Annotated in this window: 58 protein-coding genes, 1 tRNA gene and 3 riboswitches (2 of these 62 running past the window's edge); of the genes, 26 read left to right on the top strand and 33 right to left on the bottom strand. The window is 64.8% G+C overall.

What is annotated here, in order from left to right:
- Window positions 1-178 carry the 5' portion of a COG3650 family protein gene (locus AAG591_RS08910; RefSeq protein WP_342530829.1) on the bottom strand. It extends 263 nt beyond the left edge of the window, so 178 of the gene's 441 nt are visible here — the first part of the coding sequence; it begins with the start codon at window positions 176-178; its stop codon lies beyond the left edge, outside the window.
- A gap of 164 nt (window positions 179-342) precedes the next feature.
- Between AAG591_RS08910 and AAG591_RS08905 the strand changes: the two genes are divergently transcribed.
- Window positions 343-852 carry a hypothetical protein gene (locus tag AAG591_RS08905; protein WP_342530828.1) on the top strand — a complete coding sequence of 170 codons (510 nt, stop codon included), beginning with the start codon at window positions 343-345 and terminating at the stop codon, window positions 850-852.
- A gap of 150 nt (window positions 853-1,002) precedes the next feature.
- Here AAG591_RS08905 and AAG591_RS08900 read toward each other — a convergent pair whose 3' ends face one another.
- The 4 genes from AAG591_RS08900 to AAG591_RS08885 all read right to left on the bottom strand — a co-directional run bounded on the left by AAG591_RS08900 (window position 1,003) and on the right by AAG591_RS08885 (window position 3,421).
- Entirely contained in the window at window positions 1,003-1,197 is a 195-nt protein-coding gene (locus AAG591_RS08900) for a hypothetical protein (RefSeq protein WP_342530827.1), read from the bottom strand.
- 78 nt (window positions 1,198-1,275) lie between these two features.
- Window positions 1,276-1,488 (bottom strand): cold-shock protein, encoded by a 213-nt coding sequence (locus tag AAG591_RS08895; protein ID WP_342530826.1) that lies wholly within the window; start codon window positions 1,486-1,488, stop codon window positions 1,276-1,278.
- 579 nt (window positions 1,489-2,067) lie between these two features.
- The gene (locus tag AAG591_RS08890) at window positions 2,068-2,562 is read right to left on the bottom strand and encodes a hypothetical protein (RefSeq protein WP_342530825.1); all 495 of its coding nucleotides are present in this window, start codon (window positions 2,560-2,562) and stop codon (window positions 2,068-2,070) included.
- Window positions 2,563-2,806: 244 nt separating this feature from the next.
- Window positions 2,807-3,421, bottom strand: coding sequence for a hypothetical protein (locus tag AAG591_RS08885; RefSeq protein ID WP_342530824.1), 615 nt, complete (start codon window positions 3,419-3,421; stop codon window positions 2,807-2,809).
- A 166-nt stretch (window positions 3,422-3,587) separates the two neighbouring features.
- On the opposite strand from AAG591_RS08885, the gene AAG591_RS08880 reads away from it, so the two are divergent.
- Window positions 3,588-4,058 carry a YaiI/YqxD family protein gene (locus AAG591_RS08880; protein WP_342530823.1) on the top strand — a complete coding sequence of 157 codons (471 nt, stop codon included), beginning with the start codon at window positions 3,588-3,590 and terminating at the stop codon, window positions 4,056-4,058.
- 48 nt (window positions 4,059-4,106) lie between these two features.
- On the opposite strand, the gene AAG591_RS08875 is transcribed toward AAG591_RS08880, so the two are convergent.
- The 3 genes from AAG591_RS08875 to AAG591_RS08865 form a co-directional block, all read right to left on the bottom strand.
- Complete coding sequence (locus tag AAG591_RS08875) at window positions 4,107-4,397, bottom strand: hypothetical protein (protein WP_342530822.1); 291 nt, start codon at window positions 4,395-4,397, stop codon at window positions 4,107-4,109.
- A 116-nt stretch (window positions 4,398-4,513) separates the two neighbouring features.
- Complete coding sequence (locus tag AAG591_RS08870; protein WP_342530820.1) at window positions 4,514-5,884, bottom strand: hypothetical protein; 1,371 nt, start codon at window positions 5,882-5,884, stop codon at window positions 4,514-4,516.
- Between the two features lie 64 nt (window positions 5,885-5,948).
- A complete protein-coding gene (locus tag AAG591_RS08865) occupies window positions 5,949-6,284 on the bottom strand; it encodes a hypothetical protein (protein WP_342530819.1) in 336 nt (111 codons plus the stop codon).
- 370 nt (window positions 6,285-6,654) lie between these two features.
- On the opposite strand from AAG591_RS08865, the gene AAG591_RS08860 reads away from it, so the two are divergent.
- The 4 genes from AAG591_RS08860 (at window position 6,655) to AAG591_RS08845 (ending at window position 8,882) form a co-directional block, all read left to right on the top strand.
- Window positions 6,655-7,206: a DUF2589 domain-containing protein gene (locus AAG591_RS08860; RefSeq protein ID WP_342530818.1), complete on the top strand. Its 552-nt coding sequence runs from the start codon at window positions 6,655-6,657 to the stop codon at window positions 7,204-7,206.
- 79 nt (window positions 7,207-7,285) lie between these two features.
- Window positions 7,286-7,969, top strand: a complete 684-nt coding sequence (locus AAG591_RS08855; protein WP_342530817.1) for a DUF2589 domain-containing protein — start codon at window positions 7,286-7,288, stop codon at window positions 7,967-7,969.
- Entirely contained in the window at window positions 7,969-8,175 is a 207-nt protein-coding gene (locus tag AAG591_RS08850; protein WP_342530816.1) for a hypothetical protein, read from the top strand. The genes AAG591_RS08855 and AAG591_RS08850 overlap by 1 nt, the downstream gene beginning before the upstream one ends.
- 5 nt (window positions 8,176-8,180) lie before the next feature.
- On the top strand, window positions 8,181-8,882 hold the full coding sequence (locus AAG591_RS08845; RefSeq protein WP_342530813.1) for an endonuclease/exonuclease/phosphatase family protein: 702 nt from the start codon (window positions 8,181-8,183) through the stop codon (window positions 8,880-8,882).
- A gap of 189 nt (window positions 8,883-9,071) precedes the next feature.
- Here the strand turns inward: AAG591_RS08845 and thiC are convergent, their stop codons facing one another.
- Window positions 9,072-10,967 carry a phosphomethylpyrimidine synthase ThiC gene (gene thiC, locus AAG591_RS08840; protein ID WP_342530811.1) on the bottom strand — a complete coding sequence of 632 codons (1,896 nt, stop codon included), beginning with the start codon at window positions 10,965-10,967 and terminating at the stop codon, window positions 9,072-9,074.
- Between the two features lie 48 nt (window positions 10,968-11,015).
- Window positions 11,016-11,127: riboswitch (TPP riboswitch) on the bottom strand.
- Window positions 11,128-11,180: 53 nt separating this feature from the next.
- A complete protein-coding gene (locus tag AAG591_RS08835) occupies window positions 11,181-11,366 on the bottom strand; it encodes a DUF1328 domain-containing protein (RefSeq protein WP_342530809.1) in 186 nt (61 codons plus the stop codon).
- A 197-nt stretch (window positions 11,367-11,563) separates the two neighbouring features.
- On the opposite strand from AAG591_RS08835, the gene AAG591_RS08830 reads away from it, so the two are divergent.
- Complete coding sequence (locus AAG591_RS08830; RefSeq protein WP_342530808.1) at window positions 11,564-13,396, top strand: hypothetical protein; 1,833 nt, start codon at window positions 11,564-11,566, stop codon at window positions 13,394-13,396.
- A 9-nt stretch (window positions 13,397-13,405) separates the two neighbouring features.
- On the opposite strand, the gene AAG591_RS08825 is transcribed toward AAG591_RS08830, so the two are convergent.
- Window positions 13,406-14,038, bottom strand: coding sequence for a glycoside hydrolase family 5 protein (locus AAG591_RS08825; RefSeq protein ID WP_342530805.1), 633 nt, complete (start codon window positions 14,036-14,038; stop codon window positions 13,406-13,408).
- Window positions 14,038-14,511, bottom strand: a complete 474-nt coding sequence (locus tag AAG591_RS08820) for a cellulase family glycosylhydrolase (protein WP_342530803.1) — start codon at window positions 14,509-14,511, stop codon at window positions 14,038-14,040. The genes AAG591_RS08825 and AAG591_RS08820 overlap by 1 nt, the downstream gene beginning before the upstream one ends.
- Before the next feature lie 124 nt (window positions 14,512-14,635).
- On the opposite strand from AAG591_RS08820, the gene AAG591_RS08815 reads away from it, so the two are divergent.
- Complete coding sequence (locus AAG591_RS08815; protein ID WP_342530801.1) at window positions 14,636-15,343, top strand: DUF6445 family protein; 708 nt, start codon at window positions 14,636-14,638, stop codon at window positions 15,341-15,343.
- 25 nt (window positions 15,344-15,368) lie between these two features.
- Here AAG591_RS08815 and AAG591_RS08810 read toward each other — a convergent pair whose 3' ends face one another.
- From AAG591_RS08810 to AAG591_RS08795, 4 genes are all read right to left on the bottom strand, one after another.
- The gene (locus tag AAG591_RS08810) at window positions 15,369-15,776 is read right to left on the bottom strand and encodes a hypothetical protein (protein WP_342530799.1); all 408 of its coding nucleotides are present in this window, start codon (window positions 15,774-15,776) and stop codon (window positions 15,369-15,371) included.
- 267 nt (window positions 15,777-16,043) lie between these two features.
- Window positions 16,044-17,414 (bottom strand): hypothetical protein, encoded by a 1,371-nt coding sequence (locus AAG591_RS08805; protein ID WP_342530796.1) that lies wholly within the window; start codon window positions 17,412-17,414, stop codon window positions 16,044-16,046.
- A complete protein-coding gene (locus tag AAG591_RS08800) occupies window positions 17,401-19,236 on the bottom strand; it encodes a DUF885 domain-containing protein (RefSeq protein ID WP_342530794.1) in 1,836 nt (611 codons plus the stop codon). Before AAG591_RS08800 ends, AAG591_RS08805 begins: the two co-directional genes overlap by 14 nt.
- Before the next feature lie 121 nt (window positions 19,237-19,357).
- Entirely contained in the window at window positions 19,358-20,239 is an 882-nt protein-coding gene (locus tag AAG591_RS08795; protein ID WP_342530793.1) for a MipA/OmpV family protein, read from the bottom strand.
- A gap of 127 nt (window positions 20,240-20,366) precedes the next feature.
- On the opposite strand from AAG591_RS08795, the gene crtY reads away from it, so the two are divergent.
- The 6 genes from crtY to AAG591_RS08765 all read left to right on the top strand — a co-directional run bounded on the left by crtY (window position 20,367) and on the right by AAG591_RS08765 (window position 27,233).
- On the top strand, window positions 20,367-21,566 hold the full coding sequence (gene crtY / locus AAG591_RS08790) for a lycopene beta-cyclase CrtY (protein WP_342530791.1): 1,200 nt from the start codon (window positions 20,367-20,369) through the stop codon (window positions 21,564-21,566).
- Complete coding sequence (locus AAG591_RS08785; RefSeq protein ID WP_342530788.1) at window positions 21,559-23,046, top strand: phytoene desaturase; 1,488 nt, start codon at window positions 21,559-21,561, stop codon at window positions 23,044-23,046. Before crtY ends, AAG591_RS08785 begins: the two co-directional genes overlap by 8 nt.
- 178 nt (window positions 23,047-23,224) lie before the next feature.
- Complete coding sequence (locus tag AAG591_RS08780) at window positions 23,225-23,818, top strand: LOG family protein (protein WP_342530786.1); 594 nt, start codon at window positions 23,225-23,227, stop codon at window positions 23,816-23,818.
- Entirely contained in the window at window positions 23,815-24,825 is a 1,011-nt protein-coding gene (locus tag AAG591_RS08775) for a phytoene/squalene synthase family protein (protein WP_342530784.1), read from the top strand. Before AAG591_RS08780 ends, AAG591_RS08775 begins: the two co-directional genes overlap by 4 nt.
- Window positions 24,826-24,858: 33 nt before the next feature.
- The gene (locus AAG591_RS08770) at window positions 24,859-25,365 is read left to right on the top strand and encodes a nuclear transport factor 2 family protein (protein ID WP_342530782.1); all 507 of its coding nucleotides are present in this window, start codon (window positions 24,859-24,861) and stop codon (window positions 25,363-25,365) included.
- The gene (locus AAG591_RS08765; protein ID WP_342530781.1) at window positions 25,362-27,233 is read left to right on the top strand and encodes an acetyl/propionyl/methylcrotonyl-CoA carboxylase subunit alpha; all 1,872 of its coding nucleotides are present in this window, start codon (window positions 25,362-25,364) and stop codon (window positions 27,231-27,233) included. The genes AAG591_RS08770 and AAG591_RS08765 overlap by 4 nt, the downstream gene beginning before the upstream one ends.
- On the opposite strand, the gene AAG591_RS08760 is transcribed toward AAG591_RS08765, so the two are convergent.
- The gene (locus tag AAG591_RS08760) at window positions 27,230-28,099 is read right to left on the bottom strand and encodes an alpha/beta hydrolase (protein ID WP_342530780.1); all 870 of its coding nucleotides are present in this window, start codon (window positions 28,097-28,099) and stop codon (window positions 27,230-27,232) included. The genes AAG591_RS08765 and AAG591_RS08760 overlap by 4 nt on opposite strands.
- A gap of 58 nt (window positions 28,100-28,157) precedes the next feature.
- Entirely contained in the window at window positions 28,158-29,456 is a 1,299-nt protein-coding gene (locus AAG591_RS08755) for a multidrug effflux MFS transporter (RefSeq protein WP_342531247.1), read from the bottom strand.
- A gap of 68 nt (window positions 29,457-29,524) precedes the next feature.
- On the opposite strand from AAG591_RS08755, the gene dinB reads away from it, so the two are divergent.
- Entirely contained in the window at window positions 29,525-30,661 is a 1,137-nt protein-coding gene (dinB, locus tag AAG591_RS08750) for a DNA polymerase IV (RefSeq protein ID WP_342530778.1), read from the top strand.
- On the opposite strand, the gene AAG591_RS08745 is transcribed toward dinB, so the two are convergent.
- The 6 genes from AAG591_RS08745 to AAG591_RS08720 all read right to left on the bottom strand — a co-directional run bounded on the left by AAG591_RS08745 (window position 30,658) and on the right by AAG591_RS08720 (window position 34,738).
- The gene (locus AAG591_RS08745; protein ID WP_342530777.1) at window positions 30,658-31,122 is read right to left on the bottom strand and encodes an NUDIX hydrolase; all 465 of its coding nucleotides are present in this window, start codon (window positions 31,120-31,122) and stop codon (window positions 30,658-30,660) included. The two genes, dinB and AAG591_RS08745, sit on opposite strands and share 4 nt — an antisense overlap.
- A 77-nt stretch (window positions 31,123-31,199) precedes the next feature.
- Window positions 31,200-31,661, bottom strand: a complete 462-nt coding sequence (locus AAG591_RS08740) for a Dps family protein (RefSeq protein WP_342530776.1) — start codon at window positions 31,659-31,661, stop codon at window positions 31,200-31,202.
- Between the two features lie 121 nt (window positions 31,662-31,782).
- The gene (locus tag AAG591_RS08735; RefSeq protein ID WP_342530775.1) at window positions 31,783-32,334 is read right to left on the bottom strand and encodes a hypothetical protein; all 552 of its coding nucleotides are present in this window, start codon (window positions 32,332-32,334) and stop codon (window positions 31,783-31,785) included.
- A gap of 16 nt (window positions 32,335-32,350) precedes the next feature.
- Window positions 32,351-33,343, bottom strand: coding sequence for a GGDEF domain-containing protein (locus AAG591_RS08730; RefSeq protein WP_342530774.1), 993 nt, complete (start codon window positions 33,341-33,343; stop codon window positions 32,351-32,353).
- A 172-nt stretch (window positions 33,344-33,515) separates the two neighbouring features.
- On the bottom strand, window positions 33,516-34,568 hold the full coding sequence (locus AAG591_RS08725; RefSeq protein ID WP_342530772.1) for a PLP-dependent cysteine synthase family protein: 1,053 nt from the start codon (window positions 34,566-34,568) through the stop codon (window positions 33,516-33,518).
- Between the two features lie 96 nt (window positions 34,569-34,664).
- Window positions 34,665-34,738 (bottom strand) — tRNA-Gly (locus tag AAG591_RS08720).
- Window positions 34,739-34,902: 164 nt separating this feature from the next.
- Between AAG591_RS08720 and AAG591_RS08715 the strand changes: the two genes are divergently transcribed.
- From AAG591_RS08715 to mmsB, 11 genes are all read left to right on the top strand, one after another.
- A complete protein-coding gene (locus AAG591_RS08715) occupies window positions 34,903-36,402 on the top strand; it encodes a CoA-acylating methylmalonate-semialdehyde dehydrogenase (protein ID WP_342530771.1) in 1,500 nt (499 codons plus the stop codon).
- Between the two features lie 61 nt (window positions 36,403-36,463).
- Window positions 36,464-37,246 (top strand): hypothetical protein, encoded by a 783-nt coding sequence (locus tag AAG591_RS08710; protein WP_342530769.1) that lies wholly within the window; start codon window positions 36,464-36,466, stop codon window positions 37,244-37,246.
- Window positions 37,237-37,797 (top strand): hypothetical protein, encoded by a 561-nt coding sequence (locus AAG591_RS08705; protein ID WP_342530768.1) that lies wholly within the window; start codon window positions 37,237-37,239, stop codon window positions 37,795-37,797. The genes AAG591_RS08710 and AAG591_RS08705 overlap by 10 nt, the downstream gene beginning before the upstream one ends.
- 11 nt (window positions 37,798-37,808) lie before the next feature.
- Window positions 37,809-38,771: a polysaccharide deacetylase family protein gene (locus AAG591_RS08700; RefSeq protein WP_342530767.1), complete on the top strand. Its 963-nt coding sequence runs from the start codon at window positions 37,809-37,811 to the stop codon at window positions 38,769-38,771.
- A gap of 77 nt (window positions 38,772-38,848) precedes the next feature.
- On the top strand, window positions 38,849-39,316 hold the full coding sequence (locus AAG591_RS08695; protein WP_342530766.1) for a hypothetical protein: 468 nt from the start codon (window positions 38,849-38,851) through the stop codon (window positions 39,314-39,316).
- Between the two features lie 36 nt (window positions 39,317-39,352).
- The gene (locus AAG591_RS08690) at window positions 39,353-39,934 is read left to right on the top strand and encodes a hypothetical protein (protein WP_342530765.1); all 582 of its coding nucleotides are present in this window, start codon (window positions 39,353-39,355) and stop codon (window positions 39,932-39,934) included.
- A gap of 54 nt (window positions 39,935-39,988) precedes the next feature.
- The gene (locus AAG591_RS08685) at window positions 39,989-41,134 is read left to right on the top strand and encodes an acyl-CoA dehydrogenase family protein (RefSeq protein ID WP_342530764.1); all 1,146 of its coding nucleotides are present in this window, start codon (window positions 39,989-39,991) and stop codon (window positions 41,132-41,134) included.
- 11 nt (window positions 41,135-41,145) lie between these two features.
- On the top strand, window positions 41,146-41,520 hold the full coding sequence (locus AAG591_RS08680) for a VOC family protein (protein WP_342530762.1): 375 nt from the start codon (window positions 41,146-41,148) through the stop codon (window positions 41,518-41,520).
- A complete protein-coding gene (locus AAG591_RS08675) occupies window positions 41,517-42,563 on the top strand; it encodes an enoyl-CoA hydratase/isomerase family protein (protein WP_342530760.1) in 1,047 nt (348 codons plus the stop codon). Before AAG591_RS08680 ends, AAG591_RS08675 begins: the two co-directional genes overlap by 4 nt.
- Before the next feature lie 111 nt (window positions 42,564-42,674).
- Window positions 42,675-43,457, top strand: a complete 783-nt coding sequence (locus tag AAG591_RS08670; RefSeq protein WP_342530759.1) for an enoyl-CoA hydratase-related protein — start codon at window positions 42,675-42,677, stop codon at window positions 43,455-43,457.
- A gap of 158 nt (window positions 43,458-43,615) precedes the next feature.
- Window positions 43,616-44,488, top strand: coding sequence for a 3-hydroxyisobutyrate dehydrogenase (gene mmsB, locus AAG591_RS08665; protein ID WP_342530758.1), 873 nt, complete (start codon window positions 43,616-43,618; stop codon window positions 44,486-44,488).
- A 152-nt stretch (window positions 44,489-44,640) separates the two neighbouring features.
- Here the strand turns inward: mmsB and AAG591_RS08660 are convergent, their stop codons facing one another.
- From AAG591_RS08660 to metH, 9 genes are all read right to left on the bottom strand, one after another.
- Complete coding sequence (locus AAG591_RS08660; protein WP_342530757.1) at window positions 44,641-45,369, bottom strand: Nmad3 family putative nucleotide modification protein; 729 nt, start codon at window positions 45,367-45,369, stop codon at window positions 44,641-44,643.
- A gap of 19 nt (window positions 45,370-45,388) precedes the next feature.
- Window positions 45,389-46,081: a hypothetical protein gene (locus AAG591_RS08655; protein ID WP_342530756.1), complete on the bottom strand. Its 693-nt coding sequence runs from the start codon at window positions 46,079-46,081 to the stop codon at window positions 45,389-45,391.
- A gap of 62 nt (window positions 46,082-46,143) precedes the next feature.
- Window positions 46,144-47,745, bottom strand: a complete 1,602-nt coding sequence (gcvPB, locus tag AAG591_RS08650; RefSeq protein ID WP_342530755.1) for an aminomethyl-transferring glycine dehydrogenase subunit GcvPB — start codon at window positions 47,743-47,745, stop codon at window positions 46,144-46,146.
- Window positions 47,742-49,109: an aminomethyl-transferring glycine dehydrogenase subunit GcvPA gene (gene gcvPA / locus AAG591_RS08645; RefSeq protein WP_342530753.1), complete on the bottom strand. Its 1,368-nt coding sequence runs from the start codon at window positions 49,107-49,109 to the stop codon at window positions 47,742-47,744. The genes gcvPB and gcvPA overlap by 4 nt, the downstream gene beginning before the upstream one ends.
- A gap of 136 nt (window positions 49,110-49,245) precedes the next feature.
- Complete coding sequence (gene gcvH, locus AAG591_RS08640) at window positions 49,246-49,617, bottom strand: glycine cleavage system protein GcvH (RefSeq protein WP_342530752.1); 372 nt, start codon at window positions 49,615-49,617, stop codon at window positions 49,246-49,248.
- Window positions 49,618-49,620: 3 nt separating this feature from the next.
- Window positions 49,621-50,748 (bottom strand): glycine cleavage system aminomethyltransferase GcvT, encoded by a 1,128-nt coding sequence (gene gcvT, locus AAG591_RS08635; protein WP_342530751.1) that lies wholly within the window; start codon window positions 50,746-50,748, stop codon window positions 49,621-49,623.
- Window positions 50,749-50,798: 50 nt separating this feature from the next.
- A riboswitch (glycine riboswitch) is annotated at window positions 50,799-50,883 on the bottom strand.
- Window positions 50,884-50,979, bottom strand: a riboswitch (glycine riboswitch).
- Window positions 50,980-51,034: 55 nt separating this feature from the next.
- Entirely contained in the window at window positions 51,035-51,982 is a 948-nt protein-coding gene (locus AAG591_RS08630) for a TSUP family transporter (protein ID WP_342530750.1), read from the bottom strand.
- Window positions 51,982-52,944: a phytanoyl-CoA dioxygenase family protein gene (locus AAG591_RS08625; protein ID WP_342530748.1), complete on the bottom strand. Its 963-nt coding sequence runs from the start codon at window positions 52,942-52,944 to the stop codon at window positions 51,982-51,984. The genes AAG591_RS08630 and AAG591_RS08625 overlap by 1 nt, the downstream gene beginning before the upstream one ends.
- A 20-nt stretch (window positions 52,945-52,964) precedes the next feature.
- Window positions 52,965-54,708, bottom strand: the 3' portion of a protein-coding gene (gene metH / locus AAG591_RS08620) for a methionine synthase (RefSeq protein WP_342530747.1). The gene runs 896 nt beyond the window's last position; the window shows 1,744 of its 2,640 coding nt (coding positions 897-2,640); the start codon falls outside the window, past its right edge — the gene reads right to left on this strand; it ends in the stop codon at window positions 52,965-52,967.

The following is a 54,708-nucleotide window of genomic DNA, read 5'->3' as shown; positions in this document are numbered from 1 at the left end:
CGCGCACGTCGCCGCCCCAGAACGGCTCTGTCCCTGTGAAATGGATCGTGTCGCCCTTGGCGATTCCGTTGAATCCATCCGGCTCGGTACCGGGCGCGCCGCCGGTATCCTGCGTCTGGCAGGCCGCAAGCAGCAGGCCCGAGCTCAGGGCAAGGGCGGCAATCGGGAGCAGGCGCATGGGTTTTCCTTTCCAGCCACAGGGGTCTTTATCTCTCGGCGCTGGACGGTACTATCGGTTTCCGGACGACTTCGAAAGCAGGCGAGAGGATCGCCATTCGGGAACGCCTCGCCCTGTTTGCCAGTTGGGTTGGCAATACGGATTAAGTCAAGGAGTTCAGGACCATGCGTGTTCTGCCCTATTTCGCCGGTGCGGCAACGCTTGTCGCGATAGGTGGCGCTGCAATGGGCGGCGCGATTGATACTACTCCGCGCCAGATTTTCGATTCCGGTGCAACGATGCCCGCCAGCAGCGGTATCACCTACGATAACGTCCGGCGCGAGACGCCGACCGCCAACCATTATCCACTGGATGCAGGCGACAAGCGGTACGAAGTGGCCGAGCTGCGGGAGCGCGGTCTCTATAGCCAGGATCGCTATGCCGGGTCGTATTACCGCGAAGCGCCTCAGGCCAATTTGGACCAGTTCGACTACGCCGCCGCCGAAGCGGATCAGCGGCAATGGGAAGCCGAGCAGCGCCGCCCCGCATCCGGTCAGCGGGTCGCCTACACCGAGGTACGCACAGCGCCCAGGCGTCCGGTCGATACCGCGAAGCCTGCCACCGCCAACAAGCCCGCAATCAGGTTCGTATCGCAGCCCGTGGTGCAGGATACGAGCAGCATGACCAACCGCTAGCCGTCGCACGGAGCGGTTTAGGTATTTTCGCTTGAGTGGGTTCGTCTTCGTGCAATGGCTTGGCGGTGGATCTCATCCCCGGGTCAAACCACGAAAAGCATGCGGTAGGAAAGCACCCAATTCGAAGAGTGCGCCGGGCACTGCCGCCAGCTAGTCGGCCTGCTCTGCCTTGTCGCGCACGATCTTGGCGCGTTCCTCGGCCACCGCGCGCGCATGTTCGGCGAGCCCGCGCCAGGTTTTCTCCGCACGCAGTTCGCGTTCCCGCACCCGGTCGAGATCGGCGGCCTCTGCAGCAGCTGCGGCCTCTTTGGCGCGTGCGCAGTAGAATTCGTAGGTCTGGGCCATGGGCGCGAGTCTCCGTGTCGGTGTGAGAGGGAAAGAAGGCGCCGTCCCGCGAAGGACGACGCCCCTGTCGGCTTTGACCTAGTCGGCCGAGGAAAGGTTGACGGCGCTTTCCTTCCCGTTGCGGCCCTGCTCGACTTCGTAGTTCAGGCGCTGGTCCTTATCGAGCGTTTGCATCCCGGCGGCCTGGACGGCGGTGATGTGGACGAAGCTGTCGGGCGAGCCGTCGTCGGGCTGGATGAAGCCGTAGCCCTTGTCGGTATTGAAGAATTTTACGGTGCCAGTCTTGGCCATGATGTGTTCCTTTCGAGAACGCGTTGAGTTGCCACACCGCGACGTGCGGCGAGGATGTGCGTCAGGTCGTCCAAAGAAAGGAAAACGTCGTCTGGTTTACGCCGGGGCCGGTGCGCCGAAACGCGGGTGGCAAGCGGCGAAGCAAATTTCGAAGTCCGTCGCAAATTTCGACGTCAGCAGCGATCACGTAGCACGCCCTGCCCCGATCGCCTAATCCGCGCTTGCCGCGCATCCTTCTGGCGCAGGCTCGTCCCGCTCGATCGCCTGCTCCCACCGGCGCAGCTGATCGGTCTGCATGCAATCGAGCTGGTCGAGTCGCTGCCTCCCATCGTCGTTGCACGCAGGCAATGGCGAAGGCCGGACAGCCCGGTTGCGGAATAAGAAGTCGAAGACGGACATAAGCGCCCTTTCGTAGCCGCGCCCGCCGGATCGGCGGCGATGGCTATGGCCGGAAGGCGCGGGCGGGCGAAAGTGAGGCCGAATGCCGTATCGCGTCGAAAGTGCCTCTGACACTATCTGTTGTAACACACACCACCCGGATTGGCGAATGCTATCCTCGCCTCACCCGGCGCATCGCGCTCAGAAATCCGCCCTCAGGCCCAGTGCGTAATAGTCGCGCCCGGCATTGGCCTTGATCCGGATGCGCGGAGCCACGGGGAAGCTGGCCGTGGCGTAGGGCTGCACTTCGTCGCCGCTGTACCGCGCGCCAAGGCCCGCCTCCGCACTGCCGAGCAACGTGAACGTCCCCTCGACCTTGGCATAGGCTTTGAATGCGGTGTTGTCGCACTTCGCGTCGTCGGCGAACTGGCCGTTGCTCCGGTCGCGGCAGCGGGTCTGGCCGCCGCCGATATCGTCCTGGTAATAGCGGTCGTTATCGCCCTGGTAGACCAGCACGCCCCCCATCGGGCGGATCGCCAGCCCCTTGAACCTGAAGCTGTAGCCCGCGCCCAGTTCCGCCCCCCATTCGGAATCGGCGCGCGCGACGTTGGCTTCCACCGCGACCTGCGCAAAGGCCTGCTGCGGCAGGCACGCGATCAGGATCGTCGCGGCGGCGCAGAGTGCTGGTTTCATCATGGCTGGTCCTTCCCTGTCGCCTCGGGATACAGGCGCGGCGACCCGCCGACAATCGCGCGCCCGACATATCGACAGGCGGGCGGGCAGCGCGATGGCGACAGGGTGACACGTGTCACCCACCTGTCACCCTTCCTCGTCCCCGGTCACGCATCCACCAAAGCATTGTTCGGACACGCTTTTTCATCATGACAAAGCCGCGCCGGGTGACACATCGGCGTTTTCCGCCCGAAATTTTCGCCGCCCGCTATCGCTTGCCGTGTCGCTGGCGATCCTCGGCTGCGTCGAGCATGTGGCGCCGCTCGATATCCTTCGCCAGCGTGGCATCGTCGCCGAGCGCCCGCGCGCCGTCCTCGCCCTGCCACACGACTGCGCCGCGCTCGACCAGATCGAGCATTTTCTCCCACCTTTCCGACCAGAATTCCGCCGCCGCGCCATAACGCGACAGCCGCTGCGCGCCGACCGCGTTGCGGCGTGCGAGGAGGAACACGGTCAGCCGCTCGTCATACCGCCGCCGCGTGCCGATCTGCTCGCCGCCGTGGAACACCGGCTCTTCCACTCCGTACAAGGCACGTTCGAGCGCGGCCTGATGCAGTGCGTCGTAGCCATGCTGGAACGCCGCCTCCCACGCGATATCGAACGGCTCGCCTTTCAGCCGGTTGCGCAGCTTGTACGCCGACTGGCGCGACATGCCGACAGCCTTCGCCGCCGCCTTCACCTGCTGCGTCGCCGCAAGCACGCGCAGGAACTCCGCCATCTTTGGCTTGGTCCAGCGGTCCGCGGGCGGGACATAGGGGAGGCCGGCAAGGGCGGCCGGGGTTGCGGGGGGCGTGCGGGCGGAGGGGTTTTCGGGAGCGCTCATCGCGCAGGTTAAGACAGATTTGCGCGGAGTAGGAAAGTTTGGGCGATGGCGCGCAGGTTGCCCTCCCCTTCTCTTGCTCGTCACCCCGGACCTGATCCGGGGTCCCGCTTACTACCTCACCGCCCCACCTTGCCCCCGACTCCATATCATCTATCGAACGCGAACGATGCCGCAGACAGATGCTCCCGTCACCATCCTCGTCGATGCCGACGCCTGCCCCGTGAAGGAGGAAATCTACCGCGTCGCCGCACGCCACCGCGCGCATGTCCGCGTGGTGAGCAACAGCCCCTTCCGCGTTCCGGTGAGCGAGCGTGTGAAGCGCGTGGTGGTCTCGGATGGCTTCGACGCAGCGGACGACTGGATCGCGGAGCACGCCAGTCCGAGAACGGTGGTCATCACCGCCGACATCCTGCTGGCCGAACGCTGCCTGAGGGCGGGTGCCGTGGTCCTACGCCACGACGGCAAAAGCTTCGATGCCGCGAGCATCGGCAACGCGATCGCGACCCGCGCAATCATGGCCGACCTGCGCGCCGGGATGGACGGGGTCGGTGGCGGCCCGCCGCCGTTCAGCAAGGCGGACCGTTCGCGGTTCCTGCAGGCGCTGGACCGGGTGCTGGTGGGGATGGCGCGGGGTTAGGCGAAGCGACGGCAACCGCCCGACCCACCCTTTTCTATCGGTAAAGGCTCAGCGCGAGAGACGGCGACGATTGGCGCGCACCGGCTTGCCATAATGCGCCAGCGCGCGGCTGGTCGTTTTTTCGGCAGACTGGTTCGCACCGCCCGCCATCAGCGCGGGCATCAGCGTCATCGCAGCGGTCATTTTTTCGCTGACCATCAACCGCGCCTCCCGCTCGGCAATCTTGCCGCCCGACATCATCCGCAGCGTACGCAGCCAGATGACCATGCCCATCTCTGCACCGAGCATCCAGCTTTCGACTGCAAGTTCGGGCCAGGTCTTCGGGGTGGCCTTGGTCATTTAGGAGCACTCCGGCAGCGTGATGCTGCAGTGCGGTAACGCTGGGGGAGCGGGAATGGGGCCGGGGTTTTGGGCAAAGGCAAGCCAGCGCGGAAAAATTATGCAATCTTGCCGCCTCAGTCGAATCCAAATGACGGATCATAGAAGAAGAACTCAATGCGGTTCTCGATCTCTCGTGCGAGTGTCCGAATCGATCTCGGAGCTGCCGTACGTTCAATACCAGCATAAAAACTCAAAAAACCGACCAGAATACCAAACGTATGTTTTTCTAGCCCAAAGAAAGCCTTGCGCACTTGGTCAGTCGTGGGTGCATCACCGTGCACCACCATGTTTCGCACATGATAGGCGGAGCGAACATTGTCGTAAATCTCACACGCTGTTGCGGATCGGCCCCACGAGCCAACGTTCGCACATCTGACAGCAAGATTATGGACCTTCTCGTGCGAGCGGATTATCGCCAATGCCTCGAATGCAGATATCAGCCGCACGAGACGCAAATAATCGGAAGGCTCACAATACGCCTCCGCGATAAGCCTGTTGGCGTATCGAAGACGCTCGACAGTTGGTGTCCCATCGTGTTTCCCTGAAGCTAGCCAATCCGCAAAACTTGCAAAGAGCGGAGACATTGGCTCAAGCTCCCACTCAAAGTGCTGAATCGCATCATCGTCCAAGAACGATGAGACACCGACAGTTCCATGCGATAGCCAAACGTCGTTCTGCTCGATAATGACCGACGCACGGTTTTGTTCGAGGGTGAAATCCCCCGAAAGTCTAATCCTATGGGTGTGATAATAGCCGAAGAAAGTTCGCACTATATTTAGAGCAAACTCAGCGGTCTCTCGTGCTATCTCCCAAGCCAATTCTCGCTCTGAATGGCCAACATTGACCGAAATCACATGATCGAAATTCCTCATGTGCTCGATCCACTTTTTTAAGAGAAATTTGTGGACGTCTTTCGAAGATTCCGAAGGCTCCCATGGCTTTCTAAGCTTCTTTGCATTCTCCCTATAGAATCTCGCCTTTGATATTATCGATACAGGTCCAATATCAAATTTCAATCCTTTCGCACTGTATGAAAATTGAGAAGCGAATATATATGAACCATCAGGAAGCTCTATTTCTTTAAGCCTCTTGCGGGCCTTCGCAATTATGGCGTTCTCCGACGCGCTCGCCCATTTCCTCTTCTCTAAATCTTCATTAAAGCACTCCAAGAGTAACTTTTGTGCTGTATCCTGGCCGACTTTGAGAGCCATTCCTGCCTCACAAAGCAAACGGGAAGCAACACTCTCTAATATGGCGTAGCCTTCGCGATTAACATAATTAGCCTTCTTCAAGGGCTGGAGCACAACCGTATCGTGCGCGGCTGAGGAAAAGTCTCTATTGGAAACGGCGTCCCGAACAGTTATTATAGTATTCATCCACTCATCGATAAAAGTTGCAAACTCTGCCTCTATTGATTTTTTTTGGGACAAGATTCCAACCTTCATCTGCTAATTTTCAATGACCGACTTTTTTGAGAGCCCATGGCCGAATAGGCTTCCTCAGCTATACTCACTCCCCACCCGCAATCCGCCGATGCTCGTCCACGCTGCGCCGCATCTCGCGCGCCTGCAGGTGGAGCGCCTGGTTGCTCAGCCTGATCTCGCGGCTTTGCTGGAAGAAGCCTAGCACCAGCCACAAAAATGCGAGCGGGCTGGAGACGCCGCCGAGGAAGTCTCCCAGCTCGTTCAGCTGCAGGTCCGCCGGGTTCTGCCCTTGCGCGACGAGGTAGATCACCAGTCCGACGACATAGAGCGCGGTGAGCCACAGGCCGATCACCGGCAGGCGGCGGCGTTCGCGCTTGTCGTCGAGAATTTCGGCAGGTTCGGCGTGCGCGGCATCGGTCATGCCGTGTTGCATACACCGCTCGTCACCGGCGCGGTAGGCTTCGCCCGTGGTCTCCTACCCTACCCGTTCCGCCATCATTGCATCCACAATGGACCTAATCCGCCAAGGCTTCGGCCCCTCCTCCGGGGCGCGCCGCTAGCCTAGAGCCTCCTCCCCGCGCTCTGCGGAGTTCGGCGCTTCGGATAGTCGTCACCGCCTTGCGTGCGCCATGCGGGTGCGCTCCGCATCGCGCATCGCCCCACACTCCCCACCCCGTCCCGTCATCCAAAACCGAGGCAGCCGTGCGCGACAGCGCGGCGTGCTCGACGCAGTCTGGGGGCAGACCCGGGCGGTGAGCGCACCGGGCACCACCCTTGCAGGAGGGCCCGCGATGATCAGGTTCACCGATCTGGTAAACGGTATCCAGAGCGCCATTACCGGCGCGGTGCGCGGGGTCGAGGGGCAGCAGCTCGAGGCGCTGTTCGACTTCTTCCACACCGGCTCCGAAGAGCAGGAGCGCGAGAGCGGCACCCGCTACGAAAACCAGGAGCCGCGGTACGAGAATGTCGGCGTCGCCCGGAACGGCGGCGGGGACACGCGCTTCCTCAGCCCCAAGCTGGTCGAGATGCGCTTCGCCCGCGAAACCGCCGATGGGCCGCAGAGCCATTCGGTGTTCGTGCCGCTGATCTCGCTCGTCCCGATGAACGAGCTGCAGATCGAGTCGCTCGAACTCGAAATGGATGTCGAACTCGTGAACCACGAGGACGAGATGCTGGTCAACTTCCCGCAGTCGCGGCGCAATTTCCTCAATCGGGAGAATGCGGCCCAGGCGACCAAGGCGAATGCGAAGATCAAGCTGCACGTCACCGCCGGGCCGCGCCCGCCGGGCGTCGATATCGTCATGCAGGGCTACGAACGCGCACTGAAGGCGCAGATCCCCTGATGCGCCGCGCATCGCCTGCGCCCAGCCCAGCCCCGCCCGATCACCAGACCAACCCGATTTTTAGTGGAGGATAGACCCAATGCCTGAAGCACCCGCAGTACCCGGCCCCGCCCTTGCGTCGATGGCGCAGCAATTTGCCGGGCTGCCCATGCCCGCGCTGATCGGGGGGCCGCTGATGGCCGCCTGTTCGGCGAACCAGCAAATGGCGCTGACCCAGATCGACTTCCTGATGAAGACCTGCTTCGTCGAAGGCGACGATTCGACGGACAAGGGCAAAAGCTACGCCCCCGTAATGGTCAACATGACCCTGTCGCAGGGCATTATCGTACCGCCCGCCGAAGGATCGACCAATCCCACCGTGTCGCATGTCGACACCACGATCCAGGTCCCGCTGCTCACCATCCTGCCGCTCAATTCGCTGGCGGTCGACAATGTGACGATCAATTTCGACATGGAGGTGAAGAGCAGCTTTACCGACGATACCTCCAGCTCCACCTCGTCGTCGACCAAGGAAGATGCCAGCTTCGATGCCAAGGCGGGCTGGGGCATGTTCTCGGTCGAGATCAAGGGCAGCGTCAGCCACGACAGCTCCTCCGCCTCGTCCGACCAGCAGCATTATTCCAAGAGCAACGACGCGAAATATTCGGTCACCGTGCACGCGGGCCAGCTGCCGCTGCCGCCGGGCGTGACCACGATCATCCAGGCGATGACCAGCACGATGGCACCGATCCAGCTGCCTGCCGGCCCGGCGAAGGATAGCTGATGGGTGTCACCATTCCCTGCCCCGCGTGCACCGTGGGCTCGATCGTGATCGAGCCCCGGCTGCTGGCCACCGGATCGCGCTTTGCCTGCAACCGATGCGGCGCCGCGCTGGCGATCGCCCCGGGGAGCGTCGACACGCTGGAACGCGGCATCAACGCCTACGAGAAGATCAAGACGCGCGCCGCCTCGCTGGTGGAACAGGACTGAGGCTGGTGGCCATCTACGTCGCCTGGTTCAATGTGGAGAAGGTCGGTCGATCTTCTCCACGAGAAAAGGAAATCATCACCAATCATTTCCTGGATTACTGTTTCCGCAGCGAATTCGACATCGTCACGCTGCTGGAAATCCATTCCGCGCGCGAAACCGATATCGCGAGCTACATCAACAGCGTCTACGGCCCCGCCTACAGCGCCACCGTGGTGCACGGCGGGCACAGCAATTCGTACGTCTGCGCGATCAGGACGAGGACGACGACCTTCGACGGCTCGGTAAAGCTCGTCGGGCTCAACCGCGATGTCGCGGAATTCAGCACCAGCGCAAGCGGCGGTTTCAAGCTGAAGACCTACCTCGCCCATTTCAAGTCGGGCCAGACCGGCCTGACAGCGAAGCAATTGCGCGAAGCGGTGGACGCCGCGGCAAAGAATTCGGGCGGGACCTGGATGATCGGCGGCGATCTGAACTGGGAATATGACCGCAGAGAGGCGCTCGGCCTTCCAGGAGACGTCAAATTCTTCAGCTACTGGTCGGACTCGTCGCAGCGCAAGGGCGGCATTCTCGACTGGGCTCTGTACAGCGACAACCTGAAGATCAAGGCCGCCGGGATCAGCGAGTTCAAGCGCAAGCATTCCGAGTTCGGCGACATGTCCGGCCCCGATCACAAGCCCGTGGCGCTTCAGATCGACAACGGTGCCTGACTGCGCGCCGATGCGAACGCGGCATGCCGCACTATCAAACCCCGTTGCCGAGATGGACTTCGACGGCCGCAGGTTTCGCCCGGTCTTCGTATGACGCGGCTATGCTGCAGGCGGGACAGGCAACCGCCACCACCGGACAGGGGCGCGCCTCCCGAAAAGCGCGCCCGTTTCTTCCGGCTTCACGCCGCGTTAGTCGCGTTCGCGGTCGCCCTGGCCTATATACAGCTCACGACCCGATTGCTCGTAGACGCGGCTCATTTCCTCCATGCCCTCGCGCGCTTCCTCGGCCTCCTCGGCTGAGGTTTCCCGCCGGATGTTCTCGCTCGCCAGATAGCTGTCGCTGTTCTGCCTGGCGGCGAAGTCCCGCACTTCCTGGCTGATCTTCATCGAGCAGAACTTGGGCCCGCACATCGAACAGAAATGCGCGGTCTTGGCGCCTTCTGCGGGTAGCGTCTGGTCGTGGTACTGTTCGGCCGTATCGGGGTCGAGGCTGAGGTTGAACTGGTCGCGCCAGCGGAATTCGAAGCGCGCCTTGCTCAGCGCGTCGTCGCGCACCTGCGCTGCCGGGTGGCCCTTGGCGAGGTCGGCGGCGTGCGCGGCCAGCTTGTAGGTCACCACGCCCACCTTCACATCGTCGCGGTCGGGCAGGCCCAGGTGCTCCTTGGGCGTGACGTAGCAGAGCATCGCCGTGCCGTACCAGCCGATCTGCGCCGCGCCGATGCCGCTGGTGATGTGGTCGTATCCCGGCGCAATGTCGGTGACGAGCGGCCCGAGCGTGTAGAACGGCGCCTCGCCGCACGCCTCCAGCTGCTTGTCCATGTTCTCCTTGATCTTGTGCATGGGCACGTGGCCCGGCCCTTCGATCATCACCTGCACATCCTGCTCCCACGCCTTCTTGGTGAGTTCGCCCAGCGTGTAGAGTTCGGCGAACTGCGCTTCGTCGTTGGCGTCGTAGATCGACCCGGGGCGCAGGCCGTCGCCCAGCGAATAGGCGATGTCGTAGGCCTTCATGATCTCGGTGATCTCGTCGAAGCGCTCGTACAGGAAGCTCTCCTTGTGATGCGCGAGGCACCACTTGGCCATGATCGAGCCGCCGCGGCTGACGATCCCGGTCATGCGCTTGGCCGCCATCGGCACATAGGGCAGGCGCACCCCGGCGTGGATCGTGAAGTAGTCGACGCCCTGTTCGGCCTGTTCGATCAGCGTGTCGCGGAAGATTTCCCACGTCAGATCCTCGGCAATGCCGCCAACCTTTTCGAGCGCCTGATAGATCGGCACGGTGCCGATGGGCACGGGGCTGTTGCGGATGATCCATTCGCGCGTGTCGTGGATGTTGCGCCCGGTGGAGAGGTCCATCACGGTGTCGGCGCCCCAGCGGATCGACCAGACCATCTTGTCGACCTCGCTCGCGACGTCGCTGGCGACCGCGCTGTTGCCGATATTGGCGTTGATCTTGACCAGGAAATTGCGCCCGATCGCCATCGGCTCGCTTTCGGGGTGATTGATATTGTTCGGGATGATCGCGCGGCCCCGCGCAACCTCGTCGCGGACGAATTCGGGCGTCACGAATTCGGGAATCGCGGCGCCCCAGCTCTGCCCTTCGCGATCCTTGGCGATCTGCTCGCGGCCAAGGTTCTCGCGCTCCGCCACATATTCCATCTCGGGCGTGATGATGCCCTGCCTTGCATAGTGCATCTGGCTGACGTTCTGGCCCGCCTTCGCGCGCAGCGGACGCCTCACAGTGTTGGGAAACTGCGGCACACCCCCGCTGCGATCGGGGCCGAGCTGGCCGTTATCTTCGGGCCGGACTTCGCGCGCATCGTATTCCTCGACATCGCCGCGCGCCATGATCCATTCACGGCGCAGCTGCGGCAGGCCTGCGTTGATGTCGATGGCGGCATTCGGATCGGTGTAGGGGCCCGAGGTGTCGTAGACGCGCACCGAAGGCTCGCCCCCCTCGAGGTCGATCTCGCGCATGGCGACGCGCACGCCCGAGCCGGTGCGCGCGGCGACGTAGACCTTGCGCGAGCCTCTGATCGGCCCGGTGGTGACGCCGATTTCGACGGGTGAATTGATGTCGGCCATGAAAAAACGCTCCGTTAAATCGGAGCGAGGGCGGTGACCGGGGAAGTTATCCGAAAACCGCTCCCTCCCTCCGCCCGTATTACCGGGATCAGGTTCGACGGGTCGCGGTATATTCCGCTCTCAACCTGCGATCACGCGGCAGGCTCCCCGGGGATGGCAGGACTGTAGGTGAGGCAGTGGCCCGCGTAAAGCGGTGCCGGTCGGGCTCCCCGACTAGTCGAGCACGTCGCTCGCCTTCTTGCCTGCGAAAATGCCGAGCACCAGGAAAATGACGAACAGGACGGCAGCGATGATCGCCAGCCAGATCGCGACATCGACGAAGGCACCGGCAACGCCGCCGAAACCAAGGATCGCGGCAATAGCGGCGACGACGAGACAGATTATGGCCAGTTTGATCATGCAGACTGAACCGGAAGCGGAAGCGAATGTTCCCGATCGGCTGCCTGATCGGGGCACTGTGCGTACCAGCTTCCCGCGCGCCCAGACAGAGGCGGTTTCCGGGAGCCGAAAGGCGCACCGACTGCTGCCGGGACCCCCCGCCTTGAAATGCTAACAAAGGTCAGGTTAGGTTCCCCTCGACAATTCCGGGGGGAAAAATGACCGACACGATCCGACCCTACAAGCTTGGCGAACACGAATGCGCCAACCTTGCGGACCTTGCGGCAGCCATGGCCGAGAACCACGAGACCGCAGCCGAACATATCGAGCGCGGGTACATCCAGAAGTGGCTCGAGGACGAGTTGCGCGAATACGATGCCCGCATCGCTCTCGACAAGCTGCTGGAGGACAACGACCCTGAGCGCGCCTTCTTCGAGTTCGCGCTGCGCTACGCGCCCGCTTGGACTCCGGTGATCGAGGGCTTGCCGGTTCAGCCCGAGTTCCTCGACGAATACCTGCCGCAATTGCTGAAGGACGATTACGTCGTCGCGACAACGGAACTGGTGCGCTTCGCAGCCAAGCTGTACCGCTGGAACGTGCTCACCGATGAACGTGTGTCCGGCGGCAACGAGAGATGGGCCGCTATCGATGCGGCATGGCGGCGCGAGTATCACGATGCCGCACTCGCGCATGGTGAGACGCTGCTCTACCGCTCCTTCTGGAAGGCGCCGGACGATGCGGTCGATCCCTTCCTCTCTGGCGACCGCAACGTGGAAGTGGTGCTGGCGCGCGCGGCGGCAAAGTCGGCGGACCACGACCCGGAGCAGTTCGAGAAAGCGAAGTTGATACTTGCGGCGAAGGAAAAGCTCGCCCTGCTCGCCGAGCTGTGGGTGGCAGACAATCCTGCGGCCCAGCAATCCCCGCGCCTGAAGGTCGAGGACGGCCTCTATTACGAACAGGCGATGAAGCGCGCCTGGTTCGCGGACTTGCTGAAGAGCGATGAATTTCGCACTCCCGGACGGGAAGCGACATTGCATTCCGTCGCGAAGATCGCGGCGTACCAGCAGAGCGATGCGGAACACCATGCCGAGAAGGCCGAAGCGGAGGCTGCTTCGGACAAGCCGGGCATCCTGAGCCGGATCGATCGGAAACTCTCCGCCCTCGACCCCAAGCTGCGCGCGCTCGCATTCGGGCTCAGCTTGTTCATCCCGCTGTTTTTTTACGAAAGGTATGGCGGCAGCGTGCTCTGGGGCCTGCTGTGCTGGGCGATGCTGGCGGCGACGATCGGCTACGGAGTCATGCGCGTCCTGCCGGTCAAGCCGGAGAAAAGGTGGATCGACGTCCTGGGGGCGCTCTTCATCGGGTGGGCGCTGATCTCGTACTTCGCCATGGACCTCGACGCGTCGGCTTTCCTGTACGAGGCCGCGTTCGGCGCGGTGGCGGGCGCGATCGGGTTCTTCTGGACACAGCTCGGTTCCGTCCGCCGGAAAAGACTCGCGCGCGAGGCGCAGGATGCGCAATCCGCGATCGACCCGAACGATACAAAGCGTATCTCGACGGATGCGCTTGCGAAGATGTTCTTCCCCGAAATGATCCTGGATATTCCATTCGCGCAGCGCACCGCGCGCGAGAAGGCATTCGCCGCCGCAGTCCAGTACGGGCATGCGGACACCACCGGGCTTACCCGCTTTGCCGATCCGCGAAGCCCGGTCGCGCCCAACCATGGCGGTGGCATGTCGGTTAACGCCGGTGGCTTCAACGTGGCGAGCGACGGCACCACGACCACTCAGCTGATGGACGGCGTTTCCTTCGACAACAAGAAGAACTGGAACGTGCGCGTGGCCGATGGGGTGACGGTTCACTCCGACGGCAAGCACACGGTCAGCATGGGTGGCATCGACGTCCGCAGCGATGGCCAGATCAGCACCGAAATCGCCGGATTCCGCATTTCATCGAAGGGCAAGGACGAGAAGGCAGCCAGCAGCTGGCTTGCCCCGAAGGAAGAAACCGACTGGTTCGGCAACAAGAAGAAGAAGGGCTGGTTCGACTAGCCCAGCCCCTCACAACCCGATCGCATCCAGCAGCACGTCGTACCAGTCGCCCGTCGCGTAATCGCGGAAGGGCATGGTGTTCTGGTAACCCCACACGCAGCCGTCGATATCGGCGGCGTGGAAGGCGTCGGTCACCGCCTCGTAATAGGCTGCGCGCTGGGCCAGCGGGACGCCCTCGTACACGCCGTATTCGCCGAGGAACAGCGGGCGACCCGTGCGCGCCATGTAGTCGCGCGCCTTCTGTACATCGGCGGCGAGCTGGCTCGCGTCCGCCGCGCTGCCGTAGGTCACGCCGGTCGGCTGCACCGGGGTGATCCACGGTGCGCCCTGGTGGGTGAAGTTGAACGGGTCGTAATAATGGAAGGTCGCGATCAGGTTGGGATCGTCGGGCGCCTCGAAGGTCGCGAGCGAATTGATCCCGCTATAGGATTGCCCGCCCACCACCACGGCCCGCGTGGGGTTGGTCGTGCGGATTTGTGCCAGCGCATCGGCATAGAGGCCGGTCAGTTGCGCGTTGGTCAGGTTGCCGTAGGGCTCGTTCATCAGTTCGAACCAGACTTCCCCATCCTTGCCCTGAAACCGCTCGGCCACCTGCTTCCACAGCGCCACGAAGCGGTCGTGCTCGGCGGCGGGATTGGCCATCAGCTCGTCGTGTGGTTGTCGAGGATCACCCGCAGGCCCTGCGCGCGAGCCGTATCGACGATATGCTCCGCGCGGTCGAGGAAGGCGGGATCGATCGTATAGGGCGCGGTCAGCTGCTGGTGCCCTGCGAAGCGCGCGGGAAAGCGCACGGTCGCGAAGCCCTTGGCGGCGATGTCGACGAGGTCGCTGTCGCGCAGCGCGGGGCCCCAGTCGCCTTCGTTCGGGGCTTCGAGATAGTTGGCAAGGTTGACGCACGCGCCCAGCTGCGCGTCGGCCTGCGTCAATGCAGACGGTGTGGGACTTGGCGAGGGCGTGGGACTTGGCGAGGGCGCGGGCGACTGGGTCGGTGGCGGGGCGCCCGTGGAACCCGGCGTCCCTCCGCCGCTATCGCCGCCGCACGCCGTCAGCGCCAGCACCATCGCTGCGCCCAGCAGGTGCCCGACCCGCATTCTCTTCACGGTTCCGCGCATCATATCGCCATGTCCTCTTCCCTTGGGTGATAGCGCTACCACATCACGCAGGGGCTGCCAATCGAGCGTCATCGCCGCGCCATGCGACGCTGGCGTTGACGCGGGCGGCCCGCCCCCGCACCCTGCAATGGCCATGATAGATCCGTCCCCTACCGACCTCCCCGAAGCGCAGATCACGCTCCACCGCTTCGGGCACGAGCGCGAGCCGGTCGTCCAGATCGACGGTTTCAGCGGGCGGGTGGATGCGCTGCTCGCACGGGGACGCGCGGCCGATTATTCGCCTGCGGGAGCATATTATCCGGGTCTGCGCGCGCCTGCGAAGCCCGACTACCTCGTCCCGCGCAATCCGCTGCTGGCAGAGGTGATGCGGCGGGTCTTCGGCTTCGGCCAGTCGCTCAGATGCGAGGCGGCGTCCTATTCGCTCGTGACGCTGGCCCCGGGCGAGCTTTCTGCGTCGCAGCGCCTCCCGCATTACGACGACACCGGGCCGGGGATCATCGCAGTGATGCACTACCTGCTCGGCCCCGAGAGCGGCGGGACCGCCTTTTACCGCCATCGTCGCACCGGGTTCGAAACGGTCACTCCCGAGCGCAAGCCCGCCTACCACGCGGCGCTGGCGGCGGACGATCGCGCCTGCGGAGCGCCGGCGGCGGGATATCATTATGGCGACAGCGACCGGTACGAAATGATCGGGGAGATCGACGCAAAGCCCGACCGGCTGATCCTCTATCGCGGGCGACTGCTCCATTCGGGCGTCATCCCCGATCCGGACAAGCTCTCCGACGATCCCGTGAAGGGCCGCCTGACGATCAACATGTTCCTGGAAGGGGCCTAGGCGTCGGCCCTGCCCTCGCGGTTCGCTAGAACGTATCCAGCCGCGACAGCGCGACGAAGATGAAGCCCGCGCCCAGCACTGCCGAAACACCTGCCCACACCTCGCTCGCGCTGCCGATCAGCCATTTGCCGATGGTCACGAAGCGCTCTCCCGCAGCAAGGAACAGGATGCCTTCGACCGTCAGCAGACCGCCCAGCGCGGCGACCGCGATGAACAGCCAGTCATCGGGCCGCCAAGGCGTGACGAGATAGATGACCGCGCCCAGCGACAGGGTGAACAGCCCGGCGATGAAGCGCATTCCCGGCGACTGTTCGAGATCGTGCATCATGCCTTTCCAAGTGCCCGGCATGCGCAGTTCGCCCATTGCAGCGGCGAAGGAATAGATGCCCAGGAAGAGGGTGATCCAGGCGGGGATGGTGTCGGCAGTGGCCATGGCGCGGCGGGTGGTCCTTCAACTTGGTTGCGTTCCGAATATGCCGACCGCGTGGGTAGGACGCGATACGGGAAGAAGGCACCCGCTCAGCCGGACGAAGCCTGCATCGGGGCAGCCATCCCGCCCGTGTCACCGCAAGATGATGTGCGTGTGACCAGCAGCCGGAATCGGAGTTAACAATTGTTTTAATGAAGGATCGACGGGGCGCGTGCAAGCGCGCCCATTACTGGTGAATCGAGCCCGCCCCGAATTGCTACAGACGGGCGCTCAATCACTACCTTCGGGGGTGGCGCCTTGCGGAGCAAGCTGCGCCAGCGCGGCGAGCGCCGCCGTATTGTCCGCCCCCACCAGAGCCCGCGCCTGCGCGATGAATGCGTCGCTCGCCCCGAGTTTGCCGGCGGTCGCGAACCAGTGTTCGGCGGTCCACGGCGCGCCCGACCTTACCGATCCGAAGAAGCTGCGGTCGAAAGCGTGCAGGTCCGATCCCGCGCCACGCAATTCGCGGTTCAGTGCGAGCATCAGGATCATCCCGCAGGCATAGTGCATGTCGAATGCGGCGCTTGCCGCGGCCTCGGTCAGCGGCCTTTGTTCGAGGCCCTGCCTGCAGGCATCGCGCGCTTCGGTGGTCCGCTGCTGTACATAGGCGTCGCGCCCTTCCGCGGTGAAGACCAGCGCGGCCAGTGCATCGGCTCCGCCCTCGTGAATCCACGCGATCCGATCGTCGCCCAGCAGGCTTCCGGCCAGTTCCTGCTGGTAGAGATGCCCCGCCTCGTGCGCGAAGAACCAGTCGATCCAGTCGGTCGGCCCGGCCAGTTTCCGGTCGATCCCCTCGCCATCGAAATGCATGAAGATCTGGTTGGGCAAGGTGCCGCCCTGGATCGAGACATTGCCATCGGGCTGCGCGCGCCGGTCGATCGAGACGTAGAGGTCGGGCGCGGTGCTCAGCGGTCCGTAGGCATCGGCCAGCCGCCGCATCGCATCGGGCAGTCCGGTGGCGAGGCGGGCACGCATCGCTTCGGGCAAACCGGGATCGACGATCGCATTGAAGCCGTCCGCCGCAACGGGAGCAAGATTGCCGACGAAGACGTTGCTGCCCGACCCTTCGCTGACGAAGCGGGCATGGCTTTGCGAGCGCGTGCCGGGGGTCGCCACGGCACGGCCGGGCGCGTCGATGGTGAGCGGCAGGGGCCCGTCGCCGTCGCACGGCAGGCTGGCGCAGGCGTGAAACTGGCCGGAATAGACCAGCAGGCTGCCATCGCTGAACGGAGAGAACGGACCGTAGGCCTTGACCAGTGAGCGGTAACGCGGCGTCACCGACAGCGCGACATTATCGAAAACCCGCCCATCGGCACGCTCCAGCCGCTCGCCATCGCCTTCCGCGACCCAGCGAAACGCCGGGTCGAGCGGATGCCACGCGGTTTCGCGATAATCGCCCGTCCGCTGGGCGAAATGAAGCGCGACTGTCGGCTCTGCCAGCCGGTAGCGCAGTTCGACCTCACCGCCGTCGGGCACGGCGAGCTCGGCCGTCACGGGGGCGACGGGCAGCCGCTCTTCGGCAGAGGGCACCGTGGCGCACGCTGCAAGCGCGGAGGCGGAGGCTGCGATCAGCCCTGCACGAACGAACCTAACCACCGCCATTGGCGATCCACCGGTCGATCTTCTCTTCCAGCACGGGCAGCGGCAGTCCGCCGGTGTTCAGCACCTGCGCGTGGAAATCCTTGATATCGAACGCGTCGCCCAGCTTCGCCTTGGCGCGGTCGCGCAGTTCCTGGATCTTCATCGCGCCGATCTTGTAGGCGAGCGCCTGGCTCGGGATGGCGATGTAGCGTTCCACCTCGGCGACCACTTCGGTGCGGGTCATCCCTGAGTTTTCGAGCATGAAATCGATCGCCTGATCGCGGGTCCAGCCTTTCGAATGGAGCCCGGTGTCGACCACCAGCCGCATCGCGCGCAGCTGTTCGTCCTGCAAGGTGCCGTAGCGGGCCCACGGATCGTCGTAGAAGCCCATGTCGTAGCCCAGCGTCTCGGCATAGAGCGCCCAGCCTTCGACGAAGGAGGTCGTCCCGCCGAAGCGCATGAACGCGGGCAGATTCTCGTTCTCCTGCGCCAGGCTGATCTGGAAGTGATGCCCCGGCTCGCCTTCGTGGAGGTACAGCGTGACGTTGCCGGTCGTCAGCCGGCTCGGCAGATCATAGGCGTTGAAGTTGAAGGTGCCGGGGCGCGATCCGTCGGGCGTGCCCGACTGGTACGAACCGCCCGCCTGGAACTGCTCGATCGAGGGATCGTAGGGTTTGATCACCAGATCGGCCTTGGGGGTGAGCGAGAAATAGTCGCCGATCTTCTCGTCCACCCGCTTGCCGATATCGTAATAGCTCTGGGTCAGCGCCTCGCGGCTCTTCGGCTTGAACTTCGCGTCGGTGCGCACGTAATCGAAGAACTCGGTCAGCGTGCCGTCGAAGCCGACCTCTTCCCTCAGCGCATCCAGCTCGCCCTTGATCCGCTCGACCTCGGACAGGCCGAGCTTGTGGATGTCGTCGGCCTTCAGCGGCAGCGTCGTGGTGCTCTCGATCAGCTGTTCGTACAGCTTGTCGCCGCCCTTCATCGCGCTCAGCCCCACCTGTTCGCGCGCGACGGGCAGGTATTCGTCGCGCAGGAAATCGCGCAGCCGCTCGTGCGCGGCGTAGATTTCCTTCGTCTTGGCTTCGTAGGCTGCAGTCAGCCGGGCCTTGTCCGCGTCCGAGAAATCCTCGGGAAACATCGTCGTCGGACCCATGAACTGCGATTGTGCGATCGGGATCGCCAGCTGCGTGTCGAGCTGCGAAATCACGTTGCCGATCGTCAGCTTGGTCTCGACCACGCCGCTCTCCATCCCTTCGCGGAACTTCGCGATCGAGCGGTCGGTGATGGCGATGTAGTCGTCGTGGCGGCTGAGGTTGTCCTCGTAATTCGCCATGGTCTTGAACGGCGCCGCGCCGCTGCCGCTCGCGAAATCGGGGTAGAAGGTGTGGAAGCCGCTGAAGTGATTGACCGGGCGCACTTCGGTCAGCGCGCGGATTTCGGGCGTGCTGCCCTTCAGCGATTGCTCGATATTATACCTGAAGACATCGTAGGCGAGCTGGTCGGTCGGCGAGAGCTTGCTGCGGTCGATCTGCTGCAACAGCGCGGCGTTGAGCTGCGTGTCGCGCAGGTCGGCGTAGTAAGACGCGTCGGTCAGGTAATCGCCCAGCCGGTCCGCATTGGTATCGTCGCCCCGGAAAAGGCGACCGAGCGGGTTGAGTTCCAGCCCGCGCTTGTCGGAATCGGCGAACAGCGCAAACAGCTTGTCATGTTCGGACTGCTGGGCGCTGGCGGTCGCCGATGTGCCCTCATCCTGCGCGGATGCCACGCCGGGCGCGGCGAGGAAGGCAAGCGTAGCGGCTCCCGCGAGCAGGTGCCGCGTGGCGGTGTGGGCAATGGTCATGTTGGTGGTCCCCCTGAAGATCGATCGGGGGAGATGTTACCTGCCGCCGCGGGCCCTGCCAAACGCCTTCGACCAGCGACCCGATGCGCTCGACCGGTGACAGACCCGGCGAAGATGCGACCTAGAACGTGTAGCCGATCCCGCCGCCGACCATCCACTGGTCGGCGCTGCCCCGGTCGGCCACGAAGGGCGAATCCGCCGCATCCCCGATCATTCGCGAATAGCCACCGATCGCGAACAGGCCGAGCCCGCCATTGGTCAGGTCGCCATCCAGATCGTATCCGCCCAGCAGATTCACGCCCCATTTGTTGAAGCCCGCACCCGCGTCATACGCGGGCAGCCCGCTGGCGAGCGCCTGCGCAGGCGTGACCGAGAAGTAATAGCTGTTGAAATTCTCGTCCCCGTGCTCCGCCGAAACCGACAGGCTGACCGCGGCGGCCCTGCTGACGGGTGTGAAGTAGGATATGCTGGGCGAGATCGTGCGGCCTTCGTGCGCGCCCGCGACATCCCAGCGCACGTCCACTGTTGCGCCGAGGCTGTCGTAGGGGTTCAGCATGCCGGAAACGCTGACCCCTGCGCTGCCACCCACTTCCCAGGCGGTGTCGAGCTTGCCCGCCGCCGCAACGACCGGGTCCTTGATCTTGCCCGTGCGGCTGGTGCGAACGCGCACAGTAGGGCCGAAGGCGAATGAGAGCTTGCCATCGCCATCGGGCACCAGATCGAGCGCGGCGCCAGCAGCGCGTGGCTCGATCCCGATGCCGCCCACGCTTCCGCGGATCAGCGGGAGCGGGAAAAGCTTGTAGTCGTCAGACCCGTCATATTCGGGGACATAGCCCGCCCCGACGCCGATCATCATCCAGTCGCCGTCGAAGACCGTGCCCTGCGTCATGGAGCGCGCGGGGGCATCTGCCTCTACGTCGGCATCGGTCTCGCTCTGCGCGAAGGCGGGGCTGGCAGTCGCGCACAAGGCGATTGCGGCCAGAGCCGGGGCAATACGACGCATGCTGGAAATCCTCCTGTTACACCTTCCGAACGAGTTTTCATCGGCAACGTTCCTCGATCCCTTGGCGATACCGAGGATGCCCTCAAGTCCATTTGCCTCTTGTGATCTACGCCCCTAACGACCGGTTATGACAGGGGCACGCGCCGATATTGCAATCCTTGGCGGAGGCCTCGCCGGTGGGCTGATCGCGCTCGCAGTGCGCCGGGCCGATCCATCGCTGTCGGTGGTGCTGGTCGAGGCGGGCGAGACGCTGGGCGGCAACCACCGCTGGAGCTGGTTCGAAAGCGATCTGGGTGACGAAGGGCAGGCGCTGCTCGCGCCGTTTCGCAAGACCCACTGGCCGCTCGGCTACGATGTCCATTTCCCCGAACATTCGCGGCGGCTGGAAAGCACCTACGTCTCGCTCTCGTCGATCGATTTCGACGCCGCGCTGCGCCGCGAACTGGCGCAGTCGACCATCCATACCGGCCGCAACGTTGCCTCGGTCGATGCGCGCGGGGCGACGCTGGAAGGCGGGGAGCGGATCGAGGCGCGCTGCGTGATCGATGCGCGCGGCTACATCCCCTCCGACGCGTTCGAAGGCGGCTGGCAGGTCTTCATGGGCCGCCACCTGCGCACCGACGCCCCGCACGAGGTCGACCGCCCGATCGTGATGGACGCAAAGGTCGCCCAGCACGACGCCTTCCGCTTCGTCTACACCCTGCCGCTCGCCGCGGACGAGCTGTTTGTCGAAGACACCTATTATCAGGACAGCCCCGTGCTCGACCGCGCGGCACTGTCCAGCCGGATCGAACGCTATTGCGAGGCGATGGGCTGGCATGGCGAGCCGATCGGCTTCGAAACCGGGGTGCTGCCGGTCATTACCGGCGGCGATCTTGCCCGCTACCAGCGCGAGGTGCGCGTGCCCGGCGTGGCGATGGCGGGCGCGCGCGCGATGATCGGCCATCCGCTGACCAGCTACACGCTGCCCTTCGCGGTCGAGACTGCGCTTTTGGTGGCGCAGAACAAGGATCTGCCCGGCGAACAGATGGCCGCGCTGCTCGAAGCGCACGCGCGCCGCGTGTGGCAACGCACCGGATTTTACCGGATGCTCGGCACGATGCTGTTCGGCGCGGCGAGACCTGAGGAACGATATCGCATCTTCTCGCGCTTCTATCGCCTGTCGCCGGGCCTGATCGAGCGGTTCTATGCCGCGCGATCGACCACCGGGGACAAGCTCAGGGTGTTGACCGGCAAGCCGCCGGTCCCGATCCCCCATGCCTTGCGCGCGTTGGCATCGCACCGCCCGCCGCTCGCTCCACAGGAAGGAACCTCGACTAATGGCTGAAGGCCGCAACGCATGCGTGATCGGGGCCGGGTTCGGCGGGATGGCGCTCGCCATCCGTCTCCAGAGCGCCGGGATCGCCACCACCGTGATCGAGGGGCGAGACAAGCCCGGCGGGCGCGCCTATTTCTGGGAGCGTGACGGCTTCACCTTCGACGGCGGGCCCACTGTGGTCACCGATCCCGACTGCCTGAAGGAATTGTGGGCGCTGTCGGGCCATGACATGGCCAAAGATGTCGAGCTGGTCCCGGTCAAGCCCTTTTACCGCCTCAACTGGCCCGACGGCACCAATTTCGACTATTCGAACGACCACGAGGAGCTGTTCGCAGAGATCGCCAAGCTCAACCCCAAGGATGTCGAAGGCTACCAGCGCTTCCTCGATTATTCGGCGGGCGTGTACGAGGAAGGCTATGTGAAGCTGGGCACGGTGCCCTTCCTCGATTTCAAGTCGATGCTGAAAGCCGCGCCGGCGCTCGCCAAGAAGCAGGCCTATCGCAGCGTCTATTCGATGGTTTCGAGCTTCGTCGAGAACGAGAAGCTGCGCGAGGCGCTCAGCTTCCACACGCTGCTGGTCGGCGGCAATCCGATGAAGACGAGCAGCATCTACGCGCTGATCCACAAGCTGGAGATGGACGGCGGCGTATGGTGGACCAAAGGGGGCACCAACCGCCTGATCGCCGGGATGGTCCGCCATTTCGAGCGGCTCGGCGGCACGATGCGGGTGGGCGACCCGGTGGTCGGCATCGATGTCGACGACAAGCGCGCGAAGAGCGTGATGACCCAGAGCGGCCACGTACAAGGCTTCGATGCGGTCGCCAGCAATGCCGACATCATGCATTCGTACCGCGACCTGCTGGGCAAGTCGCAGCGCGGGTGGAGCATGGGCCGCAGGCTGAAGCGCAAGAGCTACAGCCCCGGGCTGTTCGTGGTTCATTTCGGGCTCGAAGGCACATGGCCCGGCATTGCCCACCACATGATCCTGTTCGGCCCGCGCTACAAAGGGCTGCTCGACGACATCTATTCCAACGGTGTGCTGCCCGAAGATTTCTCGATCTACCTCCACCATCCGAGCAAGAGCGATCCGAGCATGGCACCGCCGGGGATGAGCACGTTTTACGCGCTGGTGCCCGTCGCCCATCAGGGCAAGCTCCCGGTGGACTGGGACGAAATCGGCCCGCTGCTCGAAAAGCGCATCCTCGACGAGGTCGGCAAGCGGCTGGTGCCCGACATTCACAAGCGGATCGTGACCAAGTTCCACTATGCGCCGAGCGATTTCGCCACCGATCTCAACGCGCATCTGGGCAGCGCCTTCAGCCTCGAGCCGGTGCTGACGCAGAGCGCGTATTTCCGCGGCCACAACCGCGACGATGTGATCAAGAATTTCTACCTCGTCGGCGCAGGCACCCATCCGGGCGCGGGCATTCCCGGCGTGGTCGGCAGCGCGAAGGCGACGGCGGGGCTGATGATCGAGGATCTCGCATGATCCTCCCCGGCACGGGGAGGGGGACCAGCCGCGAGCCCTACTTCGCCCAGAATACACGCGGTGATGGCAGACCCGATCTCCTCCCCCTTGAGGGGGAGGTTGGGTGGGGGTGTACCCAAAGCCCGAGAGGGAGGAGCCCCCTCCCCCAACCCCTCCCCGCCGGGGAGGGGAGACGGACATGAACCGCCCCCTCTCCCGCATCGCGATCTATTGCGGCGCGGCGACGCCGCCCGATCCGCGCTATATCGAGTTGGCGCGCGAGGTCGGTGCATTGCTGGCCCAGCGCGGCATCGGCGTGGTCTATGGCGGCGGGCGGCTGGGCCTGATGGGCGCGCTCGCCCAAGGCGCGCTGGCCGAAGGGGGTGAGGTCATCGGGGTAATCCCGCATGCGATGGTGGAGCGTGAATTCGCCAACCACGACTGCACGCAGCTGATCACGGTCGACACGATGCACCAGCGGAAGGCACATTTCACCGACCTTGCAGACGGCTTCATCACCCTGCCCGGCGGGATGGGCACGATGGACGAACTGTTCGAAGCATTGAGCTGGGCGCAGATCGGCTATCACGAAAATCCGGTCGGCCTGCTCAACGCTTTCGGCTTTTACGATGATCTTGTGCAATTCATAAACCGGATGGCAGATACGGGTTTCGTCCGCGCGAGCCATCGCGAAATCTTGCAGGTTGCGGACAATTTGCCGGAACTGCTCGACAAGCTTGCCTCTTATACGCCTAATACCCCGATCTATCGCATGAGCGCAGACCAGCTTTGAACCAGGCCCGCCCCCTCGTCCCTTCGCGCTTCGTGCGCCCCTCTATCCCCCGCCCCGGCGGCGGGCGTGATCGGGCCGCGCTGGTGAAGGAATCCTACGAAGCTATTGCCGAGGGATCGCGCAGCTTCGCCTTCGCCTCCAAGCTGTTCGACAAGGCTACGCGCGAGCGGGTGTGGATGCTCTACGCCTGGTGCCGCCGGTGCGACGATCTTGCCGATGCGCAGGACAAGGGCGGCGAGCTGGGCGATCAGGCAGGGATCGAGGACCGGCTGCAGGCGATCAAGGTGCTCACCCGCCGCGCATTGGAAGGCGGCGCGACCGCCGACATTGCATTCGACGCGCTCGGCCAGGTGGCGGGCGAGGCGGGCATCACGCTCGACATGGCGAACGAGGTCATCGCGGGTTTCGCGATGGACGCAAACGGCTTCAGCCCGCACAGCGAGAAGGAGCTGATGCGCTATTGCTACCACGTCGCGGGCGCGGTCGGCGTGCTGATGGCGCGGGTGATGTTCGCCCCCAACGACAGCTTCATCTACGACCGCGCGTGCGACCTCGGCCTCGCCTTCCAGCTGGCCAATGTGGCGCGCGACGTGATCGAGGATGCGGCAGCCGGGCGCTGCTACCTGCCCGACGACTGGCTCGCCGACGCCGGGCTGACGCGGGAGAACTATGCCGACGAGGACAACCGCTTTGCTCTGGCGGCGGTGTCGGCGCGACTGGTCGACCGGATGGAGATGTACGAGGCCGCGTCGCGCCTGGGCGCGAAGCACCTGCGGTTCCGCCAGCGCTGGGCGGTGCTCTCCGCCGCGCGCATCTACGGCGCGATCGGGCGCAAAGTCCGCAATCGCGGCCAGCTGGCGTGGGACACCCGCACCTATGTGCCGTGGTACGAAAAGCTGGGCCATGTCGTCGCTGCGTTCGGCGAGGCGGCGACAAAGCACGCGCCCGAGCCGCGCGAGTGGCCGCCCTACACCCGCGAGGACCTGCGCCCCGTCGCCGGGTGGTAGACCTGCGGCCCGCTTGGCGTTAGCGCTGCGGGCATGATCGAACGCATTGCTTTTGCCGCGCTGCTGCTGGCCACACCGGGCATGGCCCAGGAAACACCGATGCTGCCCTCGCCCGAACAACAGGTACGACTGGGGGTCGACCGGTTCTTCGCCGCCCTCAAGAGCAGCGACCGCACGCGACTGGCGCGGGAGATGATCCCCGAAGGCACCATCTTCGTCCACAACCGGATGGACCCCGACAATCCGCGCACCGACGTTGTAAAGGTATCCGATCACCTCGCCCGCTGGGCCAAGGGCACCGGCGAGGTTTCCGAACACATGGAAGTCGAAACCGTGCTGGTCGACGGCGACATGGCGCAGGTGTGGGGGCCCTATACCTTCTTCGCGAACGGCAAGATCAGCCATTGCGGGATCAATTCGCTGAGCATGGTGCGCACGGATGACGGCTGGAAGGTCGCCAACACCAGCTTCTCCATGGTGCCGCCGGAGGAATGCGAGGCGATTGGCGCGCCCATCACGCTGAAGGATATCGTCGAATGATCAGCAAGCTCCTGATCGCCAATCGCGGCGAAATCGCCTGCCGCATTATCCGCACCGCGCGCGAGATGGGCATTGCCACCGTCGCGGTCTATTCCGACGCCGACGCCAAGGCGCTGCATGTGCGCTCTGCCGACGAGGCGGTGCATATCGGGCCATCACCCGCTGCCGAGAGCTACCTGGTGGGCGAGAAGATCATCGCCGCCGCGAAGCAGACCGGCGCGGGGGCGATCCATCCGGGCTACGGGTTCCTGTCTGAAAACGCCGATTTCGCGCAGGCCGTGAAGGACGCCGGGCTGATCTGGGTCGGCGCGCCGCCCTCCTCGATCCGCGCAATGGGGCTGAAGGATGCCGCCAAGAAACTGATGCGCGAGGCGGGCGTGCCCGTAACCCCCGGCTACGACGGCGACGACCAGAGCGCCGAGCGGCTGAAAGAAGAGGCCGACGCGATCGGCTATCCCGTGCTGATCAAGGCGGTCGCCGGCGGCGGCGGCAAGGGGATGCGCAAGGTCGATGCCGAGCGCGATTTCCTCTCCGCGCTCGAATCCTGCCGCCGCGAGGCGAAGGCCAGCTTCGGCAACGACGACGTGATCCTCGAAAAATGGATCACCTCGCCCCGCCATATCGAGGTGCAGGTGTTCGGCGACAGCCACGGCAATGTCGTCCACCTGTTCGAACGCGACTGCTCGCTCCAGCGCCGCCACCAGAAGGTGATCGAGGAAGCCCCCGCCCCCGGCATGGACGAGGCCACGCGCGAGGAAATCTGCGCCGCCGCCGTGCGCGCCGCCAAGGCGGTCGATTACGAAGGCGCGGGCACGATCGAATTCATCGCCGACGCGAGCGAAGGCCTGCGCGCGGATCGCATCTTCTTCATGGAGATGAACACGCGGCTGCAGGTCGAGCATCCGGTGACCGAGGAGATCACCGGCGTCGATCTGGTGGAGTGGCAGTTGCTTGTGGCGGCGGGTGAGCCGATTCCATCCAAGCAGGAAGACCTGAGCATCGACGGCCACGCCATCGAGGCGCGGCTTTATGCGGAAGACCCGTCCAGTGGCTTCCTGCCGAGCACGGGGCCCCTCGACCACTTCGATATCGGCTTGCGTGGCCGTATCGAAACCGGGGTCGAGGAAGGCGATCAAATCTCGCCTTTCTATGACCCCATGGTCGCCAAACTGGTGACCTGGGGCGAGACCCGGCAGGATGCGATCGAGCAACTGGCGGATATCGCAGACGGGGTCGAAATCTGGCCCGTGCGCACCAATGCGGCCTTCATCGCAAACTGTCTGCGCGACGAGGATTTCGAGGACGCCAATCTCGATACCGGCTTCATCGAACGCAAGATCGACGATCTGGTGGAATCGGACGAGCCCTACGAGGCGATCTGGCAGACCGCTGCGGACTTCGTGGTCCTCGCCGAAACCGAAAACCATGACGACCAGCCTGCCGGTTTCCGCCTCAACGCACCGGGCCGCCTGACCACCAGCCTCTCTTTCAAGGGCGACACGCGCGTCGTCGCGGCGGCCGAGGGTGCAGCGTTCGAGGCTGCGACCGGCTTCGTCGATCCGCACCGGGTGGTCGTTTTCGCCGACGGCATGTCTTTCGCGTTCGACCGGGGTTCGCGCGGCTCGGGAGCGGCAGCGGCAGGCGACGGCGCCATCCTCGCGCCGATGCCGGGCAAGGTCATCGCACTCGACGTAGCCGAGGGCGACAGCGTGACCGCCGGCCAGCGGCTGATGGTGCTGGAAGCGATGAAGATGGAACATTCGCTCACCGCGCCGTTCGACGGGACCGTAACCGAGCTCAACGCCAGCGAAGGCGGTCAGGTGCAGGTCGACGCGGTGCTGTGCGTGGTGGAGCCCGCTGCGGACTAGTCGGCTTCGCCCTCTTCGCACCCGGCCCCGTTGCCCACGGCGAGGCTCGGATCATCCGGGTCGAGGAAGTGAACGATGCCGCGCCTCAGGCTCTCGCTCTCCAGCGCATGCCCGCCTTCATGGCCTTCAAAGACTACGCGATTGCCGAAACTGCGTAGCCGTGGCGCCATCACGCAGGCCGTCCGGCGAAACGGCTGGACGCGGTCCTCACGCCCATGGGCGAGGAAGATCGCCTGGCCGCCCGCCTGCCGCGCCGGGATTACCAGGATGCCCGGAGATATCGCGGCGATACTGGTGAACAGCTGCGGGTTCGCCGTGCCGAGCATCAGCGCGTAGCTGCCACCGTGCGAATAGCCGAGCAGGCCGATGTGCCCCGGCTGGATCGGGACGCGGCGGAAGACCTCCGCCAGCGTCTCGTCGATCCGTTTCCGATCCTTCCCGAACCGCGGCTCGGGCCACGCCACGCGCGCGCGCGCCCTCCGCGCGTCGAGATCGTCGAAGAAATGGTCGACCGCGTCGAAATTCTGGCGCCGGGGGTCGAGGCCGAGCAACACGATCCCGGCGCTATCGGCCAGCGGGGCCAATGCCTCCACGAGGTCGCGGCCCGAACCTCCGGTGCCGTTTAGCAGGACCAGCAGCGGGCGTGGCCGCTGCCCCGTCCCTTCACCGATATAGATATGACCCGCAGGCCCGATTGCCGCGATCCTGCCGATCAGCGAGGTGTCGGGATCGACCGTCGACAGCGGCATGGCGGACAGCCTGCCGCTAACCTCGACCTCGACCGAGGCCGTTTCATGCTCCTGCGCGAGGGCACCCGCAGGCGGGAGAGCCAGCAGGGCCGCAAGCAGGAGGGCGGTATGCTTCATTCTCGCAAGACTAGCCGATCCCGCTAGTCTTGCACGCCGGATTTCACGACAGTGGCCGCTAGTCCTCGTCCACCGGTGGGCCGAACAGCTTGCCGCGCTCGGCGAACAGCACCAGACCGATGCAGATCAGCGCGCCGCAGAACAATGCGGTCGCCAGCGGGATCGCGGTGCCGTTGTAGGCATAGCCGATGCCTGCACCGATCAGCGCCGCGGTGACCATCCGCACGAAGGTCTGCGCGCTCGCCGCCGCACCCGCCGTCTCGCGAAAAGGCTGCATCGCAATCGATCCGAAATTGGCGCCGATGAAGCCCAGCAGCATCATGTTCGCCGCCATCAGCGGTACGAAGGTCCACAGCGTTTCCTCGGTCATCGTCGCGAAGAACAGCTGCAACGCAGCAACGCACAGGAACAGGAACAGGCCGGTATGGCTGACCCGGCGCGCGCCGAAACGTTCGACGATCCGCGAGTTGGTCCAGCTCGCCACTGCCATCGCGCCTGCGCAGCACGCGAAGATCAGCGGGAACCAGGGCCCCGCGCCGAACGCCTCGCCCACCAGCTGCTGCGCCGAATTGATGAAGCCGAACAGCGCCCCGAAGATCACCGCGCTGCCGAGCGTGTAGCCGAGCGCCTGCCGCATGGTCAGCGTGGCGCGCATGTTGCGCGCGATCACGCGCGGGCGGATCGGCTGCTTGTCTTCCGGATGCAGCGTCTCTGGCAGGTTGCGCCACGCCCACACGCTCATCGCAACGCCAGCCGTCGCGGTGAACACGAAGATCCAGCGCCAGTCGCCCATCACCATCAGCACGCCCTGCCCGATGCTGGGCGCGACGGCGGGCACCATCAGGAAGATGACGAAGATCAGGCTCATCATCCGGGCCATCTTGTCGCCGCCCACCCGGTCGCGGATGATCGCCGGGGGAAGCGCCACGATTCCCGCTGCACCGAAGCCTTGCAGGAAGCGCAGCGTGAGCAGCGATTCGAAATTCCACGCCATCGCGCACAGCAGCGAGAAGGTGATGTAGAGGCCCAGACTGGTGAACAGCACCGGACGCCTCCCGAAACGGTCCGCCAGCGATCCGGGCACCAGCGCGCCGAGGCCGGCAGCGAGAAGGTAGGCCCCGACCACGAACTGGCGGCTGTTGCCCGCCACGCCCAGATCGGACGCGAGGTTGTCGAGCGCGGGCAGCACTGCGTCGATGCCCAGAGCGTTGAGCGCCATCAGCAGCGCCATCATCCCGATCAGCTGGCGTTCGCCAATCCGCTTGCCCGACGGGGGCAGCGCTGCGGGCGCGCGCACGCCCTGATGCGGCTCGTCACGGCCGATCGTCTCGCCGGGCGCATATTGTTCATTTCGCATCTGCACAAAACCGCAGATGGCGTCGTCGGTTCCGATTGGCAACCAGTATGCTATTTGCATTCGTAGCCATGAGCATTGCCGAGCAGCCGGATGACGTACCCACCGACGAACCCCGTCAGCGCAAGATCATCCATGTCGATATGGATGCCTTCTTCGCCAGCGTGGAACAGCGCGACAACCCGGAACTGCGTGGAAAGCCGGTCGCGGTCGGCGGATCGAGCGGGCGCGGCGTGGTCGCCGCCGCGAGTTACGAGGCGCGCCGGTTCGGCGTGAAATCGGCGATGCCGTCTGTCACGGCCAAGCGGCTGTGCCCCGACCTGATATTCGTGAAGAGCCGCTTCGATGCCTATCGCGAAGCGTCCGAGCAAATCCGCGCAATCTTCCGACACCATACCGATCTGGTCGAACCGCTGAGCCTCGACGAGGCCTATCTGGATGTGACGGTCAACAAGCTGGACATTCCATCGGCCACGCGGGTCGCACAGATGATCCGGCAGGAAATTCGCGCCAAGACGCGGCTGACCGCAAGCGCGGGGGTGAGCTACAACAAGTTCCTCGCCAAGCTGGCGAGCGACCAGAACAAGCCCGACGGGATGTGCGTAATCCGCCCGGGCGAAGGCGCGGCCTTCGTCCAGACGCTGCCCATCCGCCGCTTCCACGGTGTCGGCCCGCGCGGCGAGGAAAAGATGGCGCGGCTCGGCATCGCCACAGGGGCCGATCTCGCCGCGAAGGACGCTGCGTGGCTGGGGCAGCATTTCGGCAGCTTCGGCGAGTATCTGTACCGGGCCGCGCGCGGGATCGACGACCGGCCCGTCCGCTCGAACCGCATCCGCAAGTCGGTCGGCGGCGAACGCACCTTCTCGATCGACCGGCACGAGGCCGAAGAGCTGCGCACCACGCTGAACGAGATCGTCGAGATCGTGTGGGAACGGATCGAGCGGGCTGAGGCGCGCGGGCGCACGGTAACGCTGAAGCTCAAATACAACGATTTCCAGCTGATGACCCGCGCGCGGTCGCTGCCGCGCAATGTCCACGGCAAGGAGGAATTCGCCGCCATCGGGCACGCGATCCTCGACGACCTGCTGCCGCTGCCGCGCCCGATCCGGCTGATGGGGCTGACGCTCTCCAACCTCGAACGCGATGAGGCAAGCGACGAGGATCCGCGACGTCGCGATACCGACGGCGGCCAGCTCGCGCTGTTCTAGCTCTTGAGCAGGAGGGCGATCCGTCTTTCAGCCAGTCGGCTGAACGGCTGCGGAGGATCGTCGGGCATGGCGAAGCGCACCTCGATGATCTCACGCCCGTCGGGCACCGGTGCCCGATCGATCTCGGCCAGAAACAGGTAGGCGGAATGCGGCGAGGCGGAAATCGTCTCATCGATGGCGCCCAGCGCTTTCACCGTGCCGAGCGTCAGGCCAAGTTCCTCCTTCATCTCGCGCCGCGCGGCCTGTTCTGGCGCTTCGCCCCGCCCGATGCCGCCTCCCGGAAGGCTCCAGTTGGGCGGGCCATAGGCGTGGCGCACGAACAGCACGCGGCCCTGCGGATCGCGCAGGATCACGCTTACCCCGCGCAGCTGCGGCTTGGCGACCTTGCGCCATACATGGCGCACACGGTGCGCGATACGCAGCGCAAGGCGATGGAGCGAGCGGGGCAGCAGCGGGGGCATTGTCACCACAAATAGAGAAAAGGGCCGACCCGGCATAGCACCGGATCGGCCCTTCGTTTCGCCTGGCTAACGGGGGCTTAGCCGAGCGTCGACTTGAGGAACCACGCGCGCTCCTCCGCCATGTCGGTCCAGTCGTCGAGCAGACCGTCGGTGGCATTGTCGCCTGCCTCTTCGGCCAGCGGCTTCATGCCCTTGAGGCGCTTGATCATCGCGACGTTGTCGTCGTGCAGTTCCTTGACCATTGCGTCACCGTCGAGATCGGTCGAATCCTGATCCTTGACCTGCGTCGCGCGGGCGACCGAACCGATCGAGGTCAGCGTCACTTCGCCGAGCTTGCGCACGCGTTCGCCGATCGCATCGATCTGGTCGCGCAGCTCGATCGCCTGTTCGTCGAACAGCAGGTGCAGGTCGCGAAAACGCGGGCCCGTCACGTGCCAGTGGAAGTTCTTGGTCTTGAAATAGAGCGCGAGGTGATCGGCGAGCAGGCCGTTAAGTTCCTGCACCAGTGCGGTTTTCGAGTTGTCGCCGGCTTGGGCCATGTTTGGTCTCCTTATCTTGGGTTGCGGCTTGCGTGTTCGGTTATCGGATCAACGCCGCAAAGCTGGCGGGTTTCCCGCTAAAGCTTCGATCACAGTGATTGAGAGTGTTCCTGCCGAAGGATCAGATAATCCCGCGTGCGCCCAGCCCGATTGCCAGCCCGGCGATCAGCACCACGCCCCCCATGACCAGCCGGAACGCGCGCAGCGGCAGCGCCTCGATATCGTCGCCCATCGCCCAGCCGCCTGCCAGCGCAACCCCCGCCCCCGCCGCCCCGCCGAGCGCGACGAACGTCGGCAGCGCGGTTGCGGCGGCGAGCGCGAAGATCAGGAAGCGTGCGGCATCGCCCCATTGCCGGGCGAGCAGCACGACGAAAGCCGCGAAGGCCGATCGTGTCGGCTCCTTGGGCCGTTTTTCACGGGCGGGCCAGAACAGCTCGAACGCGGCGACCACCAGCGCGATCGCGACCAGCATCTGGCGCGCAGGCTCGGGCAGCATCGCCGCGATCGCATCGCCCGCCAGTGCCATCAGCCCAGCGGTGAAGATCGCGGAGACGAGCGCGGCAAGGAGGATGAGCGCGCCCAGCGGCCTCGCCAGCCGCGCGACCAGCAGTTGGTCGCGCGCGCCGATGGTCAGCAGCAGCGCGGCGGCAAACCCGAAGAGGAAGGACGACACGCGCTGCGCAGCGGCGTCAGGCCGCGTCCGCCACGCGTCCGCTCTCGGGCGCGATCAGAACCTTGTTGCGACCCGATTTCTTCGCTTCGTACAGCGCATTGTCCGCACGGCAGAGAGTTTCGTCGCTGGTCTCCACATTGACCGCCACCCCTGCGGAGAAGGTGATCGCACCCATCGGTTCATCGGTTTCGCGCAGTTTCAGATTGCGATCGGCCAGCGCATCCTTGGCGATCGTCACCTTTTCCGCCAGCAGCGCGGCATCGGGCGTTTCTGCGATGACGAGGAATTCTTCCCCTCCCCAGCGCGACACCGGCCAGGGTGCCAGCGCCTCGGTCAGCGCGTTGGCCACCAGTTTGAGCGCGCGATCGCCCACTGCGTGGCCGTAGGTGTCGTTGATCACCTTGAAATGGTCGATGTCGATGATCGCGGTGCAATAGCGAACCTTGCGTATCTCCAGGTCCTGGATCATCGCGCGCGTCGCACGGCGGTTGGGAATGCCGGTCAGTTCGTCGACCAGCGCCTTGTTGCGCGCCTCCTCGAGATCGCGCTGCAACCGGTCGATCCGGCTCGACGCCGTCGACAGCTCTCGCTCTGCCGTTGCCGCGCGGTCGATGATCCGGCGGATCGCGCCCTTCAGATCCTCGCCCTGCGCGCCCTCGCGGATCGCCTGGCTTTCCTCCGCGATATCGCGTCCCACGCCGTCGGCCTGCCGCTTGGTTTCGCGGGCCAGGTCTCCCGCCGCGTTGAGGAACATCTCGACCGCTTCGTCGCGTGCCGCAATCCGCTCTTCCGGATCGTCGGACGCGGATGCGTGCTTGCCCATGATCTCGACAATGGTTTCCTGCTTCATCCGCATGCCGTTGTCGATGTAGGTGTCGGTTTCCTCGCAGATCACCTTGCTGGACCGGGTGAGGTAGAGATAGCCGAAGCGGTAGTTGGTCGGTGTCGGGTCGAGCAGGTTTCCCGCCAGGAAAGCCAGCACCTCACCGCCGATATTGTCCTTTGTCATACCAATCCCACTCACGCGTGCACGATTGTCCCGGCGCCCCCCGCCGGCCCCGCACCTTGCGCTTCTATACGACCCGCAGATGAATTTTTACCGAAGGTCCGGCGTGATGAGCAAACCAGGCATCTGAAAAAGGGTGGATATCCGCATCCCCCTTGCGGCCTAACCCCGCATGTCACTCGAGGATTTCGAGCATCCTGTCGTAAGCCGGGCGCCAGTCGCCACCCCACTCGGCCAGCCACTCCTCGCTGTAATAGGTCGATGCGTAGCGGGCGCCATCGTCGCACAGCAGGCTCACAATGCTGCCCGACTGGCCGGCGCTGGCCATTTCCTCGATCAGCTGGAGGCAGGCGAACAGGTTCGTGCCGGTCGATCCGCCGACCTTGCGGCCCAGTGTGTTCGACAGGGCGAACATCGCGCCGATCGAGTCGGCATCCTCCACCGCGATCATCCGGTCGATCACGCCGGGTTCGAAGCTCGGCTCCACCCGCGCGCGCCCGATGCCTTCGATCCGGCATTCGCAGCGCCCGTCGAGCGTCTCGACCGCGCGGTCGGCATAGTGCCTGTGAAAGACCGATCCCGCCGGATCGGCGACGCACAGCTGCGTCGGGCGGCGCTGATAACGGATATAGCGGCCCAACGTGGCCGAGGTCCCGCCGGTGCCCGCGCCGCACACGATCCATGCCGGGTCCGGGTGATCCTCCTCGCTCATCTGCGAGAAGATGCTCTGCGCAATATTGTTGTTGCCGCGCCAGTCGGTCGCCCGCTCGGCGTAGGTGAACTGGTCGAGGTAATGCCCGCCGGCTTCCGCCGCGAGCCGCTCCGATTCGGCATAGACCATGCCCGGATCGTCGACCGGGTGGATCTGCCCGCCGTAAAAGCGGATCTGCTCCAGCTTCGCCTCCGCCGTGCTCGCGGGCACCACCGCGATAAACGGCAGACCCAGCAGTTTGGCGAAATAGGCTTCGGAGACCGCGGTCGAGCCCGAGGACGCCTCGATCAGCGTGGTACCTTGCCCGATCCAGCCGTTGCACAGGCCATAGAGGAACAGCGACCGGGCGAGCCGGTGCTTGAGGCTGCCCGTGGGGTGCGAGCTTTCGTCCTTCAGATAAAGCTCGATCCCCCGGCAATGCGGCAGCGGAACACGGATGAGATGCGTGTCGGAAGAGCGGTTGTAGTCCGCCTCGATCAGGCGGATCGCGCGGTTGAGCCATGTTTCCTTGGTCATGCGCGCGCCCCTGCGGCAAGCGGGTGGCCAGTGCAAGAGCTCTGCCCGGGAGGAGATAATTCTTGGCGCTATCGGTAGAATCTACCCATGCGGCGCTGGAGCGGGTGAAGGGAATCGAACCCTCGTCGTCAGCTTGGGAAGCTGCTGCTCTACCATTGAGCTACACCCGCCTGTTGCCAGCCTTCGGGCTGGGAGCCGCGTGCGCTTAGCGTTGCGCGAAACAAATTGCCAGCACAAGCGCTGATTGCACGAGCGCCCGGCGTACAAGCCTTGGCAAGCCGGTCCTCAAGGGGCTAAGCCGCGCGGCAACAAGACAATCACGGAGAGTTCCCCTATGCGCCAGATCGACCACCACCTCGCCACCGGAGTCGCTGCCGGCGAAGCAGCGCGTACGCACAAGGTATGGAACCCCTCCACCGGGGAGGTTCAGGCCGAGGTTGCGCTGGGCGATGCAGCCCTGCTCGAACGCGCAGTGGCCAAGGCGAAGGAAGTCCAGCCCGAATGGGCGGCAACCAATCCGCAGCGCCGCGCACGGGTGATGTTCGAATTCAAACGCCTGGTCGAATCGAATAAGCAGGAACTGGCCGAGCTGCTTTCCAGCGAACACGGCAAGGTGGTCGACGACGCGCATGGCGACGTGCAGCGCGGGCTCGAGGTAATCGAATATGCCTGCGGCATTCCGCAGGCGCTGAAGGGCGAGTACACGCAAGGGGCGGGTCCGGGCATCGATGTCTATTCGATGCGCCAGCCGCTCGGCATCGGGGCGGGCATCACCCCGTTCAACTTCCCCGCGATGATCCCGATGTGGATGTTCGGCATGGCGATCGCGGCGGGCAACGCCTTCATCCTCAAGCCGTCCGAGCGCGATCCCTCCGTACCCGTGCGCCTCGCCGAGCTGTTCGTCGAAGCAGGCGCGCCCGAAGGGCTGCTGCAAGTCGTCCACGGCGACAAGGAGATGGTCGACGCGATCCTCGACCATGACGACATCGCCGCGATCAGCTTCGTCGGCTCGTCCGACATCGCGCAATATATCTACTCGCGCGGCACCGCGAACGGGAAGCGCGTGCAGGCCTTCGGCGGCGCGAAGAACCACGGCATCGTGATGCCCGACGCCGACCTCGACCAGGTGGTGGGCGATCTCGCGGGCGCGGCCTTCGGCTCTGCGGGTGAGCGCTGCATGGCGCTGCCCGTGGTGGTGCCGGTGGGCGAAGATACCGCGAACCGCCTGCGTGAAAAGCTGATCCCCGCAATCAACGCTCTGCGCGTGGGTGTGTCGACCGACAAGGATGCGCAGTACGGCCCGGTCGTCACCCCGGAGCACAAGGCGCGGATCGAACAGTGGATCGACACCGCCGAGAAGGAAGGTGCCGAGGTCGTGATCGACGGGCGCGGCTTCTCGCTTCAGGGCCACGAGAAAGGCTTCTTCGTCGGCCCGACCCTGCTCGACCGCGTCACCACCGACATGGAAAGCTACAAGGAAGAGATCTTCGGGCCCGTGCTCCAGATCGTGCGCGCGAAGGATTTCGAGGACGCGGTCAGGCTGCCGAGCGAGCACCAGTACGGCAACGGCGTCGCTATCTTCACCCGCAACGGCCACGCCGCGCGCGAATTCGCGCACCGGGTGAACGTCGGCATGGTCGGCATCAACGTGCCGATCCCAGTGCCGGTCAGCTACCACAGCTTCGGCGGCTGGAAGCGTTCGGGCTTCGGCGACATCGACCAGTACGGCCAGGAAGGGCTGCGCTTCTGGACCAAGACGAAGAAGGTCACCCAGCGCTGGCCCGATGGCGGCGGCGATGGATCGAACGCCTTCGTCATCCCCACCATGGGTTGAACCCCTCGCGAAAAATCTGCCACACTCCCGATCGGGTTGCATCACGATGGGGAGATGACGGATGAGGATTGCGGAATACGCCCTGCCAGTTGCGGCTTTGGTCGCGCTGGCAGCGTGCAGCGGAGAGACCGGCGAAAAGAACGAGGTCGATTCGGTGGCGACGGAGCCGACCTCGCAAGATGCCGTAGCGGACGAGGTCGTCGATGCGGAGCCTGTCCAGACCACGCTGGAAATCATTCCGACCCGCTTCCAGGGCCTGTGGGATCTGGCAGAAGGCGGTGGCGACTACACCTGCACCACCGTGAGCGACGGGGTGATGGCGATCGAAGAAGAAGCGATCGAATTCTACGAAGCGAGGTTCGAGCCGTCCTCGATCAAGCAGATTTCGGCCGACGAGATCACCAGCGATGGAGAGTTTTTCGAACCCGGCGAGAGTTCGAAGGAGAGCTACCGGCTCAAGTTGAGCAAAGATGGCAAGAGACTCAGCCTTTCGGGGAATGGCTTCGAGCCCTTCGAGTATCGCTATTGCGGCAAACAGCTAAAGCCGGTCACCGAAGCTTTCGTACCACAGGCATTTCACGGCAAATGGGCCTTCTCGCAGGTCGAAAACTGCAAGATCACGCCGTTCCGCGACCTCATCGTGAAAGATCGCAAAGTCACCATCGGCGGAATCGAGGGAACGGTCCAGACGATGGATATTGTCGGTACCGATGCGATAAAGGTCGGCTACAAAACGACCGACGGCAGGGATGCCACGATGCGGCTGCAATTGACGCCAGATCGCAAGAAAATCGGCCTTCTCGAACCCGGAGCTACAGGAGTCACCTTCGTAAAATGTCCTTGAAGCCCCAGCATCTCGCCCTTCTCCCGCTCCTTGCATGCGGCCTTGTCGCGTGCAGCGCGGGGGAGGACGCGACTTCGCCCGCTCCCGACGCAGCCGCCACCGAAACGCCGATCCCGGTCGAACCCGATGGCGGGATCGGCGACGGGGCTGGCCCGCCCGAAGGTCTGCCTGCGTCGGACGACGGGAGCGAGGCGGAGGAACCAAGCGCGTTCGCCAAGACCTTCCCGGTCGCGATCCGGGGCAAGTGGCGCGAAACCGATGGGGCTGCCGTCACCAAAGCGCATTGCGATGGCTACCAGCAGGAGAATATGGGCAAGGTGCTGACCGTGCGCGAAGACGGCTATTCCTACTTCGAGACCGGCGGGCGGTTCATCTCGGTCAGCGAACGCGAACCGGGCAGCATCCGCGCGCTGTTCGACACGACCTACGCCGACGAGCCGACCCGCGACGAGCTGGAATTTTCTGTCGATCCGGTCGTGAAAACTCTGACCGTCCGCAATTTCGACACGGGTGAACGCTCGACCACAACCTATCGCCGCTGCCCGGGCTAAGGACCGGAGCCATGCGCTGGCTCCTTCCCTTCCTCCTCGGCCTGCTCGCCGCGTGCGCGCAGGTGGAGGACATCCCTGCCCCATCGCAGCCGCCTGAAAAGCGGATTGCGCTCACCTTCGACGATGCACCTCGCACGCCTGGCGCGTTCCTTAGCAAGGACGAGCGCACGCGGCGGTTGATCGATAGTCTGGAAAAGGCAGGCGTCGAGCAGGCAGCCTTCTTCGTAAATCCGGGCCATATCGAGGGCCCGGACGACGAGCGGCGGCTCGCCGCCTATGTCGCAGCGGGGCACGTGCTTGCCAATCACAGCGCCACCCACCCCCAATTGTCGAGCACCGACACCGCCGATTACCTCGCCGATATCGACGCGGGCGAAGCATGGCTGCGCGGGCGCGCAGGCTATCGTGCCTGGTTCCGCTATCCCTACCTCGACGAAGGGCGCGGCGACAAAGCCAAGCGCGACGCGATCCGCGCGGGGCTGGCCGAACGCGGCCTGACGGATGGCTACGTCACCATCGACGCCAGCGACTGGTTCTACGAAGCGGCGGCCAAGGATGCGGTCGCGGAAGGCCACGAGATCGATCGCGAGGCGCTGCGCGATCTCTACGTCCAGGCGCATGTCGAAGCCGCCGAGTTCTATGACAAGCTTGCCCGTGACGTGACCGGGCGGTCGCCCGCGCACGTCATGCTGCTGCACGAGACCGATCTGGCAGCATTATGGATCGCCGATCTGGTTTCCGCCTTGCGCGCGAAAGGCTGGACCATCGTCACCGCAGACGAAGCTTACGCCGATCCTATCGCCGCCCATGCGAAAACCTACGACACACCCTCGGCCCAGGGCACGCTCACCGAGATGGTGGCGTGGCAGAACGGCGTGCCCGCACCGCGCTGGTATCGCGGCAACGACACCCGGCTCGCGCAGCAGTGGTTCGACACGCGCGTGCTGCACCTCCCTCCTGCCGAGGCGGACTGACGCACCTGCCCTGCCTGCGGAGAGGCACTTTTGCTTCGCGGCCCCCGCTGCTAGCCTCTGCTGCAAGGGGGATTGCGATGAAAAGACTGACACCGATTGCGCTTCTGGGTCTGGCCCTGCTGACGACCGCCTGCGGCTCGGCACAAGATGCCGAAAAGGCCGATGCCCAGGATGTCGCCGCACTCGGGGCAGGCGAAGGCACGAGCGCCGAACCCGCGCCATCCGACCCAGCGAAGGAAGAGCCGCTCATCCCCGCAAAGTTCCAGGGCAACTGGGGCGAGGCGGAGGATCACCTTAACTGCGCGCCCGATGGCTCCAACGTCATGCGCGTGACTGCGAACACGATCGTCTATCCGACCGGAACCACGCAGATTTCCGAAGCCAGCCCGATCGATGCGGACGCCATCGCCATCACCGGGCGTTATGGCGAAACCGGGCAAGAACCCTCGAAAGACGTCAACCAGCAGCTCAAGCTGTCGAACGGTGGCGACACGCTGAGCGAAATCTTTGATGGGATGGCCCCTTTCGACTATATTCGCTGTTGACCGCGTCGGAGCGTCGATCCTGAGGGGGAAAGACCGATGAAAAGAGCATCGATACCAGCCCTGCTGATCGCCGGTTGCGCGCTGCTTGTCGCTTGCGACAATCGTTCCCCTTCGCCCACGCCCGATGAAACGACCATGGCGGTCGACGGCGAAGAAGTGACAATCGAGGCGACACCCGCGCCCGATGCCACCGATGCGGCCCTGCCCGAAGTGGGCAAAACCTCCATCGCCGATCCGACGCTGATCAATCCGCACCGGGTTCCGGCCGGCGACGTTGCCGACGACACCGCCCCGCTCACTGCGATACCTGCGCGCTTCCTTGGCCAGTGGGACGCGATTGACGGACCATGCACCCCCGACTCGGATATGTTCATGACCATCCGGCCGGGCACCATCGGCTTCTACGAGTCGCAGGGAGAGGTCACCGTAGTACGGCGCGCCAAGCCGGGTATCGTCGTCGCGCTTGCAATGGAAGGCGAAGGCGAAAAATGGGCGAGCGAATACGCCATGAGCCTATCGAACGGCGGCGAGCAGCTGGCGACGCGAATGGCCTCCGAAACAGGCTCCGGCACGCTGCGCCGCCGCTGTCCGCCTCTTGCAGAGACCGCCACACCCTGAACCTTCCCAGCTGCCCCCTTTTATTGGCTCGCCGGTGGGGCTAGGTCGCCTGCCATGACCGGACAATTTCAGCTTTCAGACGACCAGCTCGCGATCCAGGACATGGCGCAGCGGTTCACCGCCGACAACATCACCCCCCATGCGGGCAAGTGGGACGAGGAGCACATTTTCCCCGTCGACACGATCAAGCAGACCGCCGAGCTCGGCTTCGGCGCGATCTACGTGTCCGAGGAATCGGGCGGGATCGGGCTCGGCCGGCTTGAGGCTGCGCTGATCATGGAGGCGATGGCCTATGGCTGCCCCACCACCAGCGCGTTCATCTCGATCCACAACATGGCGAGCTGGATGATCGACCGCTTCGGCGGCGAAGGCGTGAAGCAGAAATACCTGCCCCAGCTGGTGACGATGGAAAAGCTCGCTTCCTACTGCCTCACCGAACCGGGCAGCGGATCGGATGCGGCGGGGCTTAAGACGCAGGCGGTGCGCGATGGCGACCACTATGTGCTCAACGGCACCAAGCAGTTCATCTCGGGCGGCGGCGTGAACGACGTCTACGTCACGATGGTCCGCACGGGTGAGCACAAGACCAAGGGCATCACCTGCCTGGTGGTCGACAAGGATACGCCCGGGGTCAGCTTCGGCGCGCCGGAGAAGAAGCTCGGCTGGAATGCCAGCCCGACCGCCCAGGTCATCTTCGAGGATGCGCGCGTACCGGTCGAAAACCGCGTGGGCGACGAAGGCGAAGGCTTCCGCTTCGCGATGATGGGCCTCGATGGTGGGCGGCTGAACATCGGCGCCTGCTCATTGGGCGGGGCGCAGCGCTGCCTCGACGAGGCGGTGAAGTACACCAAGGAACGCCAGCAGTTCGACCAGCAGATCGCCGACTTCCAGAACACGCAGTTCATGCTCGCCGACATGGCGACCGATCTGGAGGCGGCGCGCGCGCTGCTCTATCTCGCGGCGGCCAAGGTCACCGACAACGCGCCCGACAAGTCGCGCTTCTCCGCAATGGCCAAGCGGCTGGCGACCGACAACGGCAGCAAGGTCGTCAACGACTCGCTGCAGCTGTTCGGCGGCTACGGCTATCTCAAGGACTACCCGATCGAACGCTACTGGCGGGACCTGCGCGTCCACTCGATCCTCGAAGGCACCAACCAGGTGATGCGGATGATCGTGGGCAGGGACCTGCTGCGGCAGTGACGGGTCTTGCCATGACCACCTTCCTCGTCCCCGATTACGACGAGGCAATCGCTTTCTTCCGTGACGCGCTGGATTTCAAACTGGTGGAAGACAGTGACGTCGGCGGCGGCAAGCGGTGGGTCGTGGTAGCAGGCGCGAGCGGTGGCCGGCTGTTGTTGGCACGCGCAACCGACGACCGCCAGCGGGCAACCATCGGCCAGCAAACGGGAGGACGCGTCGGATGGTTTCTCCAATCCGACGACTTCGCCTCGGACCATAGCCGCATGGCGGCATGGGGCGTGGAATTCACCGAACAACCGCGACAGGAAGCTTACGGCACGGTCGCGGTCTTCAAGGACCCATGGGGAAACGCATGGGATCTCATCGAACACAGGGAAGCAGCATGACCGATCAGGTCCACATCCACACCCATGGCGCCGTCGGCCACCTTTCGCTCAACCGGCCCAAGGCGATCCACGCGCTGACCACCGAAATGTGCGTCGCGATGAGCGAAGCGCTGAGCGGCTGGGCGGACGATGACGGCATCGCGGCGGTCATCGTCGACCATGCCGAGGGGCGCGGGCTTTGCGCGGGCGGCGATATCGCGATGCTGCGCAACTCGGCGCTGAACGACGCGGGCAAGACGGGCCGCGAGTTCTTCCACGCCGAATACCGCCTCAACCACCAGCTGTTCACCTACACCAAGCCGGTGGTCGCTTTTATGGACGGGATCACGATGGGCGGCGGCGTGGGCATCAGCCAGCCCGCGGCGTTCCGCGTCGCGACCGAGAACACCAAGTTCGCCATGCCCGAGACCGGGATCGGCCTGTTTCCGGACGTCGGCGGCGGCTGGTATCTTTCGCGCCTGCCGGGCCGCATCGGCCAGTTTCTGGCGCTGACCGGCGCGCGGCTCGACGGGGCGGAGTGCCACGCCATCGGCCTCGCCACGCACTATATCGCGAGCGAGAACCTCGCCCGCGTGAAGGCCGCGATCATCGACGATCCGGCCAATATCCAGTCGATCCTCGACGAAGCATCCGAAACCCCGCCACAGCCACGCATCCTCGCCAATCGTGAGAATATCGACCGGCTGTTCGCGGGTCGCACGCTGGAGGACATCCTCGCCGCGCTCGAAAGCGACGATTCCGAGTGGGCCGCCAAGGAACTCAAGACGCTGGGCACCAAGAGCCCGCACAGCTGCAAGGTCGCGCTGCGCCAGCTCGCGGACAGCCTCACGCTCGGCAGTTTCGCCGAGGAAATGCGGATGGAATACCGCATCGGCAGCCGCGTGCTGCTGAGCCACGATTTTGCCGAAGGCGTACGCGCACTGATCGTCGACAAGACCGGCGATCCGCAATGGAACCCGGCCACTCCGACAAGCGTAACCGACGAACAGATCGACGCGATTTTCGCCGCCCTGCCCGAGGGCGAGGAGTGGACGCCGCTATAACCCTCCCGTCATCCCTGCGAAGGCAGGGACCCATCTCCGGCACGCGCCACTGATGGGACGATCGGGAGATGGGTTCCCGCCTGCGCGGGAATGACGAATTTGGAGAGAGAAATGCCCTACGAAACCATCACCACCGAAACCGACGGCGCGGTCACCACCATCACGCTCAACCGCCCGCAGGCGCTGAACGCGCTTTCCAGCGTGGTGCTCGACGAGCTGATCGACGCCTTCGCCGCCTACCAGAACGACGACAGCCAGCTGTGCGCGATCCTGACCGGGTCGGGCGACAAGGCCTTTGCCGCCGGCGCGGACATCAAGGAAATGAGCGAGAAGGACGCGGCGGATTTCTATCTGCAGGATTTCTTCGCCAAGTGGACCAGCCACATCGTCGAAGCGGTGCGCAAGCCGTGGATCGCGGCGGTCAACGGCTTCGCGCTGGGCGGCGGGTGCGAGCTTGCGATGATGGCCGACTTCATCATCGCAAGCGACAGGGCCAAGTTCGGCCAACCCGAGATCAAGCTGGGCGTCGCGCCGGGCATGGGCGGTTCGCAGCGGCTCACCCGCGCGGTGGGCAAGGCCAAGGCGATGGAAATGTGCCTGACCGGCCGGATGATGGACGCCGAGGAAGCCGAACGCAGCGGCCTCGTCGCGCGCGTCGTGCCGCATGACACGCTGATGGACGAAGCGCGCACCACCGCCGCGACCATCGCCGGAATGCCGCCGATGGCCGCGATGGTGAACAAGGAAATGGTCAACGCCGCCTACGAGACTACCTTAAGCCAAGGCGTGCTCCACGAACGCCGCCTGTTCCAGATCCTCACCGCGACCGAGGACAAGGCCGAGGGTATGAAAGCCTTCATCGAGAAGCGCGACGGGCAGTGGAAGGGGCGGTGAACCCTTAAGCCCTCTCCCCTTGAGGGGAGAGGGTTGGGAGAGGGGTCTGCAAGACTCGCAGGTCAGGTCGCCCCTCTCCAACTTCGGCTAGGCGCATGTGCGCCAAGCCTGCGTATCCTCTCCCCTCGCGGGGAGAGGGGGAATTGGAGAGAGATGCTATGAAAATCGCCTTTATCGGCCTCGGCAACATGGGCGGCGGGATGGCCGCGAACCTGGTCAAGAACGGCCACGAAGTGCGCGCGTTCGACCTTTCCGAAGACGCGCTCGCCAAGGCGAAGTCGAACGGCTGCGAGACCTTCACCGAAGCGACGGAAGCCGTGCAGGGCGTCGATGCCGTGGTCTCGATGCTGCCTAATGGCGGGATCGTGACGTCGGTCTATTCCGACGCCGTGATTGGCCACGCGCCCGAAGGCGCGGCGCTGCTCGACTGCTCGACCATCGACGTCGCCACCGCCAAGGAGGTGACCGAAATGGCCACCGCCAAAGGCTACAAGATGGTCGACGCGCCGGTCAGCGGCGGGATCGCGGCGGCAGACGGCGGCACGCTGACCTTCATGGTCGGCGGCACCGAAGACGCCTTTGCGGCGGCCAAGCCGATCCTCGAAGGCATGGGCAAGGCCGTGATCCACGCGGGCGACGCGGGCGCGGGGCAGACCGCAAAGATCTGCAACAACATGCTGCTCGCGATCTCGATGATCGGCGTCGCCGAAGCGATGCAGATGGCGCAGAAGCTGGGGCTCGATCCGCAGAAATTCTACGAGATTTCCTCGCAGTCGAGCGGCTATTGCTGGTCGCTCAATGCCTACACGCCGCTCCCCGGCGTGGGCGTCGAGAGCCCCGCAGACCGCGACTATCAAGGCGGCTTCGCGACCGCGCTGATGCTCAAGGACCTGCGCCTCGCGATGGCGGCGGCGGAAGAGGTCGACGCGGGCGTGCCTTTGGGCGCACGCGCGGCGAGCCTGTACGAGGATTTCGCGGGCGCGGGCAATGACGGCCTCGACTTCTCGGCGATCATCAAGACGTACAAATAGTGGACCGATCCTCCCCGTTTTCGCGCCAGCGCAAAGGCGGAGCTGGCGCGCAGCCGCAGGCTGCGTGACGGAGGGGCCATGGCGCCACCGGCCCCTCCACCGCCCTGCGGGCGGTCGCCCTCCCCATTTATCCTTCGGAGAAACGGGGAGGATCAGAATTCTTCGAGAACCCGCTCCAGCCATTCGCGCGGGGCCTTGCGGCGGCCCACATCCGCGACGAATTCCTGACCGCGCGCCACGCTGCTCAAACGACTGCCGGGCAACCAGCGATCGGGCCGGTCGTGGTAGCTCAGCCCGCCAGGCTTCAGCCACACAGGCCTCTCCCACAGCGTCAGCGGGCCGCCGGGCACGGTGAGGCGTAGCGCATCGCTGGCGAAGCGCGCCTGCCGTCCCTCGCCTTCGTAGATCGTGTCGTTGCTGCCATGCATGCCGAGCACATGCGGATGGCTGCTATCCTCCAGATGCTCGGGCACCCCCTCGGCCAGTCGATGCACCGCCGCGACCCGCAGGTAGCCGAAGATACGGTGATGCCGCTCCCCATCCTCGCCCGCGAACAGCCCGAAAAACAGGAAGACGTCGCCTACGCCGACACCGTGATTGGCGAGATGCGTCTGCGCTGCGCCGACCTGCCCGAACAGGCAGCGCCCACCAGCCACGAACATCGGATCGTGGTGGCACAGGCTATCGGCGTGGTAGCGGCCCTTGCTCGCTTTCGTAGCCCACTCGCCCAGGCCGAGATCGCCGTAAGCCGTCTTCGACAGGCCTTTCGTGTCGGGGATCGGCAGGCTGATCGGCCACGCGCCCGCAGCATCCGGCATGATCGGAGACGGGCCGCCACCGCTTGCGCTGTCGAACCCCTTGCGGCTGAAGACGATCTTCACGCAGGCACGGCCCGAGCGATCAGTATTCCCCGTCGTTGAAGAAGCCTTCGCGGAAGATGAAGGCGGTCTTCCCCTCGTCCTCGCGCACCATGCTCACCTGACCGTGCCAGTCGAAGGTATCGCTGCCTTTTGCGGGATAGCCTTTCCCCGGAAGCTTGCGCAGCACCTTGGGCGACCCGTCGGGATTCACATCAATGCCGAGGTCCGCCAGCTTCTTCGCCACGACGGTCACGGGTTCGGCAAAATACATCTTGGTAATGTCCGGCTTGAGGTCGAAGCTAACCGGGCTGGTATCAGCCCCCAGGCCGAGCACCTGCAAGCCTTCCCACTGCCCTTCGAAATCGAGCCGCACCTTCCACAACCCGTCGTCACCCTGCGGAGCAATGATCCGCGGCGTGACGGTGATGTCGGTCGTGGGGACTTCGCGCGGTCCGGCGGAGACCAGAGCGGTCTGATTGTCATTCGACTTGTACGAATAGTTGAGCAGCATGCGCGCATCCATCGTCAGCGGTGCGAGCACGTGATCCTCCTTCGCATCGAAGAGCCCCGACAGGTCCGGCCCGCGCAGCGGCGCGGGCTTGTAAACCTCCTCCTGCGCGGCTTCGGCGGCGGATGTCGCGCCGCTCGAGGTGGCGCTGTCATCCGCCGATGCGTTTCCGCAGCCGCCCGCCAAAAGTCCAAGCACTGCCACAAGGCCAATCGAAATACGCAAGGTTCATCCTCCCCATTAAAAAAACGGAGAGATCATGCCGAGAGGGCGGGCGCGTTACAAGGCTACCGCCCGCCGACCTCGCTGCGTGCCGCCGCACCGCCGGGGGCCAATTCGCCCTCCCATGCGAGGACCGGCTTCCTCGCCGCCTGCGTTTCGTCAAGGCGACGGCGCGGCGCGAAGTACGGCGCGGCCTTCAGGCTTTCGTCGCCAGCCTTGGCCCGCTCCGCGACCGAGCGCAGCGCGCCGATGAACTGGTCCAGCCCCGCCTTGCTTTCAGTCTCGGTCGGTTCGATGAGCATCGCGCCGTGAACCACCAGCGGGAAGTACATCGTCATCGGGTGATAGCCCTCGTCGATCAACGCCTTGGCGAGATCGAGTGTCGAAAGCCCCTCGGCAAAGCCCTGATCGCCGAACAGCGCCTCGTGCATGCACGGGCCGCTCTCCCCGAACGGCGCATGAAGCAGGTCTTCGAGGCTGCGCAGGATGTAGTTGGCGTTGAGCACCGCGTCTTCCGCGACCTGCGCCAGGCCGTCCGCGCCGTGGCTGAGGATATAGGCGAGCGCGCGGGTGAACATGCCCATCTGCCCGTGGAACGCGGTCATCCGCCCGAAGGCCTGCGTGTGGTCGTATTCGGCAGCGTTCTCTTCCTCGACCAGATGGACGACGCCATCCTTGTCGCGCGCGGTGAACGGCAGCGGGCCATACGGTGAGAGGGCTTCGGACAGAACCACCGGCCCCGAGCCCGGCCCACCACCGCCATGCGGGGTGGAGAAGGTCTTGTGCAGGTTGATGTGCATCGCATCGACTCCAAGGTCGCCCGGGCGCACCTTGCCGACGATGGCGTTGAAGTTCGCGCCGTCGCAATAAACGAAGCCGCCCGCCGCGTGGACCGCATCGGAGATCGCCTTCATGTCGCGTTCGAACAGCCCGCAGGTGTTGGGGTTGGTGATCATCACCGCCGCCACATCGGGGCCGAGCCGCGCCTTGAGCTTCTCCAGATCCACGCGCCCTTCGGCGGTCGCGGGGATATCCTCCACCTCGTAGCCCGCGAAGGCGGCGGTGGCGGGATTTGTGCCGTGCGCGCTCTCGGGCACCAGCACGACCTTGCGCGCATCGCCGCGCGCTTCCAATGCGGCGCGGATGCACAGGATGCCGCACAGCTCGCCATGCGCGCCCGCCTTGGGGCTCATCGCGACGCCGTGCATGCCCGTCAGCTCGATCAGCCAGAACGCGAGTTCGTTGATGACTTCGAGCGCGCCGCGCACCGTATCGACCGGCTGGAGCGGGTGGACGTCCGCAAAGCCGGGCATCCGCGCGACCTTCTCGTTCAGGCGCGGATTGTGCTTCATCGTGCAGCTGCCGAGCGGGAAGAGCCCCAGGTCGATCGCGTAGTTCTGCCGGCTGAGCCGCGTGTAGTGGCGCACGCATTCGGGCTCGGAGAGGCCGGGCAGGCCAATCGGATCGGCACGGTCGAGCCCGCCGAGGCGATTGGGCGCGTCGGCCTGCGGTTCGGGCAGGTCGACCCCGGTGGTTTCGGTATGGCCGATCTCGAAGATCAGCGGCTCTTCCAGCATCAGCGCGCGGTTGCCGGTGAAGGTCGGGCTTTCGCTGTCGCCAGAGACGGGCGCGCTGGGCTTCCAGCCGGACTTATTGGGCGCGTTCATGCCAGCACCTCCTTCAGGGCAGCGCAGAGGGTGTCGATATCCTCCTCGCTGGTGGTTTCGGTGAGTGTGACGAGCAGGCCTTCGGACAGGGCATCATTGGCCGGGAAGAGCCGCCCGAGCGAGACGCCCGCGAGGATGCCATCATCCGCCAGTTTACGGACGACCTTGCGCGCGTCTTGGCCGATCATCAGCGTGAATTCGTTGAAGAAGCTGTCGTTGAGCACGGTGACGCCCGGTACTGCCGCCAGCTTGTCCGCCGCGAGGCAGGCGAGGCGGTGGTTCTCCGCCGCGAGCTGGCGCAGCCCCTTCTCGCCCAGCAGGCTCATGTGGACGTTGAACGCCAGCGCGCAAAGGCCGCTGTTGGTGCAGATATTGCTGGTCGCCTTCTCGCGCCGGATATGCTGCTCGCGCGTCGAGAGCGTCAGCACGAAGCCGCGCTTGCCCTCGGCATCCTGCGTCTCGCCACAGAGCCGCCCCGGCATCATGCGCACATGCTTGGGGTCGCGTACTGCGAAGAGGCCCAGATACGGCCCGCCGAACTGGAGCCCGACGCCGAGCGACTGCCCTTCCCCGACCACGATATCCGCGCCCATCTCGCCGGGCGACTTCACCGCGCCCAGCGCCACGGGTTCAAGGTTCACCGCGATCACCAATGCGCCCTTGGCATGCGCGGCCTCGCTGATCTTTTCGAGGTCGGACAGGCGCCCAAGGATGTCGGGGTACTGGACCACGACGCACGAGGTATCCTCGTCGATCCGGCCGATCAGCCCGTCGAGATCGGGCGAGCCCTGCAAGCTCGGCTGCGCGTCGGCGATCTCGTCATCGGTGAACTTCGCCATGGTCCGCACGACCTCGGCATAATGCGGGTGCAGCGCGCCCGAGAGGACGACCTTCTTGCGCTTGCCGCGCGCGATCCGCCCCGCCATCGCGATCGCTTCCCAGCACGCGGTAGAGCCATCGTACATCGACGCATTTGCCACCGCGCAGCCATAGAGGCGCGCGACCTGGCTCTGGAACTCGAACAGCATCTGCAGCGTGCCCTGCGCGATCTCGGGCTGGTACGGCGTGTAGGCGGTCAGGAATTCGCCGCGCTGGATGATATGGTCGACGCTGGCAGGAACGTGGTGGCGATAGGCCCCTGCGCCGAGGAAGAAGGGCGCGTCCGCCGCCGCGAGGTTCTTCTTGGAGAGCGCGCGCATGTGCCGTTCCACCGCCATCTCGCTGGCATGCATAGGCAGGCCCTCGATCGGGCCATCGAGGCGGGCGTGCCCGGGCACATCCACGAACAGGTCATCGATCGAACAAGCACCGACTTTGGCGAGCATCTCGCCACGGTCGGCATCGGTCAGGGGGAGGTAGCGCATTGAAACTCCTTACCCCCTCCCGCTAGCGGGAGGGGAGCGAGACTTGGGCCGCGAAGCGGTCTTAGTCGCAGCGGGGTGGGCCTACCGGCCCATGCCCACCCCCTGCCCCTCCCGCGAGCGGGAGGGGAGATCGGCATCACAGCCCCTCGACGAAACTCTTGTAGGCGGCTTCGTCCATCAGGCCTTCCAGCTCGCTTTCATCGGCGATGGTCAGCTTGAAGAACCAGCCGTCTTCTTCCGGCGAGGAATTGACCAGCGCCGGGTCTTCTTCGAGCGCGGAGTTCACTTCGATCACGGTGCCGCTGATTGGCGCGTAGACGTCGCTCGCGGCCTTGACGGATTCGACCACCGCCGCGTCCTTGCTCTTTTCGAGTTCGGCGCCTTCGTCGGGCAGTTCGACGAACACGATATCGCCCAGCTGCTCCTGCGCATATTCGGTGATGCCGACCGTGGCGGCTTCGCCTTCGACTTCGATCCACTCGTGGTCTTCGGTGTAGTAACGGGACATGTGCTAGCTCCCCCGGAAATAGCGGTGTTGGACAAAGGGCATTTTCGCGACGCGCGCAGGCAGGCGTTTGTTCCGGACCTGCACTTCGAGCGCGGTATCGATTTCGGCATGGGCGGTTTCGACATAGCCCATGGCGATCGGGTGACCCAGCGTGGGCGAGAAGCCGCCGCTGGTGACGGTACCGACTTGGCGGTCGCCCGCGAATATCTCAGCACCTTCGCGCGCGGGCAAGCGGCCTTCGAGCATCAGGCCAACCCACTTGCGCGGCGTGCCTTCCGCGATCTCGCGGTTGATCCGCTCGGCGCCCGGATAACCGCCTTCGGTACGGCGGCGCTTGTTGATGCCGAAGATCAGCCCGGCTTCGATCGGGCTCGTCTCGGGCGAAAGGTCGTGGCCGTAGAGCGGCAGGCCCGCTTCAAGCCGCAGCGAATCGCGCGCGCCAAGGCCGATCGGCTTCACCTCGGGCTCGCCGCAAAGCAGCGTGGCGACCTCTTCCACTGCATCGGCGGCAATCGAAATCTCGAACCCGTCTTCGCCGGTATAGCCAGCCCGCGCGATGGTCACATCGTGGCCCGCGATGGTATACTGGCCGAACTTCATGAAGGTCAGCGCAGACAGCGGATATTCGCCCTGCGCATGCCGAGCCAGCGCATCCGCCGCCTTGGGACCCTGCAACGCCAGCAGCGCGCGGTCTTCCAAATGGTTGAGCGTGATGTCGTCGGGCAGGTGTTCGCGCAGGTGGCCGATATCGTCCCACTTGGTCGCGCCGTTGACCACCAGATAGAGATGGTTCGGCCAGCGCGAGACCATCAGGTCGTCGAGCACGCCGCCATTCTCGTCGAGCAGCAGCGAATAGCGTTGCTGGCCCAGCTTCAGCGTCGAGAGGTCGATCGGCAGCACCGCTTCGACCGCAGCGTCGAGATCGGGGCCGGAGAGCAGCAGCTGGCCCATGTGCGACACGTCGAAAAGCCCTGCGCTGCTGCGCGTCCATTCGTGTTCGGCGACAATGCCCTCGTACTGGATCGGCATTTCGTAGCCCGCGAAAGGCACCATCCGCGCACCTTGCGCGCGGTGCCACGCGTCGAGCGGCAGCGTCTGCGTTTCTTCGGGTGTTTCGTCTTCGCTCATCATCCAATATCCGACAGCCGCGGGAAGACGCGCGTTCCTGCGCATCCTTGCCGCCTGCCCCCTCTGTCGGAATACCTGAGAGCTTACCCCTTCGGTGGCCCTCCCCCTATGGGAAAAAGCGCTTTCCAGAGTGTCCAATCGGCGCGCGCGGTTCGCTTGCCTGAGAGTTTCCGGGGCGGTTGCTCCTTCGGCGCCGCCAACCCGAAAGCCGGCGATCTCTCCCGCGCGCTCCGCCGCAGAATCGCTCCTGCGGAGAACACCCCAGCCCTGCGCGATTCGCTGCATTGCGTCAATTGCGCATCAGCCACAAAAGATAGATTGCCGACAGGACGATCCAGCTGCCGTCGAGCGTCTTCAATCGCCGTGCGCCCAGCCACAGGGCGATCGGCCGCGCGAAGAATGCGCCCAGCACCGCGCCCGGTGCAGCCAGCACCACCACTTCCCACGGCATCGTGCCCGCATTTACGTGCCATACGCTCCCCGCGATCACGCTTATCGCAGAGATGACGCACGCCGCGCCGGTACACAGCAGCACGGGGTAGTGGCGGATGAACAGGTACAGCGCCACGAGTTCGCCGATCCCGACCGAAAACAGCGCGGTGATCGCACCGCCCGGAGCTGCCAGAAGCAGCAAGGCGACCAGATCGACCGGGGCGAGGCGCGTTCTCTCCGGTCGCTCGCGGTTCACGGTCCAGGTGGTTGCGATCAGTGCCAGGCCGAGCAGGATGGAAAAGCTCTTGTACCCGGCCAGCACCGCCTGCGCGTCGAAGGCGGCCAGCCGCTGCGTCGCGAGCATGGCGGGCAGCGAAAGTGCGAGCACCGCCGCCACGACCAGCGCGAAGTCGCGGGCCTGGACTGGCGCGGTCTGCGATCCGGGCGCGACTGGAGGCTGATGCAGCAACCGGTCGCTCCACCGCAGCGCGCCCATCGTCATGCCGAAGCTCTGGATGCCCATCGAGGCGGCAACCACGTGCAGCGGGTCGAGCGCCATGATCCCGTGTTCACGCAGCGCGTTGAACACCGGCACGAACACCACCCCGCCCCCGGTGCCCGAGGTATTGGCGATGATCGCCCCCAGCGTGCCGACCGGCGGCAGGAACCACAGCGCGCGAAGCAGCTCCCAGTTCAGCGGCACCAGCCGCCAGATCGCAGCGTAAAGCCCAAGCAGCACTATCCCGCCGATGAGCGGCAGGCGGTCTCGCGGCATCGCTGAGGTACGCTCGCCCCCCGGCTGCATCAGCGCCAGACGCTCCTGATCTCCATGTCGGGCGAGTAGTAGTTCAGATATTGCACCAGTCGCGGCTGGCTGGAGCGGTTCGGGCTGGCGGCGTGAGGCAAGTCCTGCCGCCAGATGACCAGATCGCCCGCCTTGCCCGCGACCCTGTGTTCCTTACTCGAGAAATCGACCTTGCGCGGATCGGCGTCGCCCAGCCCGTCCAGCCAGGCGTCGATTGTCCGGTGGAACCCCGGCACGCAACGAAACGCGCCCTGATCGGCGTCAGTGTCGGTCAGGTAGAGCACGCCCTGCGTGCCGAAGGGTATCGGCTGCTTCAGGCTCACGTCCCAGTGGATATCCGATCCGGCGAATGGCCACGCGTCGGCTTCGGGCGGATTGAAGCCCATCCGGTCGATCGTCACCCACAGGTTCTCGGTGCCCCACAGTTGGGCAAAGGCCTTGTGGATGCGCGCGCTGCGCCGCGCCGCGTCGATCGTCGAGTGCTGGAAATCGGGAACCATGATCCCGTTGGTCTTCGCCCGATACCAGCTTTCGCGATCATCGGGCGAGGCGCCGACAGTCTCCCACACATGCTCGCGCAGCGCCGAGACTTCATCCGGCGTGATTGCGTCGGGCAGCACGACGTATCCGTGTGTCTCCCAGAAGGCGATCGCGTCCGCGTCGAGCACCGGCTCCATCGCCGCGATGGCCGCGAGCTGTTGTCGCGCGGCCTTGTTGGGTGCGCGCTCCATCAGCCAGCCGTGATAGCGCGAAATCAGTGCGGCATCGGGAGGTCCGGCGGTCTCGACGATCCACTCGCAGAACCGATCGTAAGATGGATGCTGGCCGTAGAGGAATTCGAAAACCTGCTGGTTGCCCAGGCCGAGCGTGTCGAGCAGCACCTTGCCGACCATTTCCTGCAACGGCATCGCGCCGGTCGCGTGCGACGCCCAGAATTCTTCCAGGCATGCGACTTCAGGCAAGGCAGGCCTTTCCGTTTGCCTCAGTCGAGATTGGGTCTCAGCCATCGCTCCGCTGTAGCCAAATCGACGCCGCGACGCATCGCATAATCTTCCAGCTGGTCGCGGCCGATCCGCGCGACGCCGAAATACTCAGCCTCCGGATGCCCGAAATAGAGCCCGCTCACCGCAGCGGTCGGCCACATGGCGAAATTCTCGGTCAGCGTGAGGCCGGTATTGGCCTTGGCATCGAGCATCTCGAAAAGCAGCGGCTTGAGGCTGTGATCGGGGCACGCGGGGTACCCGGGCGCAGGGCGGATACCGCGATATTCCTCCCTGATCAGCGCCTCGTTGGACAGCTGCTCGTCGGGCGCATAGCCCCACAGATCGGTGCGGACGTGCTTGTGCAGACGCTCGGCAAAGGCTTCTGCGAACCGATCCGCGAGCGATTTCAGGAGGATATCAGAGTAATCGTCCTTATCTTCGCGGAACTTGCGCGAAGGTTCGTCGATCCCGTGGATGCCGACCGCGAAACCGCCGATCCAGTCGCCCGCCGGATCGATGAAGTCGGCGAGGCACATGTTTGCGCGATCGCGGCTCTTCTTGATCTGCTGGCGCAGCATGGGGAGCACGACATGCTCGCGCCCCTCGTCAAGATGTACCGTAATGTCGTCGCCGTCGCGCGCGCAGGGCCACAACCCGCACACTCCGCGCGCGGTCAGCCATTTTTCCTCGATGATCCGGTCGAGCAGCACGTTGGCATCGTCGAACAGGGTGCGCGCGGTTTCGCCCACGATCTCGTCACCCAGGATCTTGGGATAGGTGCCGTGCAATTCCCACGCGCGGAAGAACGGCGTCCAGTCGATATACTCGCGCAGATCCGCCAGCGACCAGTCGTCGAACACGTGCACGCCCGGTTCCAGCGGTCGACCAGGCTTGTCGCGGTAGAACGGATCGTAGTGGTTGGCGCGCGCTTCCTCGAGCGTGAACAGCGGGTTCTTGGTCTTGCCCTCGCGCGCCTCGCGCACCTTTACGTATTCGCTCGCGGTGTCGCCCACGAAGCCATCGCGTTGGGTGTCGGACAGCAGGCGGCTTGCCACCCCGACCGCGCGGCTCGCGTCGAGCACGTGGATCACCGGGCCTTCGTAGGCCGGATCGATCCTCAGCGCGGTGTGCACCTTGCTCGTGGTCGCCCCGCCGATCAGCAGCGGGATCGTCATCTGCGCGCCCTGCATTTCCTCCGCGACGGTCACCATCTCGTCGAGCGAGGGGGTGATCAGGCCCGACAGGCCGATGATATCCGCCTTGTTGTCGTTCGCCGCCTTCAGAATATCGCTCCACGGCACCATCACGCCGAGGTCGATCACCTCGTATCCGTTGCACTGAAGCACGACGCCGACGATATTCTTGCCGATATCGTGGACGTCGCCCTTCACGGTCGCCATCACGATCCTGCCCTTGGTCTTCTGCTCGGCTTCGGGAAGCTTGTCCTTCTCCGCCTCGATGAAGGGAATCAGGTGGGCAACCGCCTTCTTCATCACGCGCGCGGACTTGACCACCTGCGGCAGGAACATCTTGCCCGAACCGAACAGGTCGCCGACCACGTTCATCCCGTCCATTAGCGGGCCTTCGATCACCTCGATCGGGCGACCGCCGCGCGCATCGGTGGCCGCGCGCATTTCCTCGGTATCGTCGACGATATGCGCGTCGATACCCTTGACCAGCGCGTGCTCCAGCCGCTTTTCGACCGGCCAGCCGCGCCATTCGGCGGCTTCCTTCTCCGCCTTC

The organism is Citromicrobium bathyomarinum (assembly GCF_038594485.1).
Lineage (GTDB): Bacteria > Pseudomonadota > Alphaproteobacteria > Sphingomonadales > Sphingomonadaceae > Alteriqipengyuania > Alteriqipengyuania bathyomarina_A.
Note: the sequence above shows the minus strand (reverse complement) of the source record. Positions and strands in the feature narration are given on the sequence as shown.

Excerpts from the sequence above, each read along its gene's own strand:
- AAG591_RS08905 (WP_342530828.1), top strand. The coding sequence starts at position 343 with ATGCGTGTTCTGCCCTATTTCGCCGGTGCGGCAACGCTTGTCGCGATA.
- AAG591_RS08900 (WP_342530827.1), bottom strand. The coding sequence starts at position 1,197 with ATGGCCCAGACCTACGAATTCTACTGCGCACGCGCCAAAGAGGCCGCA.
- AAG591_RS08895 (WP_342530826.1), bottom strand. The coding sequence starts at position 1,488 with ATGGCCAAGACTGGCACCGTAAAATTCTTCAATACCGACAAGGGCTAC.
- AAG591_RS08890 (WP_342530825.1), bottom strand. The coding sequence starts at position 2,562 with ATGATGAAACCAGCACTCTGCGCCGCCGCGACGATCCTGATCGCGTGC.
- AAG591_RS08885 (WP_342530824.1), bottom strand. The coding sequence starts at position 3,421 with ATGAGCGCTCCCGAAAACCCCTCCGCCCGCACGCCCCCCGCAACCCCG.
- AAG591_RS08880 (WP_342530823.1), top strand. The coding sequence starts at position 3,588 with ATGCCGCAGACAGATGCTCCCGTCACCATCCTCGTCGATGCCGACGCC.
- AAG591_RS08875 (WP_342530822.1), bottom strand. The coding sequence starts at position 4,397 with ATGACCAAGGCCACCCCGAAGACCTGGCCCGAACTTGCAGTCGAAAGC.
- AAG591_RS08870 (WP_342530820.1), bottom strand. The coding sequence starts at position 5,884 with ATGAAGGTTGGAATCTTGTCCCAAAAAAAATCAATAGAGGCAGAGTTT.
- AAG591_RS08865 (WP_342530819.1), bottom strand. The coding sequence starts at position 6,284 with ATGACCGATGCCGCGCACGCCGAACCTGCCGAAATTCTCGACGACAAG.
- AAG591_RS08860 (WP_342530818.1), top strand. The coding sequence starts at position 6,655 with ATGATCAGGTTCACCGATCTGGTAAACGGTATCCAGAGCGCCATTACC.
- AAG591_RS08855 (WP_342530817.1), top strand. The coding sequence starts at position 7,286 with ATGCCTGAAGCACCCGCAGTACCCGGCCCCGCCCTTGCGTCGATGGCG.
- AAG591_RS08850 (WP_342530816.1), top strand. The coding sequence starts at position 7,969 with ATGGGTGTCACCATTCCCTGCCCCGCGTGCACCGTGGGCTCGATCGTG.
- thiC (WP_342530811.1), bottom strand. The coding sequence starts at position 10,967 with ATGGCCGACATCAATTCACCCGTCGAAATCGGCGTCACCACCGGGCCG.
- AAG591_RS08835 (WP_342530809.1), bottom strand. The coding sequence starts at position 11,366 with ATGATCAAACTGGCCATAATCTGTCTCGTCGTCGCCGCTATTGCCGCG.
- AAG591_RS08830 (WP_342530808.1), top strand. The coding sequence starts at position 11,564 with ATGACCGACACGATCCGACCCTACAAGCTTGGCGAACACGAATGCGCC.
- AAG591_RS08825 (WP_342530805.1), bottom strand. The coding sequence starts at position 14,038 with ATGGCCAATCCCGCCGCCGAGCACGACCGCTTCGTGGCGCTGTGGAAG.
- AAG591_RS08820 (WP_342530803.1), bottom strand. The coding sequence starts at position 14,511 with ATGATGCGCGGAACCGTGAAGAGAATGCGGGTCGGGCACCTGCTGGGC.
- AAG591_RS08815 (WP_342530801.1), top strand. The coding sequence starts at position 14,636 with ATGGCCATGATAGATCCGTCCCCTACCGACCTCCCCGAAGCGCAGATC.
- AAG591_RS08810 (WP_342530799.1), bottom strand. The coding sequence starts at position 15,776 with ATGGCCACTGCCGACACCATCCCCGCCTGGATCACCCTCTTCCTGGGC.
- AAG591_RS08805 (WP_342530796.1), bottom strand. The coding sequence starts at position 17,414 with ATGGCGGTGGTTAGGTTCGTTCGTGCAGGGCTGATCGCAGCCTCCGCC.
- AAG591_RS08800 (WP_342530794.1), bottom strand. The coding sequence starts at position 19,236 with ATGACCATTGCCCACACCGCCACGCGGCACCTGCTCGCGGGAGCCGCT.
- AAG591_RS08795 (WP_342530793.1), bottom strand. The coding sequence starts at position 20,239 with ATGCGTCGTATTGCCCCGGCTCTGGCCGCAATCGCCTTGTGCGCGACT.
- crtY (WP_342530791.1), top strand. The coding sequence starts at position 20,367 with ATGACAGGGGCACGCGCCGATATTGCAATCCTTGGCGGAGGCCTCGCC.
- AAG591_RS08785 (WP_342530788.1), top strand. The coding sequence starts at position 21,559 with ATGGCTGAAGGCCGCAACGCATGCGTGATCGGGGCCGGGTTCGGCGGG.
- AAG591_RS08780 (WP_342530786.1), top strand. The coding sequence starts at position 23,225 with ATGAACCGCCCCCTCTCCCGCATCGCGATCTATTGCGGCGCGGCGACG.
- AAG591_RS08770 (WP_342530782.1), top strand. The coding sequence starts at position 24,859 with ATGATCGAACGCATTGCTTTTGCCGCGCTGCTGCTGGCCACACCGGGC.
- AAG591_RS08765 (WP_342530781.1), top strand. The coding sequence starts at position 25,362 with ATGATCAGCAAGCTCCTGATCGCCAATCGCGGCGAAATCGCCTGCCGC.
- AAG591_RS08760 (WP_342530780.1), bottom strand. The coding sequence starts at position 28,099 with ATGAAGCATACCGCCCTCCTGCTTGCGGCCCTGCTGGCTCTCCCGCCT.
- AAG591_RS08755 (WP_342531247.1), bottom strand. The coding sequence starts at position 29,456 with ATGCGAAATGAACAATATGCGCCCGGCGAGACGATCGGCCGTGACGAG.
- dinB (WP_342530778.1), top strand. The coding sequence starts at position 29,525 with ATGAGCATTGCCGAGCAGCCGGATGACGTACCCACCGACGAACCCCGT.
- AAG591_RS08745 (WP_342530777.1), bottom strand. The coding sequence starts at position 31,122 with ATGCCCCCGCTGCTGCCCCGCTCGCTCCATCGCCTTGCGCTGCGTATC.
- AAG591_RS08740 (WP_342530776.1), bottom strand. The coding sequence starts at position 31,661 with ATGGCCCAAGCCGGCGACAACTCGAAAACCGCACTGGTGCAGGAACTT.
- AAG591_RS08730 (WP_342530774.1), bottom strand. The coding sequence starts at position 33,343 with ATGACAAAGGACAATATCGGCGGTGAGGTGCTGGCTTTCCTGGCGGGA.
- AAG591_RS08725 (WP_342530772.1), bottom strand. The coding sequence starts at position 34,568 with ATGACCAAGGAAACATGGCTCAACCGCGCGATCCGCCTGATCGAGGCG.
- AAG591_RS08715 (WP_342530771.1), top strand. The coding sequence starts at position 34,903 with ATGCGCCAGATCGACCACCACCTCGCCACCGGAGTCGCTGCCGGCGAA.
- AAG591_RS08710 (WP_342530769.1), top strand. The coding sequence starts at position 36,464 with ATGAGGATTGCGGAATACGCCCTGCCAGTTGCGGCTTTGGTCGCGCTG.
- AAG591_RS08705 (WP_342530768.1), top strand. The coding sequence starts at position 37,237 with ATGTCCTTGAAGCCCCAGCATCTCGCCCTTCTCCCGCTCCTTGCATGC.
- AAG591_RS08700 (WP_342530767.1), top strand. The coding sequence starts at position 37,809 with ATGCGCTGGCTCCTTCCCTTCCTCCTCGGCCTGCTCGCCGCGTGCGCG.
- AAG591_RS08695 (WP_342530766.1), top strand. The coding sequence starts at position 38,849 with ATGAAAAGACTGACACCGATTGCGCTTCTGGGTCTGGCCCTGCTGACG.
- AAG591_RS08690 (WP_342530765.1), top strand. The coding sequence starts at position 39,353 with ATGAAAAGAGCATCGATACCAGCCCTGCTGATCGCCGGTTGCGCGCTG.
- AAG591_RS08685 (WP_342530764.1), top strand. The coding sequence starts at position 39,989 with ATGACCGGACAATTTCAGCTTTCAGACGACCAGCTCGCGATCCAGGAC.
- AAG591_RS08680 (WP_342530762.1), top strand. The coding sequence starts at position 41,146 with ATGACCACCTTCCTCGTCCCCGATTACGACGAGGCAATCGCTTTCTTC.
- AAG591_RS08675 (WP_342530760.1), top strand. The coding sequence starts at position 41,517 with ATGACCGATCAGGTCCACATCCACACCCATGGCGCCGTCGGCCACCTT.
- AAG591_RS08670 (WP_342530759.1), top strand. The coding sequence starts at position 42,675 with ATGCCCTACGAAACCATCACCACCGAAACCGACGGCGCGGTCACCACC.
- mmsB (WP_342530758.1), top strand. The coding sequence starts at position 43,616 with ATGAAAATCGCCTTTATCGGCCTCGGCAACATGGGCGGCGGGATGGCC.
- gcvPB (WP_342530755.1), bottom strand. The coding sequence starts at position 47,745 with ATGAACGCGCCCAATAAGTCCGGCTGGAAGCCCAGCGCGCCCGTCTCT.
- gcvPA (WP_342530753.1), bottom strand. The coding sequence starts at position 49,109 with ATGCGCTACCTCCCCCTGACCGATGCCGACCGTGGCGAGATGCTCGCC.
- gcvH (WP_342530752.1), bottom strand. The coding sequence starts at position 49,617 with ATGTCCCGTTACTACACCGAAGACCACGAGTGGATCGAAGTCGAAGGC.
- gcvT (WP_342530751.1), bottom strand. The coding sequence starts at position 50,748 with ATGATGAGCGAAGACGAAACACCCGAAGAAACGCAGACGCTGCCGCTC.
- AAG591_RS08630 (WP_342530750.1), bottom strand. The coding sequence starts at position 51,982 with ATGCAGCCGGGGGGCGAGCGTACCTCAGCGATGCCGCGAGACCGCCTG.